Genomic DNA, 57,671 nt, shown 5'->3' with positions numbered 1-57,671 from the left:
GGCGTCGATTGACGACGGATGCGATTCGGAAAATCATGAAAAAAGGGGAACAACTTGTTGGGAAACATGTGACACCACATGCGCTTCGTCATAGTTTCGCGACAGATTTACTGGAAAGAGGCGCCGATTTGCGAGCAGTCCAAGAGTTACTTGGACACGCATCGCTGTCGACGACCGGTCAGTACACACACGTAACGACGGAACGATTACGACATGTTTATCAACAAGCACATCCTCGTGCCTAAGGGAGGAAACATTGATGTTTCATGCAACGACGATTTTTGCGATTCAACATAACGGACAATCCGCGATGAGCGGAGACGGACAGGTGACTTTCGGAAACCAAGTCATCATGAAGAAAAGTGCGAAAAAAGTACGGCGCCTCTATGGTGGAAAAGTCATTGCCGGATTTGCTGGAAGTGTCGCGGACGCGTTTACACTCTTTGAAAAATTCGAAGCGAAGCTTGAAATGTATAACGGGAACTTACAACGGGCAGCAGTTGAGCTAGCGAAGGAATGGCGAGGCGATAAGATGCTGCGTCAACTAGAAGCACTCTTACTCGTCATGGATGGAACACATCTCTTACTTGTATCCGGAAACGGGGAAGTCATTGAACCGGATGATGGCATTCTCGCAATCGGTTCAGGTGGTAATTATGCGCTTGCAGCAGGTCGCGCGTTAGCTCGACACGCAAGTCATCTCACGGCAGAGGAAATCGCCCGCGCAGCTCTTGAGACGGCTGGTGAACTCTGTGTCTTTACGAACGATCAAATCATCCTAGAAACGATCGGAGGCAATGACCATGCATGAATTGACGCCAAGACAAATCGTCGAGAAGTTGAATGAACATGTCATCGGACAAGCAGATGCTAAACGTGCGGTGGCGATTGCTTTACGAAATCGTTATCGTCGACAGTTACTCGATGCATCGATGCGGGACGAAGTCACACCGAAGAACATTCTGATGATCGGACCTACCGGTGTCGGAAAGACGGAAATTGCGCGACGCCTCGCGAAACTCGTTCGGGCGCCATTCGTCAAGATTGAAGCAACGAAGTTCACGGAAGTAGGGTACGTCGGTCGTGATGTGGAGTCAATGGTGCGGGATCTCGTGGAAGCGTCTCTTCGTCTTGTCAAAGATGAGAAAAAAGAAGCGCTCAAGGATCGAGCGGAAGCAGTGGCGAACGAACGAATCGTTGATGCGTTGTCTGGGAAAAAAGCGTCATCTAGTCTCGGTGGTGGAACGAATCCGTTTGAGATGTTGTTCGGTGGGAACCAAAAGCAACAAGAGCCGGATACATCGGAAGCGACAGCCGACCGTTCGTTACTTCGTCAGCAATTACTGACGGGGCAACTCGAGGATCGAATGATCGAAGTCGATGTCGAAGAACGTCAAGTGGATTTATTCTCTGGGCAACAAGGTATGGAGGGGCTTGCGAATCTTCAGGATATGCTCGGACAAGTCATGCCGAAGAAAACGAAGAAGCGTCAACTCACAGTCAAAGAAGCGCGACCGATCTTGACAGCGGAAGAAGCGGAACGGTTGCTTGACTTGAACGAAGTCCATGACGAAGCGGTCCGTCGCGCAGAACAAATGGGGATCATCTTCGTCGATGAGATCGATAAGATTGCGACAAAAGGACATGATTCAGCAGGTGTTTCACGAGAGGGTGTTCAGCGGGACATCTTACCGATCGTTGAAGGATCGACGATCGTTACGAAATATGGTCCAGTCAAGACGGATCATATCTTGTTCATCGCTGCAGGTGCGTTCCATATGGCGAAACCATCTGATCTGATTCCTGAACTCCAAGGTCGTTTTCCGATCCGTGTCGAACTCGATAGTTTGACAGAAGATGACTTTGTCAAAATTTTGACTGAACCGAATCAAGCATTACTCAAACAATATAAAGCATTATTAGGGGCAGAGCATGTTCATGTCACCTTTACAGAAGAAGCCATTCGTGAAATCGCACGGATTGCTGCACAAGTGAACGATGAGACGGATAATATCGGAGCGCGGCGCTTGTATACGATCATGGAGCGCGTGCTCGAGGAATTATCTTTCGAAGCAGCAGATATGCCGGAAACGGATGTGACGATCACGCCACAATACGTGACGGATCGAGTTGGAAAAGTAGCAGATGATCGTGACTTAAGTCAGTTCATCTTATAAAGTGGAGGAAGAAAAAATGAATTTATTGGCGAAAACGCGGAAGCTGAATACGATGTTACAACAGGAAGCGAGCACACATGTTGATTTCAAGGTCATGGCTGACCGTCTCAGTGAAGTCATGGAATCAAACACATTCATCGTAAGTCGGCGCGGTAAGTTACTGGGTATCGCAATCAAGCAACAAATCGAAAATGACCGGGTCCGTGGTTTCTTAGAAGAACGTCAATTCCCGGAAGATTACACGAAAAAATTATTTAACGTCACGGAAACGACGGCAAACATTGCCATCGATAGCGAACATACGGCATTCCCAGTCGATAACCGTGACACGTTCGAAACGTCGAAAACGACGATCGTACCAATCATCGGTGGTGGAGAACGCCTTGGTACGCTTGTCCTCGGTCGTATGGTTGAAGACTTTAACGAAGAAGACCTCGTGCTGGCAGAGTATGGTGCGACAGTCGTCGGGATGGAGATCCTTCGTGAAAAGGCTCATGAGGCGGAAGATAAAGCACGGAAGAAAGCTGTCGTTCAGATGGCGATCAATTCACTGTCTTATTCGGAACTCGAAGCGATTGAGCATATCTTCGAAGAGCTTGAAGGAAATGAAGGGTTACTCGTCGCTTCAAAGATTGCGGATCGTGTCGGTATTACTCGTTCCGTCATCGTCAATGCGCTTCGTAAGCTCGAAAGTGCAGGAGTCATCGAGTCACGTTCGCTCGGGATGAAGGGAACATACATCAAAATCTTAAACGATAATTTCCTATATGAATTAGAACGAATTAAATCGAACTAAAAAGGGAATTGCTGCTTATAGAGAGAAGACCTAGTTAAGCACTAGGTCTTTTTTGTTTGACTAGGTATTATTTATCATTTTTATAAGAAAAGGGAATAAAAAACAGATTATTAACATCTCATTACCCTATTTTTCAAAAAACTTCTTTTCAAACATTGACCTATTTGTTTCAATTATTTCAGATATGTTACTAACGACTTACTTTTTGTCGTGAATTTGAATATAGTTTCCATGAGTGGAGGAAAGAAGATGAATTGGTTAGGGTCTGACTATAACGTAATGACACAAGCTGTCAATCGAACGGTTATGGCACAGGAAGTTATCGCTAAGAACATCTCGAATGTCGATACGCCTGGGTATAAGGCAAAGCGTGTCACTTTTGGAGATGTGCTCGATTCAGAGATGAAAATGAGTTTAAAGCGACACGCAACAATCGGAACTTCTGGTAGCATCGTCGATCGACCAAATACGATGCGTAACGATGGAAATGGTGTCGATATCGATCTTGAGATGTCTGAATTATCACGCAATCAAATTGAGTACGAGGCGTTGGTCGAACAGTTGAATCGCAAATTCTCTGGCATTCAGTCTGTTATCCGAGGAGGAAAGTAATCGATGAGTATGTTCAACGGATTTCATACGTCTGCATCCGGGTTAACTGCCCAGCGTTTGCGGCTCGATACAGTCTCGGCAAACATCGCGAATGCTCAAACGACAAGAGGTGAGCTCGTCAATGGACAGTGGCAACCGTATGCGAGAAAACTCGCTGTGTTGAAAGAGACCGCCAATGGTGTCACGGTCAGTGAATTGAAGAAGGATCCTGAACCATTCAAATTAGAATATAATCCGACGCATCCAGATGCGGATGAACTCGGGTACGTCAAGATGCCTAATGTCGATATCTTAAAAGAAATGGTCGACATGATGGGCGCGACACGCTCTTACGAAGCGAACGTAACGGCTTTGAACGCGACAAAAGCGATGCTCGTCAAAGCGATGGAGATTGGTAAATAAGTAGAGGAGATGAAGAGATGGCAATTCAACCAATTCAAAACATGCAGATGGTACTACCCACGCAGACAGTCGCTAAGACGACACCAAGTGATTTTAGTGAGGTGCTCAGCGAGGCGATGAACGGACTGAATGCAACGCAACACGCCTCATCTCAAGCTCGTGTCGATCTCGCGACAGGAAAGACGACGGATCTACATAACATCATGATTAAAACAGAAGAGGCATCGCTTTCTATGCAACTCGCCCTTGAAGTCCGTAACAAAGGCATCGAAGCATACCAAGAAATGATGCGTATGCAACTGTGACTGTTAAGGAAAGCGTGGGAGATGTTGAATGAACGAACGTTTAAAAGCTCGATTAGGAGCTATGAATACGACATGGAAAGAATGGTCACTTGCGAAAAAGGCGACGATTTTAGGAATCATCGTCGTCGTTTTAGCGGCGTTGATTGTTGCGATCATCTGGTTATCTAAACCAACGATGACGCCTCTTTATTCGAAGCTATCCCCTCAAGAGGCGGGGCAAGTGACGGAAAAGCTAAATGAAGATGGAATCGCATCGGAAGTCGTCACTGAAGCAAATGGCGTGACGATACTTGTTCCAGAAGCAAACGTTGAAAACTTAAAAGTCGAATTAGCGACGGCTGGTATACCAAAATCCGGTCAAATCGACTATTCCTTCTTCAGTGAAAACGCTGGATTCGGAACAACGGATAAAGAGATGAACATTCTCGAACGCGATACGATGCAGACGGAACTTGAAAACTTGATCACACAAGTTAATGGGATCGAGTCAGCAAAAGTCATGATCACTCTCCCGGAGAAGAGTGTTTTTCTATCTGATGAAAAGGAATCTTCAACGGTTTCTGTCGTCTTGACTTCTAGCGCGGGTAGTAATCTTAACAATCAGACGGTTCAAGGGTTGTATCATTTGATTGCAAAGAGTATTCCGAACCTTAAAGAAGAAAACATTACGATCATGGATCAGTATTTTACGTATTACGAGCCAGGATCTGCTACGCAAACAGCGGGTGGAACCGATCCGATGGCGCTGAAGAAAACGACGGAAAACGATTTACGCAAGCAGATTCAGCAGATGCTATCTGTCGTTCTCGGTCCACAAAAAGCACTCGTTTCAGTCACGGCAGATGTCGATGTCACGAAACGTCAGGAAGAACAAAAGCTTGTTGAGCCAGTAGATCCCGATAAAATCGAAGGGATCGTCACGTCTGCTGAAAAAGTAGCAGAAGCGTACACAGGCTCTGCAAATGCTGGTACAGCAGGTACGGGGCAAAATGAGACGACGAATTTCCCAGCGGGTACTGGAACGACGGGTGATACGAGTGAGAAAACACACGATATCATCAACTATGAAGTCAATCGAATCACAAAACAAATCACAGGAGCTCCTTACGAGATTCGTGATTTAGGAATTCAAATCATCGTCGAGCCACCAAAAGGTCAGAATCAGATCGATCCACAACTACAAACTGACTTACAGACGATGATGTACTCGATCATCCGGACATCATTAACGAAGACAGATGCGAAAGCAACGCTGACGGATGCAGAACTTGCCAATAAGGTCGTTGTCATGTCTCGACCATTCGCGGAAACGACGGCAGCGACGAAAACGACGACGGCAACACCGATGTGGGTTTGGTTCGCCCTTGGTGGAGCGGCAATCCTCGTCATTGGAGCAGTCATCCTCCTCATGCGTCGACGGAGAGCGAATGAAATCGAAGAACTTGAGGAATGGACACCGATTGAGACGGAAATTCCGGAATTATCAACAGAAGATACGAGCGACGGTGCAGTCAAACGCAAACAGCTTGAAAAACTCGCTGAATCCAATCCGGATGAGTTTGCGAAATTATTACGTACTTGGTTAGCGGAGGATTGATGAGATGAAGAAGCTAGAAATGAACAGTCGGGAAAAGGCTGCGATTCTCATGATTTCGTTAGGTCCTGAAGTCGCTGCCAGTGTATATAAACATTTATCGGAAGAAGAGATGGAATGGTTGACCCTTCAAATCTCAAGTATGAAACGAGTCGATCCAGAAGATAAGTTAGTCGTTCTCGAAGAGTTTCATGAACTAGCGATGGCGCAAAACTACATCACTCAAGGTGGAATTGGGTTTGCTAAATCGGTTCTAGAGAAGGCGCTTGGTGAAGAAAAGGCGATGGAACTCATCTATCGCCTGACATCGACGTTACAAGTCCGACCGTTTGAGTTTGCACGAAAGGCAGACCCAAAACAGCTATTGAACTTCATTCAAAATGAACATCCGCAAACAATCGCGCTTGTTCTTGCCCATCTTGATCCTGCTAAATCAGGACAAATTCTCTCGGAGCTACCGGCAGAAGCACAATCCGATGTAGCACGACGGATTGCGACGATGGACAGAATGAACCCGGAGATCATTAGCGAAGTAGAGCAAATTCTCGAACGGAATCTGTCACAAGCAGGCATGCAAGATTTTGCGCAGTCTGGCGGTATCGAGGCGGTCGTTCAAGTATTGAACGGGGTCGACCGGACGACGGAACGAACGATTCTCGATACGCTCGAGATTCAGGATCCGGAACTCGCAGAAGAGATCAAAAAACGGATGTTCGTCTTCGAAGATATCGTCACGCTCGATGCAAGGGCGATTCAGCGCATCATTCGCGAAGTATCGAACGAAGATCTACTGTTGGCACTCAAAGTATCGTCAGACGACGTCAAGGATATGGTCTACCGCAACATGTCACAACGGATGGTCGAATCGTTCAAAGAGGATATGGAATTCATGGGTCCTGTTCGTCTCCGAGACGTCGAAGAAGCACAAAGTCGAATCGTCGGAATCATCCGCCGCTTAGAAGACATGGGTGAGATCGTCGTGGCTCGTGGTGGAGGAGATGATATTGTTGTCTAACGTCATCAAAAGACAAGCTGTGATTGAACGACAGGAACGAACACTCGTTCAAGTCCGAAATGCTCAGGAAGAATCGGCAATCGTTCCAGATACGTTCTATGAAGAGCGGATGGCAGAAGGTCAAGCTGAACTAGAACGTCTTCGCCAGACGATGGTTCTAGAGTTTGAACAGCGTCAGCGTGAGTTTGAACAAGAACGTCTTCAGGCATTAGAGGAAGCACGTCAACGAGGATATGAAGAAGGACACCAGGCTGGATTTGAAACAGGACGTGCGGAAGGACAAGCAACGTTCGAAGAGCAAATCGCAACGACAAATACGTTTACTGCACGAATCGAAGAGCAAAATCAAGAGCGATTGATGCGATTGGAACATGAATTGTGTGTTCTTGGACTCCAGGTGACGCATCAGTTTCTAGAGCAGTTACATGATGAAGAAGAAGAGGCATTATACCAATTATTACATCAGTTGATCATTCAGTTCCGAGATCGTGAAAAGATCATTATCTACGCTTCACCAGCGGATTTTGAACGGGTCGTTCTGCTTGAAGAGCAGCTCCAAGGTGTTCTAGGTGCTAATGCGACGATTCAATTACGATTTGATCCAGCGCTTAAAGCACGCGATTATCGGATCGACTCGGAGAATGGAGCAATCACAGGTGGTTTGACAAGTGGCTTTGAAGCCCTACAAACCAAAATCAAAGAGGTTTTACATCATGTTTAACGTAAATGCGATTCAAGCCGCAGTTCGAGAAATTCGTCCGGAAGAACTCGTTCAGCATTCCGGAAAGGTCGTACAAGTGATTGGATTGATGATTGAATCACGTGGACCAACGGCTGTCGCAATCGGCGAGCGTTGTTTGATCCAAATTCAACAACGGCAGACGATTGAAGCGGAAGTCGTCGGTTTTAGAGAAGGTCACGTCCTACTCATGCCGTATGGTGAAACGACATCGATTGCTCCAGGCTCGATTGTTCTTGCGACAGGAAAACCACTCCACGTCCCTGTAGGGGATGAACTGATCGGTAAGGTGCTCGATGGTCTAGGGAGACCACTGGATGGGGAGTCATTAGAAAATTTACGTACGACATCAATCGTTCGTAAACCACCTAGTCCGTTGGAGCGACCTCGTATCAGTGATGTTCTCTCGACGGGCATCCGTGCCATCGATGGGCTACTAACAGTCGGTCAAGGGCAACGCGTTGGTTTATTTGCAGGATCAGGAGTTGGGAAGTCGACACTACTCGGTATGATTGCAAAACGATCGACAGCAGACATCAACGTCATTGCCTTGATTGGTGAACGAGGACGCGAAGTCAAGGAATTCGTGGAGGCAGAACTCGGTGAAGAAGGAATGAAACGCTCCATCTTGGTCGTAGCGACAAGTGATCAACCGCCACTTGTTCGTCTAAAAGGCGCCTATACGGCAACAGCCATCGCTGAACATTTTCGGGATCAAGGTAAGAATGTGGTCTTGATGATGGACTCTGTCACACGTTTTGCGATGGCACAACGAGAAATTGGTCTTGCGACAGGTGAACCGCCTGCGTCAAAAGGGTATACACCAAGCGTTTTTGCTCTTCTTCCTCAGTTACTCGAACGTAGCGGGAAAACGCAAGATGGCTCGATTACGGCTTTTTATACTGTGCTCGTCGATGGAGACGACATGAATGAACCGATTGCTGACGCTGTACGAGGGATCTTAGATGGTCATTTCGTTCTTGATCGTAATCTTGCGAACAAAGGACAGTTTCCGGCGATTCATGTCTTACGATCCATCAGTCGTGTCATGAATCAAATCACGACTGCTGAACAAAAGACAGCTGCCGTCGCATTTCGCCAGCTGTTATCGACGTATCTTGATTCGGAAGACTTAATCAATATCGGCGCCTACAAAAAAGGGACGAACCCAGAAATTGATCGTGCCGTTGATAAATATCCGGAGCTGATCCGTTTTTTAAAACAACAAATCCATGAAGACAGTGACTTCGAAAAAGCTTGTCAGCAACTCATGGCAACGATTCAGTAAGGAGGACGGAAGATGAAGACGATTTATGAACGAATCATTCCTTTGGCTGAAGCAGAGAAAGATCGCGTCGCAAAAGAATTGAGCCTTCATAAAAAACAATATGAGATTGAAGTCGAAAAACTATACCATCTGCTCGTCCGATATGAATCCTTTCTGAAAGCGCAAGATGAGATTGGCATCGTCGAATTAACGTCTTCGCAATATCGGGAGCGGGCTCGAGATGTCGTGAAACAAGAAATCGAACGGCAACAACTGTACGTGACACAATCGAAAAATCGCTATGAACGCGCACAGGAAGCACTCGAACGAGCATTGATCGAGGAGAAGAAGTTTAGTCGTCTGCAGGAGAATCATACGGTTGAAACAAAACGAATCGAAGCATTGACGGAACAAAATCAATTAGATGAACTGGCATTGTTACAGTTTGGAAGAGGACGGATGATATGAGTGAAAATAAAACGTCAAAAGGATGGATCTTACCTTTATTGATCATCCCTTTGATTTTAATCTTGCTGACAGCTTATTTCGTATTAAATTATGCGAATGGACGTCCACTGCTATCCTTACCGTTCGCAACGGAAAAAACGACTATGAATCAAGCAAATCCGTCAGCAGAACTCGAACGTCGTCTGAAAGTAGCAAATCAAGAAATCAAGAAACTACGCAATCAAAGCAAGGAACAATCGGATACTTTAAAAGCTAAAGAACAGGAAGTCGAACGTTTGATTGCAGAACGGGATCGTTTAAAACAAACACCGACGCCCGCGACTACGGATCAAACGAAGACGACGAAGAAAAAAGCAGCATCTGTGACAGATGTCTATGCTGAAATGGCACCAAAGGATGCTGCGCTCATCTTAAACGAACTCAGTCCGACAGAAGTCGTACCGATCATCGAGGACATCGATGCGGAACAACAGGCGGCGATCATTGCCAAGATGGATGCTAAAAAAGCGGCGGCCTTAACACAGCTACTCGCGACGAAGTAAGGAGGGAAGCCAGATGAACATGACGGAAGTAATACAATCATCTTCCCCGAACTTGAATACTGGAACAGGGAAAAAAGGAGAGATGACCACGGTTGGTGGTCAATTTGCTTCGTTACTGGATTATCTGACGAAGTTATCAACAACGTCATCGTCACCGGTCTCAGCTGATTTGACAGCACTCGAGACGAAAGTGGAGACACCACTATTACCGGATTGGATACAAGAACTCGTAGATCAACCGGACGAGCTTCTCTCTTTACTGAAACAACCGGAAGTAGAGGCGTTAAAACAAGAACCAAAGAAAATGGAACAACTACTAGCGTTCGTCAAACAATTGCTTGAGGGAAATGTCGAGCAGGCGAAAAATCAGTTCGATCAATTGCCACCATTGCTTCAGCAAGTCGTCTTGCAGACAGTAACGAACGATACGATCAAAATGAAAGATCATCATACGAACAACTTAAAACAACCATTACTTACTACGATTGAAGGAGACATTTCCGCGTTGCCTGTGAAACAGACGCTCCCGCAAACTGGTCCTATTGTCGAAACGCTCAAGTCGGACACTGTAGCTGTAGCTGAGCAGGCAAAAGGAAAGACACCGCTCCCGTTGGCATTCGCTTCACTCATGCGAAAAGCGACCATGCCCGTTGATCCAGAAGGAAAAGCCGCGCTGACTCCAATGAGCATGCCGATTTACAAAGGTACCCCGTTGCAAACGATTCGTCCAGTGCCGCTACCCGTACCAGAACAGATTCAACAACGGATTGAAGCTGCACTTCAACAGGCACCGTTCTTAAAAGGTGTTGACGGGTCAACTCGATTGTCGATTCGTCTTTATCCAGAGCAGCTTGGAGAGGTCGTCGTTCAACTCGATCGTAAGGAGGGGGCATTGACCGTCAAACTGTTTGCGAGTACTGAGCAAGCGAAACAATCGATCGAGCAACAACTCGGAAAATTGCAGACAGCTTTACACCAGCAGACGCCAGTCGTGAAGATCGAGACGGGGATGATCGCATCTAGTGCACGGGAGTTTCAACAGTCCTTCACACGTGATCAGCAGGAGCATGAGTCCCCTTATCAAGAAACATCAGCTCCAGTAGAGGAAGAAGAGGAGGAAGACGATGACTGATGCAATCAAAACAGAGGGTACTTCATACCAGCTTCCTGAAAAGTCACAAGTACCGACGAATAAAGCAATGGATAAAGATATGTTCATGAAAATTCTGATTGCCCAGCTGTCGAATCAGGACCCGACGGCACCGATGGAAGATAAGGATTTCATTGCTCAGATGGCGCAGTTTTCTTCACTTGAACAGATGCAAGCAATCGGGAAGACGATGGACACGATGGTCTTGAACCAACATGCGACGGCGTTATTATCCTACAGCAATCTGATTGGTAAGAACGTCAGTTATGAAGCCGAGTCAAAGACGACCGATGCTTCTGGAGCAGAACAGACGACGACCGTCGAAGAGACAGCCAGTGTCGTTAGTGTAAAACGGGATGGGCTGGATATCATGGCCGAACTATCGAACGGAAAACAGATCAGTGTATACGAGTTGACGCAGATTCAATCAAAGGAGGAAAAATAATGTTACGTTCAATGTATTCAGGAATCAGTGGGCTTAAGAACTTCCAGACGAAACTGGATGTCGTCGGGAATAACATCGCGAACGTCAACACGTTCGGTTATAAAAAAGGACGGGTGACGTTTAAGGATCTTGTCAGCCAATCGGTTGGTTCATCATCAGGTGCTGGTGGCAATGTCGGTGGAACGAACCCAAAACAGGTCGGTCTCGGAGCATCGATGTCAACAGTCGATAATGTGTATAACCAAGGTGCGCTTCAGAATACGGGTCGCGTCCTCGATGTCGGGATTTCTGGGGAAGGATTTTTCCAAGTCGTCACGGCGGAAGGGATTCGTTATACACGCTCGGGTAACTTCTATACCGATCTTGAAGGAAACTTGGTTACCGGTGACGGAAACTATTTGATTGGTAGTGATTCTCAAGCAATTGCAGATGGCGAGACACCACCGGTACCCCTTCCGGAAGCAGGTGGCGCAGGGTTCCAAAAACTAAAAGTACCAACGGATGCACGTAACTTATCAATCGGTAAAGACGGTCTCGTCACTTACGTCGATACGACAGGAGCATTACAAAATGTCGGTTATATCACGATTGCGAACTTTGCTAACCCAGGTGGTCTAGAAAAATCAGGTGTCAACGTGTTCGCAGCGTCACAAAACTCTGGTGAGCCAGTACTTGGAACACCGAGCTTGAACGGAATGGGGCAATTGACATCTGGAACGCTTGAAATGTCAAACGTCGACTTATCAGAAGAGTTCACGGAGATGATCATTGCTCAACGTGGTTTCCAAGCGAATACGCGAATCATCACGACTTCTGACCAAGTTCTTGAGGAATTGGTCAACCTGAAACGATGATTACGCTAACGACATTACGTGATGCACCACTCGTACTAAACGCCATACTGATCGAATCTGTCCGTTCCACTCCGGATACGACGATTCAACTCGTTGGCGGACAGATTTATGTCGTGAAGGAATCAATAGAAGAGGTCAAGGCAATCGCAATCGCTTTTTATCAACAAATCGGATTAGCGGGCTTGAACAGTGTAAGGAGGCTCGAAGATGGCCGAGGAAAAGAAGAAGAGTAAACTAAAAATCCCTTTAATCATGATCATTGTCGCAGCACTGATGGTTGGAGCAGGTTATATGATCATGAATTACTTTTTAGCTAATGATACGACAGAAGCAAAAGTCGAACAGCCGACAGGTGAAGAACTTGATGCACGAAGTCTTCAGACAGACGACTTGACGACGAATATCGCTGATGAACGTTTTTTGAATGTCCAATTTACGATCGTTACAGACGATCAAGCAACACGTGATGATTTAGAATTACGAAAGTTTCAAATTAATAACATCATCTTAGGTGATTTATCTGCGATGAAAAAGTCGGACTTAGACTCAAAAGCGGATATGGAGAAGCTCGAAGAACGATTACGGATGCAGTTCAAGAAGCTCATTCAAGAAGGTGATGTCCAGCGTGTCTATACGACGAAAAAAATCATCCAGTGAGGTGGCAGCATGAGCGAAGTATTATCCCAACATGAAATCGATGCCTTGCTATCAGCCATTTCAAGCGGAGATATGGAAGTCGAGGAAATCCGAAGCCAAGAGGAGCAGCGCCGTGTCAAAGTCTATGACTTTAAACGAGCGCTTCGCTTCTCAAAAGATCAATTACGGAATTTGACGCGTATCCATGAACAGTTCGCCCGAGTGTTGACGACGCATTTTTCTGCACAACTTCGGACGTACGTCCAGTTCACGGTCAATACAGTCGAGCAACTCCCGTACGATGAATTCATTCATTCTATTCCGAACATGACATTGATCAATCTTGTGAACCTTCATCCGCTTGATGGAAAAGTCTTGTTCGAAGTCAATCCGAACATTGCTTATGCGATGCTCGATCGATTACTTGGAGGACCGGGTGAAGGGATGAACAAGATTGAAAATTTGACGGAAATCGAGACGCGTATTCTGACACAATTGTTTAAACGTGCCTTCGTCCAATATGGCGCCGCTTGGGAGTCGGTGACGGAAGTCGAGGCGGAGTACGACGATTTAGAAATCAATCCGCAGTTTCTACAGCTCGTTTCTCCGAATGAGACGGTCATCCTCGTTTCGATTTACGTAACGGTTGGAGAAGTGAGCGGTACGTTGAACGTCTGCCTGCCGTTCGTGACCCTTGAATCCGTTCTTCCGAAATTATCAAGTCATTATTGGATGCAACAAGAAAAGCGAACGACAGCAGATAATCAAGAGTCTGAACACATGCAAACGCAGTTGATGAGTTCCGTCGTCGATTTAAAAGCAGTGCTCGGCCAAACAGAGCTATCGTTTGGTGAATTGTTACACCTCGAAGTAGGCGATTGTTTATCCCTGAAGACGCGAGCCTCAGATGCCGTCGATGTATTCGTCGATGACCGGAAGATGTTCAAAGCCCGACCGGGACTAAATGGGAAACACCTCGCTTTGCAAGTCTTACAACGAATTGAGGAGGAATAACATGAGCGATATGCTTTCGCAAGATGAAATCGATGCGTTGTTACGCGGAACGCCATCAAACGATGAACCGCAAGATTCGGACGCAGAGGAAATATTAGATGATATGGAAATCGATGCGCTAGGGGAAGTCGGAAACATCTCACTTGGGAATTCAGCAACGGCCTTATCGGCATTGTTGAATCAAAAAGTAGAAATCACGACACCACATGTTCGGATGATTTCGATGGAAGAATTACGAAGTCGTTATCCGATTCCGCACGTCGCGTTGCGTGTCGGCTATACAGAAGGATTTAAAGGAGAAAATGTCCTGATTCTGACACAGCGAGATGCTTCTGTCATCGCGAACCTGATGATGGGAGGCGATGGTGTCATTGATGAATCGCTGGAGATGGAGCCGATTGCTCTATCTGCTGTACAGGAAGCGATGAATCAGATGATGGGAGCTGCTGCGACATCGATGTCGACCGTGTTCTCCATGCGAATCGATATCTCACCACCTGCTGTTGAAATTTTTGATTTTTCACAAGATAAGAGTATCGTCGATAGCTTTTCTCTTTGGGAGAGCATGGTCATCATCGAGTTTGATCTGAAGATTGGCACGATGATCGATTCAAAAATCGTTCAATTAGCACCACTGGACTTCTCGAAACAATTGATTCAAAAACTCTTTAGCGCGAGTACGACCCAACAAGCAGAACCTGCACCACAAGCAACGGCACAAGCGCAACCAGAACAACCACAAGCGCAACCAGAACAACCACAAGCGAAACCGACACCGGCACCAGCGATGGAACAACGAACGGTCGTCCCACCACCTGAACCGAAAGCAACGCCAGTCGGTGTCAGTCCGGTTCAATTTAGTCAGTTAGGTGAGATGGAAGTAGAGGGCACGCCAGGGAATATCGGAATGTTATATGATGTTCCGTTGAACGTCACGGTTGAGTTAGGACGGACACGCCGCTCCGTTCGTGACATATTGGAATTAACACAAGGTTCTGTCATCGAGCTGGATAAACTGGCAGGGGAACCAGTTGACGTTCTTGTCAACAATACATTGATCGCAACGGGTGAAGTGGTCGTCATCGAAGAGAACTTCGGTGTACGCATTACGGAAATCGTAAATACAAAAGAACGTCTTCGGATGTTCTAAGGAGGAACTAATATGAGTGCAAAAGTATTAATCGTAGACGACGCCGCTTTCATGCGGATGATGATCAAGGAAATTCTATCGAAGAACGGCTATGATGTCGTCGGTGAAGCAGAAAACGGACGCGAAGCGGTCACGAAGTATAAGGAATTGACACCGGACCTCGTCACGCTAGACATTACGATGCCTGAGATGGACGGAATCTCTGCGCTTAAAGAAATCAAAGCATTCAATCCTGCCGCTAAAGTCATCATGTGTTCGGCGATGGGGCAACAGTCGATGGTCATCGACGCGATCCAAGCAGGTGCAAAAGATTTCATCGTCAAACCGTTCCAAGCGGATCGTGTGCTTGAAGCGGTCTCGAAAACTGTCTCGTCATGAAAAAAGTGACTTTGCTGATTTGTCTTCTGTTTCTGCTGACACTTCCTGTACAGGCTGAAACGGTCGAAGAAAAATTAAATCCAACCAAGAACGATGCACCGACGACTCAGCAAGTCGATGAGAGTCCTTCCATGGCATTGACCATCTTTAAAGGAGTCGTCGTTCTCGTCGTCTTGATCGGCGGATTCATCCTCGTGACACGTTTTATTCACGAGCGGACGCGAGGCGTCAGACATTCCGGACGATTGACCCATCTAGGTGGTGTACCACTTGGTAAGGATCGATCGGTTCAGTTAGTGAAAGTGCAGGATAAGATTTATGTAGTTGGTGTTGGTGAGAACGTACAACTCTTAGACACGCTGGACGATTTAGAGGGATACGAACCGACGGATCTTGAAGAGTCATCTTCGAAATCAGCACCTTCACCATTTCTTGAGACGTTCAAACAACAACTCGAGCAACTGCAGAAGAATCGAGGGCGCTCATGAATACGATTGAAAACCTGATCTCACTAGATACTCCGTCAGGAACAGCAACATCGATTAAACTGCTCGTATTACTGACGTTGTTATCACTGGCGCCCTCGTTACTAATCTTAATGACTTGTTTCACGCGTGTCGTCGTCGTGTTGTCGTTCGTACGTTCGGCTCTCGGAACACAACAGACGCCGCCGAACCAGCTACTCGTCGGACTGGCCTTATTCATTACGCTTTTCGTCATGTCGCCCGTCATATCGGAATTAAACACGACGGCTTTAAAACCATACATGGCTGATAAAATTAGTCAAGATGAAGCGTTTGATAAAGCAGGAGATACGATGAAACGCTTCATGTCGAAGCACACGCGAACGAATGATTTAGAACTATTCTTAAAATACGGTAATTATGAAAAACCGAAAAAGATTGAAGATATTCCACTCGTCGCACTCGTTCCAGCATATGCGATTAGTGAATTAAAGACGGCCTTTCAAATCGGCTTCATGATCTTCATACCTTTTCTTGTCATCGACATGGTCGTCTCGAGTGTTTTGATGTCGATGGGGATGATGATGTTGCCGCCGGTCATGATTGCGTTACCGTTTAAGTTGCTGTTGTTTATTTTAGTCGATGGCTGGCACCTGATTGTTGAATCACTGCTCGTCAGTATGCGTTAGGGGGAGAGAAGATGACTCAAGAAATGATTATTCAGTTGGCAAGTTCTGCTGTCTGGACATTACTCAAAGTATCGGCTCCCTTATTACTCGTCTCGCTCGTCGTCGGTCTGCTCGTTAGTATCTTGCAGGCGACGACACAGATTCAGGAACAGACATTATCGTTCGTTCCAAAGATTGTTGCCGTATTTTTAGCACTTGTCTTCTTTGGACCTTGGATCATGCAGGAGCTACAGACCTTTACGATTGATCTATTCAAGCAAATCGCTGAGGTTTCCCGAAAATGACATTACTTTCTTTCCTGAGTGTTTTTCTGCTCGTCTTTGGACGGATCGTCGGTTTTCTCGTTGCGGCGCCTTTGTTTTCATCAAGACAATTACCAGCGCAACATAAATTAGCACTTGCGGCAGGTCTTGCTTACTTTGCGAGCTACGCCGTGAAGACGGACGTTCGTGTAGAAGACTTCGATTTTTTCTTTCGGATGGGAACGGAAGTCTTAGTGGGTCTAGCTCTTGGCTTACTTGCCAGTTTTTTATTGTATGCCCCACAAATCGCGGGTTCGATCATTGATTTACAGATGGGTCTTGCGATGGCTTCCGCTTATGATCCGATGTTTGGCGGACAGTCACCCATCATCGGACGATTTTATTACATGCTGACGTTACTCGTCTTGCTCGCTTCTGATATGCATCTCATTTTACTGGACGGCATCTACACGAGCTTTCAGATCTTTCCGCCGGGTAGTCTGATTGCGGTATCAGGAGACGCTGGAATGAGCCTTGTCATCCGTGTCGTCGGTCTTGCGATGTTGACTGCCTTACAAATGGCGATGCCACTTGTCGTTTCACTCTTTTTAGTGGATCTCGCACTTGGTTTCTTAGCGAAAACGGCACCTCAATTTAACATTTTTGCGATTGGTTTTTCCGTCAAACTGTTGATGGGATACGCGATTCTGTTTTTATTAGCAGGTGCAACGATCACAGGAATCGGTCGATTCGTTCCATTGTTGCAAGATGTACTTGCAGATGCCATTCGATTACTAGGAGGTTAAGGAATGCATTCATATCGATTACGCCTTGACCTTCAGTACTTCGCTGGTGAGAAGACGGAAAAGGCGACACCTCGAAAACGAGATGACTCGCGTAAAAAGGGACAGGTTGCAAAATCAGCCGATTTAACGAGTAGTATCATGTTATTCGCGATGTTTCTTGTTCTCTATTTTTTCGGTCCATTTCTAGGACGGCGCTTCGTACTCGTCCTACAAGATGGTCTCAGTGCAAGTCAAGTTCTGCAAGCTGTTGAAGAGGGACGAATCGAACAGATTTTAGTCGAGATGCTGATTCAGATGGGAATTCTCGTCGCACCGTTTTTCTTAACAGCGGTCGTCATCGGGATCCTTGGCAACTTCGTTCAGATTGGTGTGCTCTTAAGTGGTGAGGCGATTCAGCCAAAACTAGATCGCATTAACCCGCTTCAAGGCGTCAAACGGATCGTTAGCGTTAAAGCACTCGTCGAGTTTTTGAAATCCGTTTTTAAACTGTTAGTCATCGGTGTCACGAGTGGCACTGTTCTGTGGAATAACAAGGTCGAGATTTCGAGGCTGACTTCGGAACCGATCGGCGATGCGTTAGCTATCATTGGTCATTTAACATTTTTGCTCGGTTTGTCGGTCAGTATCGCCTTGATCGCGTTAGCCATTCTGGACTTCGCTTATCAAAAATTTGATTTTGAAAAGTCGATTCGAATGAGTAAACAGGATTTAAAGGATGAGCATAAGAACACGGAAGGTGACCCTCAAATCAAAGGAAAGATTAAACAACAACAACGGGAGATGGCGATGCGGCGGATGATGCAAGAAATACCGAATGCCGACGTCGTCATCACGAACCCGACCCATTATGCGGTAGCGATTCAATACGATGACGGAAAACATATGGCACCGATCGTCGTTGCAAAAGGCGTAGATGCTGTCGCGTTCCGGATTCGGGAGAAGGCGACAGCAGCTGATGTCCCGATTGTTGAAAATCGTCCGCTGGCGCGGGCGTTGTTCGCTCAAACAGAGATTGGTATGGCAGTGGATGAAACGTTCTATCAGGCGCTCGCTGAAACACTCGCCTTTGTCTATCAACTGAAACAAGCAAAATGAAAGGATGAAGCATCATGAGTATATCAACACGAGATTTAACGGTTCTGCTAGGCGTCATCATGATCGTCTTCATGCTCGTCATTCCACTGCCCGCTATCATGCTCGATTTTTTAATCATCATCAATATCTTAATTGCTTTGATGGTATTACTCGTTGCGATGAATGCCAAAGAGGCACTTGAGTTTTCTGTATTTCCGACGTTGTTATTGATCGTGACTCTATTTCGTCTGGCACTTAACGTCTCGACGACACGGGCGATCCTATCAAACGGAAATGGTGGCGAAGTTATCGAGGCTTTCGGTAGCTTTGTCGTCGGCGGTAAGCCGCTCGTCGGTTTCGTCGTCTTCTTGATTCTCGTCTTGATCCAGTTTCTCGTCATCACAAAGGGTTCAGAACGAGTCTCGGAAGTGTCGGCACGTTTTACGCTTGATGCGATGCCCGGAAAACAGATGGCAATCGACGCCGACCTGAACTCCGGTATGATTGACGAATTACAAGCCCGGACTCGTCGTCAAAAAATCCAATCGGAAGCAGACTTTTATGGGGCGATGGACGGGGCCTCGAAGTTCGTTAAAGGAGATGCGATCGCTGGTATCATCATCGTCATCATTAACTTGATCTTCGGAATGATCATCGGTGTCGTCCAGCAAGGCTTACCGATAGCGGAGTCAGTCGAACTATATACGTTACTGACAGTCGGGGACGGTCTCGTCAGTCAGATTCCAGCACTGTTGATTTCGGTTGCGACCGGGATCATCGTCACGCGCTCGACATCCGACGGAAACCTTGGTGAGGATGTCATCGGTCAATTGACACGCACACCATTACTTGTCGGAATCGCGGCTGGAGCAATCTTCTTACTCGGACTATTCACAGCGATTCCCGATTACGTCACGATGCCGATTGCAGCGTTATTTGGCTTCTTCGCTTGGCGAATAAAGCAGACGACGAAGACGATGCAAGAAGAGGTCGCTGTCGAGGAAGCGCCGAGCGAAAACTTGCGTTCGAGTGAATCGGTCATTTCTTTACTGAACGTCGATACGATTGAATTTGAATTCGGTTACGGTTTGATTCCACTCGCTGATGAAGCGCAAGGTGGCGATTTACTCGATCGTGTCGTTATGATTCGTCGGCAGCTAGCACTCGAACTTGGATTCGTTCTACCGACTGTTCGGATTCGTGATCACCTGCAGTTATCACCGAACCAGTATCGAATCAAGATTCGCGGAAGTGAGATGGCAAGTGGTGAGCTATTGCTTGATCATTATTTAGCGATGAGCCCAGGGGTCGATGATCCAGAAATTCGAGGCATCGAGACGGTTGAACCAGCATTCGGTATGCCGGCACTCTGGATTGATGAACAGACACGGAGCCGAGCAGAGATGTCAGGCTATACGGTCGTTGATCCACCATCCGTCGTTGCGACACATTTAACGGAGCTCTTGAAGAAACATGCAGCTGAGTTACTCGGTCGAGAAGAGACGAAACAGTTGGTTGATCATTTGAAGGAATCCCATCCGATTTTGGTCGAGGAAGTAACACCACAACTGTTATCAATCGGGGAACTTCAAAAAGTATTCGTTCAATTATTAAAAGAAAAAGTCTCGATTCGAAATCTACCATTGATTTTTGAAACGCTCGCGGACTATGCAGCTGTGACGAAAGACAGCGAACTGCTTGCTGAATATGTCCGTCAATCCTTATCGCGTCAAATTACGGAACAAGTCATGCAAGGAGATGTCTTACATGTCGTGACGGTCTCAAGTGAGATGGAACTGGATATCCAGTCGGCCATCCAAAAGACGGAGTTCGGAAATTATTTAGCGCTTGATCCCGAAAAGGCGACACGTTTCATCGAGACGTTACAGGAGCGAGCAACGGAATTCGAACGGTACGGGGCGCATCCGATCATCCTGACTTCTCCAAGTATCCGGATGTTCGTCCGTCAATTGACAGAACGGTATTTTCCAGATATTCCGATATTGTCTTATAACGAATTAATGCCGACGATTGAAGTTAAGAGTATTGGGGTGATTTAAGCGATGATAGTCAAAAAAGTCACGGCGGATTCCGTTAGCGAAGCCATGGAACGCATCAAACGCGAACTCGGTAACGATGCCATCATATTAAATACTCGCCATATTAAAGTGGGCGGATTCTTTGGCTTATTTGCGAAGAAAAAAGTGGAACTGGTTGCATCGGTGGATGAACATGTGTCGAACGAACCGATCGTCTCGAAGCAAACAACGAGTCGGAAGGACATTGTGGAAACCATCCAACCGATCCCAGTGCGTCCGACGATCGTTACGGTCGGCGAACGACCATTGCCAAAAGAATTGCGACATTATGCGCCGCTGTTGGCAGAACCAGCGTTACAACAAGTGTCTGAACGATTGCATGAGCGATTACTAACTGCGTACTATCAAACGCAGCAAACGGAATTAACCGATCTCTTGACGGAAGAAGTGAAGTCGGCATTGCGCGTGACGCCGTCGACTGCACGTTATGTCATGTTAACAGGACCAACTGGCGTCGGAAAGACGACAACCATCGCTAAACTCGCTGCGCATCATACGCTCATTAAAAATCAACGAGTCGGTCTCATCACAACCGATACATACCGGATCTCAGCGATTGAACAACTGAAGACATATGCCGACATATTAGGTATTCCGATTCATGTTGCATACGACCTGGAAGATTTCGAACGAGCGAAGCAGGCGCTAACGTCATGCGACATCGTACTTGTCGATACAGCGGGACGGAATTTCCTTGACGAAGCATATGTAGAGCAATTACGAAGTCGTCATGACTTTGAGGATACGGATGTATTTTTAGTTCTTAGTTTGACATCGAAATATCGAGATTTATTACAGATCCACGATCGTTTCAGTAAGATTCCCTTATCAGGGATCGTATTTTCGAAAGCAGATGAAACAAGTGAACTGTGGTCGATGTTTGGGCTTATGACAGAGACGGAGTTACCAATCTATTGCGTGACAACGGGTCAAGAAGTGCCAGAAGACATCACGTTCGCTACGGCGGATGAGTTATCCCGAATGATCGTCGAGAGAGGGATGAGATGATGCGAGAAGATCAAGCACGTGTCTTACGATCAAAAGTGACCGTCAAGGAAACGAAGACGATTGCCATCGTGAGTGGAAAAGGTGGCGTCGGAAAAACGAATGTCGCGGTGAATCTTGGCGTGGCATTATCGTTACAAGAAAAACGAGTACTCTTGATTGATCTTGATATCGGGATGGCGAACATTGGTATTCTATTCGGTAAATCATCGAAGTCATCCTTGATGGAATGCGTCAAACGACGAGAATCACTCCAGCACGCAATCGTTGAACAGTCTCCATCCCTTCATTTCATTCATGGCGGGAGTGGATTTGCGGAACTGACGAATCTGACGAAGGAGGATGTCGTGTTCCTACTGCGGGAATTCCAATTTTTCTATGAGTATGATTTTGTGTTGCTCGATTTAGGAGCCGGCGCCAACCATCAGACGTTTGATTTTATCAGTAGTGCAGACGAAGCCTGGTTGATCGTCACGCCAGAGCCGACTTCAATCATGGACGGTTATGCGTTCGTCAAACTGGCACACCATCATGCGACGGATCTTCCGATTTCCGTCGTCGTCAATCGGGCGACGAATGGTGGAGAAGCACTTGAAACGTTTGATCGACTGGCGCTCGTCAGCCAACAATTTTTACAAAAACCACTGCGCTTTACCGGTTTTTTGCCGGAAGATCCGGCAGTCGTCAAAGCAGTCAAGGCACAGATGCCATTTTACTTGATGGATCGAACGAGTGACGTCAGTTGGCGACTCGATCATATCACGACGTCTCTAACAGGTGTACAAGTCAAAGAACGGAAGTTTTTAGATCGATTGTTACATCGTCTGAAAAAACGAAAAGATCATGTCCGTTAAGATTAAAGGAGGGTATCAGTCATGGACTTAAATGAATATGTGGGGTTGTTCCTCGATGAGTCGATGGAGCATTTACAAGCTATTAACACAAGCTTATTGGTTTTTGAAGAACGATTAGACGATGAAGCGGTCATCGATCAAATTTTCCGTTCTGCCCATACGCTAAAAGGAATGGCAGGAACGATGGGATATGATGCGATCGCTGATTTGACGCATGAGATGGAGAGTGCCCTTGATTTAGTCAGATCAAAGAAACAACCCGCTACAGCTGAGTTGATCGATGTCCTATTCGTTGCTGCTGAGCAACTGGAAACGATGGTAGAAGACATCAGTCGCGGTGGAAAAGGGAAACTTGACGTTACGGAAACAGTGAGACGATTACAGCAGTTCATTCGTCCCGAACAAGAAGAGATCATTTCGGTTACGCCATCAACTGCACCATCAACATTCGAATGTGATGTCTATTCGGAAGCGGTCGTCAAACAATCGATTGCGTCCGGTTATCAAGCCTATATCGTCCAAGTCGAACTTTCAGCAGACGTCATCTTAAAAGCGGCACGTGTTTACATGGTCTTTGATCGTTTACAACAGCTCGGAGATGTCATTTTGTCGAATCCGACATCTGATGAACTGGAGCAAGAACATTTTGAGACGTCATTCTCTGTTTTATTCGTGACGCAACAAGAGCAATCGGTCATTCAAGAGGCGGTTGCCTCGGTTTCTGAAGTCGCAATAGTAACGATGGACGTGTTCGAAGCAACGCCAGAAGCAGAGGTGGCGACATCCACCCTTCCACAGGAAGTGCCGGTTGCGACATCAGTACCTGCACCAACAGCTTCACCGGAATCACCAGAACAGACAGATCTATCTGTGCCTGTCGCTTCGAAAACGATTCGTGTCAATCTCGAGCGGATTGATCGTTTGATGAATCTGTTCGAAGAGTTCATCATCGACCGCGGACGTTTGGAGCGTATTGCAGCAGAAGTCAGCTCGCCGGAATTGACAGATACGGTCGAACGGATCAAACGGGGCACGAACGAATTGCAATCACTCGTTTTAACGTTACGAATGATGCCGATCGAACAAGTATTCAATCGATTCCCACGAATGGTGCGTTCCGTTTCGAAGGATGTCGGAAAACATATCAAACTACACATTACGGGTGCTGAGACGGAACTTGATCGCACAGTCATCGATGAGATTGGTGATCCACTTGTCCACTTGATCCGTAATGCGATCGATCATGGAATTGAAAACAAAGCGGAACGGATTTTAGCGAATAAGCCGGTCGAAGGAAATCTTTCGCTTCGTGCCTACCATTCAGGAAACCGAGTCTTCATTGAGATTGAAGATGATGGAGCAGGTATCAATCACGAACGTGTCACACGGATTGCGATTGAAAAAGGATTGATCACAGAAGAAGAAGCGATGCAATTAACGATCGAAGAGGCTTCGATGCTGTTATTCGCACCTGGTTTCTCGACGGCAGAAGAAGTCACGGACTTGTCTGGTCGTGGTGTTGGTCTCGACGTCGTCAAATCGAAGATCGAATCATTGGGTGGAGAAGTGTTCGTTGAGACACGCCGCGGAGAAGGAACGATTTTCCGTATCAGTTTACCATTGACGCTCTCGATCATCTCAGCCATGCTAGTTGAGCTCGGACAAGAAACGTATGCAATTCCACTGACTGCCATCATCGAGACGACATCTTTACGTAAATCGGCGATCCTGCAAGCGCACCGGGAAAAAGTATTTGATTTCCGTGGACAATTGGTTCCACTTATTTCGCTGAATGAAGTTTACGGATTGCCACAACATGAGGCAGAAGCCTATTCGGTCGTCGTCGTCCGGAGTGGCGAAAAATTAGCAGGATTGATCGTATCCGAATTGATCGGTCAACAGGAAATCGTCATGAAGCCACTCGGTAGTTATCTAGAAGGCATCCGTGCCATTTCTGGCGCGACGATTCTTGGAGACGGACAAGTCGCATTGATCATTGACAGCAATGCACTATTACGGAAGTGAGGGGAACGAAGATGGAACAAAAATGGGTTGTTTTTCAATTAGAAGATAATGCATACGGTATTGATGTACAGTCTGTTCGTTCAATCGAACGGCTCATCCCGATCACACGGATTCCGAACGCTGCATCCTATGTCAAAGGAGTCATCAATTTGCGAGGTGTCGTCACCCCCGTGATTGACCTGCGTGCCCGTCTTGGATTCGAATTAATGGAAGAAACGGAAGAAACACGCATCATCATCGCCACTTTGGAGCATGGGGACGCTGGATTCATCGTCGACCGGGCAAACGAAGTCGTCGAATCAACGGATGTTCGGATTGAACCGCTCAGTGAACAAAAGCAGGAGGATGCCTCGTATTTGACTGCAGTCGCAAAAGGCGATCAGCAATTGTTTTCGTTGATTGAACCGAATCGCTTATTTGAGGACATCGTTCATGCTTAATCCGAACGAACGGGACATTTTACGGGAAGTCGGCAACATTGGAGCTGGTCACGCAGCGACAGCACTTTCGACCTTACTTGGACAACCGATTGAGATCGAAGTACCTTCCGCTGAACTTGAGGATTTCACGACGATCATCGAGCGAAGTGGAGGGGCGGAAACGTATACCGCTGGTGCATTGTTACGTTTTTCTGGCGATATTCAAGCAACGTTACTTTTTTTGATGCCACTTCGTGATGCAGAGAAGCTCGTGAGCCAATTGATGCAGACGGAATTCCACTTTTTTTCCGATTCCCACGAAATGGGGGTTTCTGCTTGGGAAGAAATTGGGAATATTTTAATAGGAGCATATGCTCGGGCTATCTCCGATTGGCTTGATTTATCGTTACATGTCAGTGTTCCTGCATCAGCGTTTGATATGGTTGGTGCGTTACTTGAAGTAGCCTTACTTGAATCAACGACCCCAGGCAATATGGCTGTCTATATCGACACGCATTTGTCTAGTGCAGGAAACGATTTGACTGGACATTTACTTTTGTTGCCTGAAGCTAACGCCTTTCAGACGGTCTTCGAACGATTGGGTGTGGACTTGAATGGATGAAATCGTACGGATTGGGATTGCGGAGTACGCCATCAGTAAACGCCCCGTCATTTTACGGACGGCGGGTCTTGGATCGTGTGTAGGCGTCGTCATCTATGACCAGGAACGAGGGTTATCGAGTATGGCGCATGTCATGTTGCCTGATTCAGCGATCAGTCGGAATCGGGAGCTTGAAGTCGGAAAGTTCGCGGATACTGCAATTCTAGAGGTAGCCCGCGAATTACGAGCAAGTGGAGCCATCCGATTACGTGCGAAGATTGCGGGTGGGGCTCAGATGTTTCAATTTAAGTATGAACATGAATCCATGCGGATTGGTGAGCGAAACATCGCTGCGGTCAAAGCAATGCTTCAACAAGTCAAAATTCCACTCGTTGCCGAAGATATTGGCGGCACGAATGGACGAACGATCGAGTTCCACTCACAATCAGGGCGTCTCGTCATCCGGACGGTGAATGTCGGGACGCTGGAAATCTAGAGGAGGAATGGTCATGCGTGAGGAATTACAACAACTTTGGGATCGATGGCTGACCACACGCGATATTGCGGTGGCAGACCTGTTACTTCACAATTATGAACCACTTGTTCAATACCATGTTCAGCGTTTAAGTGCGACGTTGCCTAAAAGTGTCGATCGAGACGAGTTGAAAAGTTTAGGGATGATGGGATTGTACGATGCGCTTCAAAAATTCGATCAAAATCATAATAATAAATTCGACACGTATGCCGCCTTTCGGATTCGAGGAGCTATTTTAGATGGGCTTCGTAAAATCGATTGGTTACCACGTTCCTTACGGGAAAAAGCAAAACGGGTCGAGGCAGCCGTCGAGATCCTTGAACAATCTTTGCAACGGACGCCGACGTTAGACGAGGTCTCTTCCATCGTCGACATGACACCGGACGAGGTCAAGGGTGCTTTAGCAGAAAGCTATTTTGCGAATGTATTATCGATCGATGAAGCAGTCACGTTACAGGATGAGGGGAAGGCGATGACCGTTTCCTATTTAGATCCAGATACTGCTACACCGGAAGATATGTTATTAATGCGTGAGTTGATTGCTAAACTGGCAGAGGAAGTAGAGGGGTTATCCGAAAAAGAACAACTTGTCGTCTCGTTGTTCTATTATGAAGAATTGACGCTTACTGAAATTGGTGAAGTCCTCGGGCTCTCGACTTCCCGTATTTCACAAATCCATTCAAAAGCGCTTCGGAAGTTGAAGAATGCGCTCGGAAGTGCCTACTTAGCAGATCGTGTCGCCATGTGAAAGGAAGAATTATGACTGTCGTTTATATTTTATTAGCTGCTTTAGTTTGTTATGCGCTGCTGGTGTTATTTCGCCAGCAGGCAGCGCTTAAAGACCGGATTATCCGGTTGGAACGTGAAAAGAATGAGACGGAACAAGTGTTGCTTCATTTCATGGAGAACGTCAACGCTATGACGGAGACATCCGTAAATGAAGCGAACGAACAGGTTGATCAAGTACCGGACGTGTCTCCACAGATGGTGGAGGCGGCTACATACGAGAAATCGGAAGCCGTCGAAATCGAGCGATCCATTTCAAAAGAACCACCGTTAACAGATGTCAAGCAGGCGCTACGAGAAGGAGCGGATCTTGAGACGCTTGCGCGGTCTTTAAATCGCGGGACGGGCGAGGTTGCTTTGATTGCTAAACTTTCTCATCAAACGAAGGTTGCCCCTCGGTAATCTTTATGCTATATTAGTCTACGGTGTTAATTACGCACGCATGTATCGCCAGCTGCGGTGCCTTTAATAGGTTAGCTGGACAGACGATCATCGCGGAGGACATCCAAAACCCAAAAGGAGGAATTCATCATGGCAGTAATCTCGATGAAACAATTGTTAGAAGCTGGTGTACACTTCGGTCACCAAACACGCCGTTGGAACCCAAAAATGGCAAAATACATCTTCACAGAACGGAACGGAATCTACATCATCGACCTTCAAAAAACGGTCAAAAAAGTAGACGAAGCATACAACTTCATCCGTGAAGTAGCGTCTGAAGGCGGAAACGTTCTTTTCGTTGGTACGAAAAAACAAGCTCAAGACACTGTGAAAGAAGAAGCGATCCGTGCAGGTCAATACTTCATCAACGAACGTTGGTTGGGTGGAACCCTCACGAACTTCTCTACAATCAAAAAACGTATCAACCGTTTGAAACAACTCGAAAAAATGGAAGAGAACGGTACATTCGAAGTTCTTCCTAAAAAAGAAGTCATCATTCTTAAAAAAGAAATGACTCGTCTTGAGAAATTCCTCGGCGGTATCAAAGATATGCCAGGCGTTCCGGATGCACTCTTCATCGTTGACCCACGCAAAGAGCGTATCGCGATTGCAGAAGCACACAAACTCAACATCCCAATCGTTGCGATTGTTGATACTAACTGTGATCCAGACGAAATCGACTACGTCATCCCAGCGAACGACGATGCGATCCGTGCAGTCAAATTGCTCACTGGTAAAATGGCTGACGCAATCCTCGAAGTTAAACAAGGCGAAGATAACGTAGCACCTGAAACTACTGAAGAAGTAGTAGCAGACGCTGAGTAATTCGTGATGCCAGGTGATAAAGGGAATCGACCTTTTATCACCTTTTTTTTGAAACTAAGGATGTTATAAGGAGGAATATCGAATGGCTATTACAGCAGCAATGGTTAAAGAACTTCGTGAAAAAACAGGTGCAGGTATGCTCGACTGCAAAAAAGCACTCGTTGAAACTGACGGTGACATGAACGCAGCAGTAGATTTCTTGCGTGAAAAAGGGATCGCTAAAGCAGCAGCAAAAGGCGATCGTATTGCAGCTGAAGGATTGACTGCAGTTGCAGTTGACGGCAACAAAGCGGCACTCGTCGAAATCAACTCAGAAACAGACTTCGTTGCGAAAAACGAACGTTTCCAAACACTCGTTCAAAACATCGCAGACGCTGTTCTCCGTAACGGTTCTGAGACAGCAGAAGCTGCTCTTGCTTCTGAATACGAAGCAGGTAAAACAATCGACACATACATCTCAGAAGAAGCTTCAACAATCGGAGAGAAAATCTCACTCCGTCGCGTAGCGCTCTTCACAAAAGCAGATGACGCAGCATTCGGTTCTTACCTCCACATGGGTGGACGCATCGGTTCAGTCGTCGTTATCGAAGGTACGACAGATGAAACAGTTGCAAAAGACGTTGCAATGCACATCGCAGCAGCACGTCCACTTTACGTTGACCGTACTTCTGTCACAGAAGAAGAAAAAGCACGTGAAGAAAAAGTCCTCACTGAGCAAGCATTGAACGAAGGAAAACCAGCTAACATCGTTGAAAAAATGATCGTTGGTCGTATGAACAAATTCTTCGAGGAAATCTGCCTCGTCGATCAAACGTTCGTTAAGGATCCAGACTTCAAAGTTGGTAAATATGTAGAATCTAAAGGCGGTAAAGTCGTGTCATTCGTACGCTTCGAAGTTGGGGAAGGTATGGAAAAACGCGAAGAGAACTTCGCTGAAGAAGTTATGAACCAACTTAAAAAATAAGAATCGGGATCATCCTGATGACAAGAGAAGGAACACGTATGCTTCAATCCACTTTCGTGTGGAAGTGGTTCGTGTTCCTTTTTTACGGAATTTAGCAAGGGGGACATAGTCATGCAACCGAAATATAACCGGATTGTGTTAAAATTGAGCGGAGAAGCGCTCGCAGGAGATCAAGGGTTTGGGATCAATCCTGTCATCGTCAAATCTATCTCGGAACAGATTCGCGAATTAGTTGAATTGAACGTTGAAGTAGCGGTCGTCGTCGGAGCTGGAAACATTTGGCGTGGCAAAACAGGTGCAGAACTTGGGATGGACCGGGCCAACGCCGATTATATGGGGATGTTAGCGACAGTCATGAACTCGCTTGCGCTTCAAGACAGCTTAGAAGATGTAGGTGTCGAAACTCGCGTTCAAACATCAATCGAGATGCGCCAAGTAGCAGAACCGTACATTCGCCGCCGTGCGATGCGTCATCTTGAAAAAGGACGCGTCGTCATCTTTGCAGCAGGTACAGGGAACCCGTACTTCTCGACAGATACGACAGCTGCTCTTCGTGCAGCTGAAATTGAAGCAGAGGTCATCTTAATGGCGAAAAACAACGTCGATGGTGTGTACTCAGCTGACCCGAATGTTGATCCAGAAGCGAAGAAATTCGAAACGCTCTCTTACTTGGATGTCTTAAAGGATGGACTTCAAGTCATGGATTCTACAGCAACATCACTTTGTATGGACAATGACATCCCGCTCATCGTCTTCTCGTTGATGGAAGAAGGTAACATCAAACGTGTCGTCATCGGTGACGAAATCGGGACAATCGTAAGGGGGAAATAATATGTCAAAAGAAATCTTAAAACAAGCCGAAGAACGGATGGAAAAAGCACATCTTTCACTTAAGAAAGAACTTGCGACACTCCGTGCAGGTCGTGCGAACGTTGCGATTTTAGATCCCGTTCAAGTCGAATACTACGGGTCACCGACACCGCTCAATCAAGTAGCGAACGTCAACACACCAGAAGCACGTCTGATCTTGATCACTCCATGGGATAAATCAATGGTCAGCGAGATTGAAAAAGCGATTCAACGTGCTGATCTTGGTCTTGCGCCATCATCTGATGGTACGGTCATCCGTCTTGCGATTCCACCACTAACGGAAGAGCGCCGGAAGGAACTCGTCAAACTCGTCAAGAAGTATACGGAAGAAGGTAAGGTTGCCCTCCGTAACATTCGTCGTGATACGAACGAGCAGTTAAAGAAACAAGAAAAAGATGGTGCATTGACAGAAGATGATTTGCGTGGATACACAGAAGATGTTCAGACGTTGACAGACAAGTTCGTTAAACAACTTGATCAGACAGCAACGGAAAAAGAACAAGAAATCATGGAAGTATGACGCGACGGATCGTCATGGGGGGGACTCTTTGTCACACGAAGAGTCCCTTTCTTCATAATTGAGAGAGGAGGAAGTGCGGATGTTTCAATGGTTGAATCAGACGAAAGAAACCGAAACCTATGATCGGGTGCCTGAACACGTCGCTATCATCATGGACGGAAACGGTAGATGGGCACAAAAACGCGGGCTTCCACGTATCATGGGACATCGCGAAGGCATGAAATCGATTCGTGAAGTTGTTCGGGTTGCAAATGAACTCGGCGTTAAGAGTCTGACATTATATGCCTTCTCGACGGAGAATTGGACGCGCCCGGAAGAAGAAGTGAGCTTTCTCATGAAGCTGCCGGCACAATTTTTAGAGTCGGATTTAAAAGAGTTAGACGCGCAAAATGTCAAAGTCGAGGTAGCAGGAGAAGTGTCACGCCTCCCTCATTTCACACGTGAGGCAGTGGAACAAGCGAAACTGGATACGCAACACAATACAGGACTTCGTCTGATTTTCGCTCTGAATTATGGAGGACGCGATGAACTCGTACAAGTCATGCAAAAACTGGGCGCACAGGTTCAGGCAGGAACATTGTCACCGGATGCGATTACACCGGAGACGATCGAGCGCGAGCTAATGACAGGATCCGTAACCGATGTCGATTTCGTGATTCGAACGAGTGGCGAACAACGGTTATCGAATTTCTTACTTTGGCAAGCGGCGTACGCAGAGTTTTACTTTACAGACGTCTTGTGGCCAGAGTTTCGTCGGGATGCTTTCTTGGCAGCAATTGAAGATTACAATCAACGGACACGCCGATTTGGCGGCGTCTGATTAAATGAGGAACTAGCTTATGAAAACTCGGATTATCACAGGGATATGGGCAGGCGCCATCTTTTTGGCGCTTTTGTACATCGGTGGACTTCCCTTTTTAGCGTTTATGGCAATACTAACGATTCTCGGTTATACCGAGCTCGTCCGGATGCGACAATGGAGCGGCTCGCGCATTCCACGGATTTTATTCGGGATCGGCACGTTATTACCATTCGTCGGTATCTATGAAGAGGCAGTCGATCGGACACTCCCAATCGGACTTTCACCAATCGCTTGGGCAATGATCATTTTATTGATCGGTCTCTTTTGGAACGTGTTTTCGAAAAATGTCTTTACGTTCGATGATGTCGCCTTTTTACTGCTGACTGCGGTTTATGTCGGTGTCGGTTTTGCATCGTTCGCCTACATCCGCTTACTCGAACACGGATTAACGTGGTCGCTGTTGATCATTCTCTTGATCTGGTTTACGGATTCAGGGGCGTACTTCGTCGGGAAACGATTTGGTAAGAATAAACTGTGGCCATCAATCAGTCCGAATAAGACGATTGAAGGGGCAGTCGGTGGCGTGTTACTTGCCATCTTACTCGGTGTCGTGTTTGAAAGTATCGAACCGACAGTCGGTTTTGGAAAAGTCATTGTCCTTGCCATCATCGTTGCCGTCGTTGGCCAACTTGGTGACTTGGTCCAGTCCGCTTACAAACGCCATTATGGTGTGAAGGATTCTGGAACGTTACTACCGGGTCATGGTGGTATTCTAGATCGGTTCGACAGCATGATGATCGTCTTTACGGTCCTCGTCGTACTCGATATCTTTGCTTGAGGAGGCGCTTCATTATGAAGAAAATCAGTATCATCGGTGGAACAGGATCGATTGGTACGCAGACGCTCGATGTCATTGCGGCTAATCCAGACCTTTTTGAATTGACGAGTTTTGCATTTGGACGCAACACGACGGTCGCCGTACCGTGGTTGAATCGTTTGCAACCGATGCTTGTCGGAGTCCAAGATGAGACAACACGTCAAGAACTCGAGCAACAGTTGACTTATCAGCCAACAATCGTCATCGGTGAAGAAGGATTGCTTGATATCGTGACGCATCCTGAAGTCGATACGGTCATTACAGCGGTCGTAGGAGCTGTTGGCTTACGTCCAACGCTTGCCGCGATTGAGGCAGGTAAGACGATTGGTCTTGCGAATAAGGAGACACTCGTCACGGCAGGGCACCTTGTCATGAAGCTCGCGCGTGAAAAAAACGTGACGATTTTACCCGTCGATAGTGAGCATGCGGCGATTTTCCAATGCTTGAACGGTGAGCGGCGAGAAGATGTGCGTCAAATCATCTTGACGGCGTCAGGCGGAAGCTTCCGTGATCAATCACGTGAAGAACTGGCAGACGTGACGGTCGAACAAGCACTCGCGCATCCGAACTGGTCGATGGGAGCAAAAATCACGATTGATTCCGCAACGATGATGAACAAAGGATTCGAAGTCATTGAAGCGCACTGGTTATTTGATGTCGACTATGCGGACATCGATGTCGTCATTCATCGTGAATCCATCATCCACTCGATGGTCGAATTCAACGATGGAGCTGTCATGGCTCAGCTTGGTATGCCTGACATGCGAGAACCGATTCAGTACGCTCTTACATATCCGTCCCGTCTTGAAATCCAAGGGGGAGAACGGTTAAACTTAAAGGAAATCGGACGCTTACACTTTGCTGATGCATCATTTGAGCGTTATCCGTTGTTACGACTTGCTTTTGAAGCGGGTCAAGCCGGCGGATCGATGCCATCAGTACTCAATGCTGCGAACGAACAAGCGGTGGACCGTTTCTTAAAAGGGGACATTCGCTTTTTAGAAATCGAAGCGAGCGTCGAGGCGGCGCTTCAAGCTCATGAGCTTATCGAGGAGCCTTCTTTGGATCAAATCCTTGAAGCTGATCGATGGGCGCGTGAGTTCGTATCGTCTCTTACATTCGCTAACTAAGGATGGGATAAGTAATGACGACCTTTATTTCAATCGTGCTGATGTTCGGTGTACTCGTCGCCGTCCATGAATGGGGTCATCTCGTAATGGCGAAGCGGGCAGGTATTCTCTGTCGGGAATTCGCGATTGGATTTGGACCGAAGATCTTTTCAGTGTTTAAGAATGAGACGTTGTATACGGTACGCCTGTTGCCGATTGGCGGTTACGTCAAGATGGCGGGTGAAGAACCTGAACTCGTAGAGATCAAATCAGGTCAAACCGTTGGATTACAGTTAAAGGAAGGCGTCATCGAGACGATTTATTTCGATGCGGATCAGCCACAAGTCGATCAAGTCGTTACTGTCGAGCGGATTGACTTGTTGCGTCAACTCGAACTCGTTGGGTTACAAGACGAGACATCGGTTCGCTATCCTGTCTCACCGACAGCATTTCTTGTCGAAGGTCAGACACGGACACAAATTGCGCCATATGACCGCACATTTGGTTCGAAATCCGTATGGAAACGCGTCCTTGCGATTGCTGCAGGACCGTTCATGAACTTTGTCCTTGCGTTCGTCATTTTATTCGGTCTTGCCTTATATAATGGTTCTCCGACAGGGGAAAGCGTCATCGGAACAGTACAAAAAGGTTCACCTGCCGATCAAGCAGGACTTGTTGAAGGTGACCGGATTATCTCGGTCAACGGACAGGATACAGCAAAATGGACAGATTTACGTGCTGGATTCCAAGATCGTGCTGGGAAAGCGACAGAAGTAAAATATGAGCGTGATGGAAAAGAGACGACAACTGAGATCACGCCAAAAGTGCAACAGCAAGGGGAACAGAAGGTTGGCATCATCGGTGTCACGAATGAGACAGAAAAATCATTCGGAACAGCACTACAAACGGGCGTTTCAGAAACATGGCGGATGTCGACGCTTATCGTCGGAGCTGTTGGAGATCTCGTAACGGGTGTCGTTGGCGTCGATCAATTATCAGGACCAGTCGGGATCGTCAAAATGACCGATCAGGTCGCAGATAGTGGGTTCTCGATGCTATTGACATGGACAGCATTGTTGTCAGTCAACTTAGCAGTCTTCAACTTATTGCCACTTCCAGCACTTGACGGAGGACGATTGTTGTTCCTCTTCCTTGAAGCCTTACGCGGTAAACCAGTTGATCCTCAAAAAGAAGGATTGGTTCACTTCGTCGGTTTTGCGCTTTTGATGCTACTCATGCTCGTCGTCACTTGGAACGACATTCAAAAATTCTTTTAATTAATCACTCAGTCAAAGGAGTTCGTGACTCATTATGAAACAATCAAAACTATTCATGCCAACGTTGCGTGAAGTACCATCTGATGCAGAAGCCATCAGTCACCAACTCTTGCTTCGTGCAGGATTCATGCGTCAAAATGCCGCTGGGATCTATTCGTATCTACCACTCGCAAAACGAGTACTCGCAAACATCGAGACGATCATCCGTGAGGAATTAGAAGCGGCGGGTGCGCAAGAATTACTGATGCCAGCGATTCAACCAGCTGAACTATGGGAAGAAACAGGACGCTGGGATATCTATGGACCTGAATTAATGCGCTTGACGGATCGTCATGATCGCCGGTTCGCGCTCGGAGCGACGCACGAGGAACTGATCACTTCAATCGTTCGTGATGAATTGAACTCGTACAAAAAGTTACCGGTCAATCTCTTCCAGATTCAAATGAAGTACCGTGACGAACGTCGTCCACGTTTCGGTTTATTACGTGGTCGCGAGTTCATCATGAAGGACGCTTATTCGTTCCATTCTTCACAAGAGAGCTTAGACGAAGAGTATCAAAACATGTTTGATACGTATTCGCGGATTTTCACACGTGTTGGTCTTGAGTTCCGTCCAGTCGTCGCTGACTCAGGTGCGATTGGTGGTAGTGGAACACATGAGTTCCATGCGTTAGCAGCAATCGGTGAAGATACGATCGTCTACTCGGACCAATCGGATTATGCAGCGAACTTAGAGATGGCAGAGTCCATCGATGCCTATCCGAAGCAAGACAAAGCACCAGAAGCACTTGAAGAAGTGCATACGGCAGATGCGAAGACGATCGAAGCGGTCAGCGCACATCTGAATTTACCAGCAAACGAATCAATCAAGACCGTCATCTTCAAGACGGAGCAAGGACTTGTCATGGCACTTGTCCGTGGCGATCACGAAGTCAACGACATCAAGTTGAAAAACTATCTGGGTGCTCTCGACATCACGATGGCGAGCGACGAAGAGATTGAAGCAGCGCTTCACTCAACGCCTGGAACACTCGGACCGATCGGAGCAGACATGAAGATCGTCGCCGATTACGCGATCCGTGCCTTGACGAACGCTGTCTGTGGTGCGAACAAAGCGGAAACGCATTATATCCATGTCGACCCAAGCCGTGATTTCGAAGCCGACTATACGGATTTACGTTTCGTTGAAGAAGGTGACGCGTCACCAGACGGCAACGGCAACGTCAAATTCGCACGTGGTATCGAAGTCGGTCAAGTCTTCAAACTCGGCACACGTTACTCTGAAGGAATGGGAGCGACGTTCCTCGATGAAGGCGGTAAAGCGCAACCACTCATCATGGGTTGTTACGGCATCGGTGTCTCGCGGACATTGTCGGCAGTCGTCGAACAACATTATGATGAGCGCGGGATCATTTGGCCAAAAGCGATCGCACCATACGATGTCCATTTGATCGTCGTCAATGGTAAAAATGCGGAACAGCTTGAACTCGGAGAGACGCTATATCGTGAGTTGACAGCTGCAGGTTTTAGCGTCTTACTTGACGACCGGAAAGAACGAGCAGGCGTCAAGTTCGCCGATGCTGATTTGATCGGTCTACCGGTTCGTTTGAACGTCGGGAAAAAAGCGGCAGAAGGAATCGTCGAATTAAAAGCCCGTCGTGGTGGCGATGCAGAAGAAATTGGACAAGAACAAGTCGTTGAGGCTGTTCGTTCACTCTATGAAGGTTTAGAATAAAGTATGGAGACGGTCACTTTTCATAAAGTGACTGTTTTCTTGTCTCACACCCATTCGCCCCTTGGGCAATCCGCAAGAGGAGGAGGAGTTGCTGTCACGGTGTGAAGCGATCAGACAGCACAATTGCGAGTGGATACACAACAACGCATGTCACTGTTACTCAGTGACTTGGAATTACCGAACGGTATCATTGAAGAATACTTTAACGAAGCAGTCCTTGAGAAGCTTCGCGTTAATAAAGCAAAAGCAACCTGGACATTTGAGATCCGCTTGCCACATGTTTTACCCCAAAACGTTTATCAACTCTTTACGAGTCGCTTAGTCAGTCGGTATCAGCAATTCGCCGAAGTCAAAATCATCCTACATGCGGATAGTCGACCAGACGAACGCCTGTATCATGATTACTGGCCATACGTCGTGCAGGATCTCGCAGATGTCTCATCGGCGATGCGGACACAACTTGGACGGGTCTTACCGGAGTTCAAAGAACAGAAATTATTCATTCCGGTCCGGAGTGAACCGGAAGCAGGATTCTTAAAAAGTAGCTTATGTGGTGAGTTGCAGTTACTTTACAGTGCTTACGGATTTCCGAAATTCAACTGTGAACCGATTGTTCAAATCAACGAATCGAAACAAGAAGCGTTGCGCAATCAGGTGAAACAGGAAGACATGGAAGAAGCAAAACGGATGCTCGAGTTGCAATTCAAGCGGGAACAATCGCGGGATGACGATGAAGGACCGGTTGAGATCCGGATCGGGAAACCAATTCAAGATGAGATTGTCCCGATTAAGACGATCCAAGATGAGGAACGACGGATTGCGATCCGTGGTCTCGTCTTCTCGGCAGAGAGTCGTGAACTACGAAGTGGAAAGACGATCTTTACGTTCAAGATGACGGACTATACGGACTCCCTCGTCGTCAAGATGTTTGCGCGTGACGAAACAGACGTCAAGATCCTCTCAGCCATCAAAAAAGGGATGTGGATCCAGGCGGCAGGTCGCGTTGAGTTCGATACATTCCTACGCGATCTCTGTATGATGATTGCCCAACTGTCAGAAGTGAAGATGGAAGCACCGGCTGACCCTTGGGCAGGTGAGAAGCGTGTCGAGTTACATGCGCACTCGCAAATGAGTCAGATGGACGCTGTCATGAACGTGACGAAATACGTCGAACGCGCAGCAAAATGGGGTCATCCTGCTGTTGCGATCACGGATCACGCTGGCGCCCAAAGTTTCCCGGATGCCTACTATGCCGGAAAGAAAAACGATATCAAGGTACTATACGGAATCGAAGCGAATGTCGTCGATGACGGGGTGCAAGTCGCCTATCATCCGGTAGAACGTAACTTAGATGACGCGACATTCGTCGTCTTTGACGTCGAGACGACTGGTTTATCGGCGATGTACAACAAAATCATTGAACTCGCAGCCGTCAAGATCCACGACGGTGATATCATCGATAAGTTCGAAGCATTCGCGGATCCGAAACACCTGTTGTCGGCGACGACGATTGATTTGACAGGGATCACCGATGATATGGTCCGCGGAAAACCAGACCCGGAACAAGTCGTCAAGGAGTTCATGGACTGGGTCGGCGACTCGATTCTCGTTGCCCATAATGCTTCGTTTGATATCGGGTTCTTGAATGCGACACTCCGGTCTGGTGGACACGATGAATCGGTCTTGCCGGTCATTGATACGCTTGAGCTAGCCCGTGTCTTGATGCCGACGCTAAAAAATCACCGATTGAACACACTCGCGAAACGATTTGATATCGAATTGACGCAACATCACCGCGCCATCTATGACGCGGAAGCGACGGGATATTTGATGGTCAAGTTGCTTCAAATGGCAGATGAGATGTTCGACATGAAGACACACGCCTCACTCAACCGGGAGATGGGGAAAGATATCTCGCGGGCACGACCATACCACGCGACGGTCTATGCGAAGAACCGGACGGGCTTGAAGAATTTGTACCAATTGATTTCGATTGCTCATACGAAACACGTGCACCGTGTCGTCCGCACACCGCGCTCGCAACTCGTCGCGCACCGGGATGGTTTGATCATCGGATCAGCTTGCGATAATGGCGAAGTGTTTGATGCCGCTTTGAACAAGTCAGACGAAGATTTAGCGAAAGTGATGCAGTTCTATGATTTCATCGAGATTCAGCCACCCGCGATGTATGGTCATTTGATCGAGCGGGAAATCGTTCAGAATGAACTCGAACTGCGCGAACTGATCAAAAAAATCATCCGTGTCGCGGAAGAACATGATATCTTACCAGTTGCGACAGGGAACGTGCATTACCTCGATCAACATGACGCCACGTACCGGGAGATTTTGATCCGGACGCAAGGTGGAGCGAACATGCTGAACATGCGAAAACAACTGCCACCGGCACACTTCCGGACGACGAAGGAAATGATGGATGACTTCAAGTTCCTCGGGCCAGATGTATCGGAACGTCTCGTCATCACGAACAGTCAAGCCGTCGCGGAACAGTTCGAGAACATCGACATCATTCCAAAAGATCTCTATACACCAAAGATCGAAGGGGCGGATGAAGAAGTTCGGAACTTGTCGTACGATATGGCGCACCGGATTTACGGAGAGACGTTACCGGAAATCGTCGAAGCACGACTCGAAAAAGAGTTGAAGTCAATCATCGGTCACGGATTCGCCGTCATCTATTTGATTTCTCATAAACTCGTTAAAAAATCACTCGACGACGGCTATTTGGTCGGTTCACGGGGGTCGGTCGGATCAAGTCTCGTTGCGACGATGACCGAGATCACCGAAGTCAATCCCTTGCCGCCACACTATGTCTGTCCGAATTGTAAGGAATCGGAGTTCTTCGATGACGGTTCTGTCGGTTCGGGATTCGATTTACCGGATAAATCCTGTTCGAAATGTGATATCCCGTTATTTAAAGACGGTCATGATATTCCGTTTGAAACGTTCCTTGGATTTAAAGGGGATAAAGTACCGGATATCGATTTGAACTTCAGTGGAGAATATCAGCCGCAAGCACACGCCTATACGAAAGTCTTGTTCGGTGACGATTACGTCTACCGTGCCGGAACAATCGGAACGATTGCCGAGAAGACGGCGTATGGCTATGTCAAAGGGTATCAGTCGGAGAATGAGCTGACGTATCGGAATGCGGAAGTCGATCGTCTCGTCAGTGGTGTCACCGGCGTCAAACGAACGACTGGGCAACACCCAGGTGGGATCATCGTCGTACCGGACTATATGGATATTTATGATATTAGTCCGATTCAATATCCGGCAGATGATATGGGTTCTGAATGGAAGACGACACACTTTGACTTCCACTCGATTCACGATAACTTACTCAAACTCGATATCCTCGGTCACGATGACCCGACCATGATTCGGATGCTACAGGATTTATCAGGACGAGATCCGAAGACGATTCCGGTCGATGACCCGGAAGTCATGAAAATTTTCAGTTCGACGGAATCGATCGGCGTGACGCCGGAGCAAATCGATTCAAAAACGGGAACGCTCGGTATTCCCGAGTTTGGAACAAAGTTCGTCCGCCAAATGTTAGAAGAGACGAAACCGACGACGTTCTCGGAGCTCGTCCAGATTTCAGGACTCTCGCACGGAACGGATGTCTGGCTCGGAAACGCCAGCGAATTGATCTACAACGGAACATGTGAATTAAAAGACGTCATCGGTTGTCGAGATGACATCATGGTCTACTTGATCTATGCCGGTCTTGAACCGTCACTTGCTTTTAAAATCATGGAGTCGGTCCGAAAAGGGAAAGGACTCTCGATTGACATGGAAGAGGCGATGATCGAGAACGATGTGCCGCTCTGGTATATCGATTCTTGTAAGAAAATCAAGTACATGTTCCCGAAAGCCCATGCTGCTGCCTATGTCTTAATGGCTGTTCGGATCGCCTACTATAAAGTCCATCATCCAATGTATTACTACGCTTCGTACTTTACGGTACGTGCGGGTGACTTTGATATCGGTGCGATGAATAAAGGCTCTGCAGCCGTCCGGAAAGTCTTGCAAGACATCAAGGATAAAGGATTCGAGGCAACGGCGAAGGACAAGGGATTGTACACGGTTCTTGAAATCGCGCTTGAGATGATCGAACGGGGCTTTACGTTCCAAAAGGTCGATCTCTACCGCTCAAGTGCAACGGAATTCCTCATTGACGGGGATACGTTGTTACCACCGTTTAATGCCGTGACAGGTCTCGGGACGAATGCAGCGAAGCAAATCGTCGAAGCACGTAAAGGTGGCGAATTCCTCTCGAAGGAAGACCTCCAAAAACGTGCCAAGTTATCGAAAACGATCATCGAGACACTCGATAACCTAGGCTGTCTCGAAGGGTTACCGGACGAGAATCAGCTCTCCTTGTTCGACTTGTAAGCCCTTAGGAACACTTGCTTTGAGCGCTTTCCTATGCTATATTGAGTGAGGAAATGTTTTTTATACTACGACTTGGAAGGAGTAGGGGGACCTGCTCCTTTCTTGTTTGTTTTTTGAAGGAGGATGAAGATGACGAACGTAACGGAAAAGGTCGAAGCGCTCGCAAAACCAATCGTCGAACGAGAGGGGATGGAGCTAGTCGACGTTGAATTCGTCAAAGAAGGGGCGGATTGGTTCCTACGTGTCTCCATCGACAAAGAGGGTGGCGTGGATCTTGAAGACTGCGTCAAAATCAATGAACAGTTATCGGAAGCATTGAATGACAATGATCCGATCGACGAGCCGTATTACCTCGACGTCGCTAGTCCAGGAGCGGAACGTCCACTGAAGAAAGACGAGGACTTCGAAAAGGCGATTGGGAAACATGTGTATATCAAAACGCACGATCCAGTAAAGAATGCGGTTGAATTCGAAGGAACGTTGCTCGCGTACACACCTGAGATGCTTGAAATCGAAGTGCGTGTCAAAACAAGAAAATTGAAAATTGAGATACCGGTCGACAAGATTTCACTTGCGCGACTTGCGGTAATGTTCTGACGGAAAGGAAGAGAACGATGGGACCACAGTTACTCGAGGCGATCAATCAAATCGCGAAAGAGAAGGAAATTGACAAGAACATCATCATCGATGCGCTCGAACAGGCATTGATTTCAGCGTACCGACGCAACTTCGGAAAAGAATCGGAGGCTGTAAAGGTCGAATTCGACCAGCAGACAGGAGACATCCGTGTCTTCGCACTCAAGGAAGTCGTCGAACGATTGACACAACCAGAAGAGCAACTTTCGCTTGAAGAAGCGCACGAGATCGATCCGACATATGAACTCGGCGATTTCCATAAAGTCGAAGTGACGCCAGGCGACTTCGGTCGTGTTGCGGCACAAACGGCGAAGCAGATCGTCACACAAAAAATGCGTGAAGCAGAACGTGAACGCATCTACAATCACTTTGCGGATCGTGAAGATGAGATTATGACAGGTATCGTTGAGCGTCAAGATGCACGCAACTTGTACGTCAACCTAGAAGGTATCGAAGCTGTCTTGACGACACACGAGCAAATGCCGAACGAGCGTTTCGGGATTCGTGATCGCATCAAGGTGTACGTCACGAAGGTTGATCCGATGGTCAAAGGATCAGGGGCATCGATTCTCGTATCACGGACACATCCAGGTCTCTTAAAACGTCTCTTCGAAATCGAAGTACCAGAGATTTCAAGTGGCGAAGTCGAAGTTAAGTCTGTGGCGCGTGAAGCGGGCGACCGTTCGAAAATCGCAGTCGCAGCGGACGACATCGATCCAGTCGGTGCATGTGTCGGGCAAAAAGGGGCACGTGTTCAACGCATCGTCAATGATTTGAACGGGGAAAAAATCGATATCGTCCGTTACTCGGATGATCCGAAAGAATATGTTGCGAATGCACTCAGCCCAGCTCAAGTCGTTGCGGTCTACGTCAACGAACCGGCGAAAGCGACGATTGTCGTCGTTCCGGATTTCCAATTGTCACTTGCAATCGGGAAACGTGGTCAAAACGCGCGTCTCGCAGCGAAGTTGACAGGATGGAAAATCGACATTAAGAGCGAGTCTGAAGCGGAAGCGATGGATCTCGAAGATGTCTTCGCGACGGAAGAGCCGGCAGTAGAAGCGGTCCAAGTCGAAGGCGAGGAATAATTCGTGCAAAAAAAGGTACCATTACGCAAGTGTGTCATCACACAAGAAATGAAGCCGAAAAAAGAATTAATTCGTGTCGTCCGAACACCTGAACAAGAGGTCGTCATCGATTTAAATGGTAAGATGAATGGGCGAGGTGCCTATTTATCGAAAGATGCGGCAGTCATTGCGACGGCGAAGAAAAAACGGACGCTTGATCATCATTTGAAGGTCAAGACGACAGATGCCTTATACGATGAATTGCTTGAAATCGCGGGAGGTACAAATGAGTAAATGGGAATCCCTTCTCGGTCTCGCGAATCGAGCTAGAAAAGTGACGACGGGAGAAGAACTCGTACTGAAAGAAGTACGAGGAGGACAAGCGAAGCTTGTTCTCTTAGCAGCAGATGCGGGGGCTGCCACGCGTAAGAAAGTCACAGATAAATGTACGAGTTATCAGGTTCCTTACCTAGAAGTCGCCGACCGGACGATTCTCGGTCAAGCATTAGGAAAGGATGCGCGTGTTGTCGTGTCAGTCAATGAAGCCGGATTTGCGAAAAAGCTAACTGAACTCCTCTCGAACGACTAATTGGAGGTGGATCCTTTGGGTAAACGTGTATACGAATTCGCCAAGGAACAAAACGTAACAAGTAAGCAGGTCATCACCCAGCTCGAAAAGCTGGAGAAACCAGTCAAGAATCATATGGCAGTATTAGATGAACAGACAGTACAGCAACTCGATCAAGTATTTAATCCCGAAAAATATCGGGCTCAAAAGACGGAGGCTCCAAAACAAGTGAAATCAGATAATAAACCGAACCGACCAGGAAGTACAAACAAACCAGCAGGTAACCAATCACGTAACAGCAAAGGCGGACGCCCAGAATTCGGCAACCGTAACAACCGTGGCGGCAAACGTCGTCCGAACCAAAAGAAAGCAGAACCGCGTAAACTCGAAGTAGCGGATCCGAACTCGAAGTCGAGTCAACGGAAAGCAGCTCGCCGGGCGCAAGAAGAGGCGATGGCAAACGTCGTTCAATACTCTGATAACTTGACAGTCGGTGAACTCGCTGAAAAAATGGCGAAAAAACCAAATGAATTGATCATGAAATTGATGGGTCTCGGTGTCATGGCGACAATCAACCAAGATCTTGATGACGAGACAGTCGAACTGCTCGCGACAGAGTTTGGTTTTGAAGTCGAAAAGACAGTCCAAGTCGATGAGACGGACTTTGATCAATATGAATTGAACCTTGACAAGTACGAATTGTCTGAGCGTCCACCGGTCGTTACGATCATGGGACACGTCGACCACGGTAAAACGACATTGCTCGACTCGATCCGTAACACGAAGGTCACTGCAGGCGAAGCCGGCGGGATCACGCAGCACATCGGTGCTTACCAAGTTGAGATCGACGGCAAGAAGATCACGTTCCTCGATACACCAGGTCACGCGGCGTTCACGACGATGCGTGCACGTGGAGCAGATGTCACGGATATCGCGATCATCGTCGTTGCAGCCGATGACGGTGTCATGCCGCAGACGGAAGAAGCGATCAGCCACGCGAAAGCAGCTGGCGTTCCAATCATCGTTGCGGTCAACAAGATGGATAAAGAGGGTGCGAACCCTGACCGTGTCAAACAAGAATTGACAGAGTTCGAACTCGTTGCAGAAGACTGGGGCGGCGATACGATCTTCGTACCGGTTTCAGCTCTTAAAGGAGACGGCATCGACGAATTGCTCGAGATGATCCTTCTCGTTTCAGAAGTTCAAGAATACAAATCAACACCAGACATGAACGGTCGCGGAACAGTCATCGAGGCGAAACTCGATAAAGGACGCGGTCCAGTCGCTACACTTCTCGTTCAACACGGAACACTTCGTGTTGGTGACCCGATCGTCGTCGGTCACACGTTCGGTCGTATCCGGGCAATGGTCAACGATATCGGTCGTCGTGTCAAAGAAGTCGGACCATCGACGCCAATCGAAATCACAGGTTTAAACGATGTTCCGAAAGCGGGCGATCAATTCTTCGCATTCGAAGATGAGAAAAAAGCACGTCAAATCGGTGAAGCACGTTACCAACGTGAAATCGAAGCACAACGTCGCGATTCAGCGAAAGTTAGCTTAGAAGATCTCTTCGACCGCATCAAAGAAGGCGAAGTTAAGGACCTCAACATCATCATCAAAGGTGACGTTCAAGGTTCAGTTGAAGCCTTAGCCGGTTCATTGAAGAAAATTGATGTCGAAGGTGTTAAAATTAACATCGTACACTCAGGTGTTGGTGCGATCACAGAAGGTGACGTTATCCTCGCCTCAGCAGCAAATGCGATCATCATCGGATTCAACGTTCGTCCGGATGGTAACGCGAAATCAATGGCAGATCAGGAGAAAGTCGAAATTCGTCTTCACCGGATCATCTACAATGCGATTGAAGAAATCGAGCAAGCGATGAAAGGTCTCCTTGATCCTGAGTTCGTCGAGAAAATCATCGGTCAAGCTGAAGTCCGCGATGTCATCAAAGTATCGAAAGTCGGTACGATCGCAGGTGGATATGTCACGGAAGGTAAGTTAACGCGTGATGCAGGTGTCCGTGTCGTTCGTGATAGTATCGTCATCTACGAAGGAAAACTCGATACACTTCGCCGCTTCAAAGATGATGTCAAAGAAGTCGCTGCTGGTTACGAGTGTGGTATTAAGATCGAACGTTATGATGATGTGAAAGTTGATGATGTCATCGAAGCGTTCATTATGGAAGAAGTCAAACGGAAGTAACAGAACGGAATCCATTCTTCCGAACTGGAGGGAACAAACATGAGTTTACGCTCGAATCGTGTCGCCGAACAGGTGCGTAAGGAAATTACGCAACTGCTCATCAAAGATGTCAAGGATCCACGCGTCAAGCCGATTACCGTCACAGGTGTCGAAGTGACAGGAGACTTGCAACAAGCGACGATCTTCTATTCGGTCCTCGGTGACGAAAAAGCACGTGAGGATGCGCGCATCGGTCTTGAAAAATCAAAAGGCTTCATGCGTAAGGAAATCGGATCGCGGATTCGTCTACGGAAAACACCTGAACTGTTGTTCGAGGTCGATTCTTCTGTCGAATACGGATCACGCATTGATGAGTTGCTTCGGAATTTGAACAAAGATTAACACCTAAGGCAACCACGCGTGTGGTTGCCTTTTTTTCAAGGAGGACATCACGTGGAACCCATCGGAGTATTACCACTAGATAAACCAGCCGGAATGACCAGTCATGACTGTGTCTTTCGTCTACGTCGCTTGTTTCAGACGAAAAAAGTCGGACATACAGGGACACTTGACCCGGAAGTAACAGGTGTCTTACCGATCTGTCTCGGTCGAGCGACGAAGCTTGCCCGGTTCATCACGGATGAAGGAAAACGTTACGCGGCGGAAGTGACGATCGGCTTCGCAACGACGACGGAAGATGCACACGGGGAGACGGTTCGTGAAACACCGGTCGAGCCCGGAAGTATTACTGAAGAGGCAATCGCTGATATTCTGAGCGCATTGACAGGGGAGATCGAGCAGACGCCACCGTATTATTCAGCAGTCAAAGTGAACGGGAAGAAACTATACGAATATGCACGAAAAGGCATTGAAGTCGAGCGACCGACACGGATCGTCCGTATCGATCGATTGGAACGGACATCGGACCTTGTGTTCGAAGATGGTCTTTGTCGCTTCCGCCTCGATATCGCCTGTGGAAAAGGGACGTATATCCGGACGCTAGCAGTCGAAATCGGAGAACGCCTCGGTTATGCCGCACACATGAGCGACTTACGTCGGACAGGTTCTGGTGCGATTGCTGAGACGGACACCGTCACACTCGAGACGCTCGAATCATACGAGACAGTCGAAGAACGGATGCAACACGTCCTACCGATCGAACACGTCATCCAAAAATGGCCACGATTGACGGTCGATGCAGCAACAGCGCAGCGTGTCTTGAACGGAGCAAAGCTGACAAGCATTCCAGTCGAATTCGAGCTGTTTACTGTCTATAATGAAGAGGACGTACCTTTAGCACTATATCGACGTCTTCCAGAAGAACAGGTAGCACGCGTCGAGGTCATGCTACAAATCGATTAAGATCGGAGAGAGCATCATGGACATCATACATTTGACATATCCGGAACAGCCTCAAAAAGCCCCTGCTGTCATCGCACTTGGCTTTTTTGACGGTGTACATCTCGGACATCAGCAAGTCATCGCAGCAGCACGGAAAGAAGCGGAGGCTCGTCGCCTGCCTTTGGCTGTCATGACCTTTGATCCACATCCGAAACAAGTACTTGGTAAAGGGGATGAACCGGTCCGCTACATCACGCCGCTTGAACGTAAATTAGAGAAAATCGAACGCCTTGGTGTCGATCGTGTTTATGTAATTGAGTTCACGATTCCTTTCTCGGAATTGTCACCGCAAGCTTTCGTCGATGAATATCTGATTGCGTCTGGAGCAGAGCATGTCGTCGCTGGATTTGATTATTCCTACGGTCGCTTCGGAGCTGGCAAAATGACGACGCTTGATTTTCATAGTCGGGGCACGTTCACACACACCGTTGTAGCAGAGTTCCAAGAAGAAGCAGAAAAAATCAGCTCAACCCGGATTCGTCGTTTACTTGCTGCAGGAGAAGTCGAACCGGCTGCACGTTTGCTTGGTGAACCCTACCAAATCAAAGGTACAATCATTCACGGTGACGCACGCGGTCGACAAATTGGCTTCCCGACAGCCAACATGCGCCCAGAATTCGCCTACGTCATACCGAAACTTGGTGTGTATGCGACATTCGTTCGCTTAGCGGACGGTCGTCGATTCAAAGCGATGACGAACGTCGGCAGACGCCCGACGTTTTATGAGACGGGAGACGTCAGTATTGAGACACATCTTCTTGACTTTGATGAGGATCTTTATGGTCAAGAATTGACGCTTGAATGGATCGCTTACTTACGCGATGAAAAAGCCTTCAATGGTATCGATCAATTGAAAGAACAATTGGCACGGGACCGTGAAGAGGCAAATACACGATTAAGCGTTTGACAGTACGGACAGGGTTCGTTATGATAGGTCAGTACGATCACGTACAGCCGATTCACTTGGCATCTGGTCTCACCATCCGATGCTCGGGAATACGGTCATTTATAAGATGGAGGTGGAGTGACAATGGCACTCACAAAAGAACGTAAAAACGAAATCATCGAAGCATATGCTACGAAACAAGGCGATACTGGTTCGCCGGAAGTACAAGTTGCTGTTTTAACTGAACAGATCACAACTTTGAACGATCACTTACGTACACACAAAAAGGATCACCACTCACGTCGTGGTCTCTTGAAAATGGTCGGTCGTCGCCGTAACTTGCTCACATACCTTCGTAACAAGGATGTTGCACGTTACCGTTCGTTGATCGAGCGTCTTGGTCTCCGTCGCTAATCCCGACGAGAACGAGGTAGGGAAGCAGGAGCATCGTCTCCTGTTTCTTTTTTTTGCCGATTCATGGACTTTTTGCGCAAGAACCTACATAATTAGATTTGAATGAAAAAACGGATAGCAGTGAGAGGAGATTTGTGCATGTCACAAACAAAACAGACGTTTTCGACCGAACTCGGTGGACGTCCATTAACGATTGAAATCGGTCAATTAGCAAAACAAGCGAACGGAGCAGCATTGATTCGTTACGGCGATACAGCCGTTCTTGCTACGGTCGTTGCATCAAAACAACCGAAGGACTTAGATTTCTTCCCATTAACAGTGAACTATGAAGAAAAATTATATGCGGCAGGGAAAATCCCAGGTGGATTCCTCAAACGTGAAGGACGCCCTGGAGAGAGCGCGATCTTGACTTCGCGTCTGATCGACCGTCCGATCCGTCCACTATTCCCGGACGGTTTCCGTCACGACGTTCAAGTCGCGACGACGGTTCTTTCGTCAGATGCTGACAATTCACCAGAAGTCGCTGCGATGATCGGAGCTTCGATTGCGCTTTCGATCTCGGATATTCCCTTCGACGGTCCAATCGCAGGCGTGACAATCGGTCGCGTCGACGGAGAGTTCGTCGTGAACCCGACTTCAGCGCAAATGGAAGTTAGCGACATCGACCTTCAAGTTGCCGGAACGAAACATGCCGTCAACATGGTTGAAGCAGGTGCGAAGGAAGTATCGGAACAAGCAATGCTTGAAGCGATCTTGCTCGGACACGATGTCATCAAGGAAATGATCGCGTTCCAAGAAGAAATCGTCGCACAAGTCGGTAAAGAGAAGTTCGACTACACGGTATCAAGCTTCGATGAGACAATCGTCAATCGCCTGAAAACAGAAGCATTGGCAGAAGTCACACAAGCAGTTCAAGTCGAAGAAAAACAAGCACGTGACGTTGCCATCAACGAAGTCATCGCAAAATACATCGAGTTGTATGCAGCTGACGAGTCAGTCACAGCAGAGCAACTGGCAGAAGTATCAGGCGTTCTCAACAAGTTCGTCAAAGACGAAGTCCGTCGTCTCATCACGGAAGACAAAGTCCGTCCAGATGGTCGTGGTCTTGCTGAGATCCGTCCACTCGATTCAGAAGTCGGTCTCTTACCACGTGCACACGGTTCAGGTTTGTTCACTCGCGGTCAGACGCAAGTCTTGTCTGTTGCGACACTCGGTGTTGCGGGTGACGCTCAAATCATCGATGGTCTTGGTCTGAAGGAAGAGAAACGTTTCATGCACCACTATAACTTCCCGCCATTCTCAGTCGGAGAAGCACGTCCGATGCGTGCACCAGGTCGTCGTGAAATCGGTCACGGGGCACTTGGAGAACGCGCACTCTTGCCAGTTCTTCCGAATGAAGTCGATTTCCCGTACACGATTCGTCTCGTGTCGGAAGTCCTTGAGTCGAACGGTTCTTCATCACAGGCTTCAATCTGTGGTTCGATCCTTGCCATGATGGATGCTGGTGTTCCACTCAAAGCACCTGTCGCTGGTATTGCGATGGGCTTGATCATGGAAGGCGACAATTACTCGATCTTGACAGATATCCAAGGGATGGAAGATCATCTCGGAGATATGGACTTCAAAGTCGCTGGAACTCACGAAGGTGTCACAGCTCTGCAAATGGATATGAAAATTGGCGGGATCACGCGTCAAATCCTCGAAGAAGCACTCGAACAAGCACGTCTTGGTCGTCTGCACATTCTTGAGCATATGCAAACGGTCATCGCTGAACCACGTGTCGAATTGTCACAATACGCGCCAAAAATCGTCACACTCAAAATCAATCCAGATAAAATCCGTGATGTTATCGGACCTGGTGGTAAAGTCATCAACGGTATCATCGATGAGACAGGCGTCAAGATCGATATCGATCAAGACGGAACCGTCTTCATCGCATCGACGGATCAAGCTGGCATCGATCGTGCCCGTCAATTGGTCGAAGATATCGTCCGTGAAGTCGTCGTCGGAGAAGAGTTCGATGGAACAGTTCGTCGTGTTGAGAAATTCGGTGCATTCGTCGAATTGTTCAAAGGAAAAGACGCACTCGTCCACATTTCGGAACTCGCACTTAACCGTGTTGGTCAAACGGAAGATGTCGTCAAACTTGGAGATAAGCTAAAAGTCCGTGTCACAGAAATCGATGACAAGGGACGCGTCAACGCTTCGCACAAAGTCCTGCTCGTCGAAGGCTTAAGCGAAGAAGATCGTGCAGCGTATGAAGAAAAGAAAAAGACAGAGCGTGAGAACCGCCCGCCACGCCGGGATCAGGGTTCACGCCCACCACGTGACGGACAACGTCCACCACGTCGTAACTAATGAATCCAAGGTGGCTCGACGATGCAGAGAATGCAACGAGAGCCACCTTGTTTCCTATATTTGGAGGAATTACTATGATCGAACGGATACAATTAGAAAACGGAGTTCGACTGATCGTTGAACGAATGCCGGAAGCACGCAGCGTCGCGACCGGAATCTTCATTCAAGCAGGAAGCCGGACGGAACAGATCGAGGAGCATGGGATCAGTCATCTCATCGAGCATATGATGTTTAAAGGAACAAAACGCCATACGGCAAAAGAGATTGCGGTTTACTTTGACCGACTTGGTGGAAATATTAATGCGTTCACGAGTAAGGATCAAACGTGTTATTACGTCAAGACACTAGATGAACATGCAGGAGAAGCCTTTCACGTATTGGCGGACATGTTCCTCGAATCGACGTTTGACGCGGATGAACTGGAAAAAGAGAAAAAGGTCGTCATTGAAGAAATCAAGATGTACGATGACACACCGGATGATCTCGTCCATGAGTTATTAGCTGTTGCGGCTTACGGAGAGGATGTCATGGCTCGACCGATTCTTGGAACGGAAGAGAGTGTGCTTCGGATTGATCGAACGATGATCGGACGATATCTCGAAGAAGCGTATGCTCCGGATCAAATCGTCATTTCCGTTGCCGGAAACGTCTCAGACGAGTTGATTGCGCAGATTCAAGAGCGGATGTCAATCCTCGAATCACGATCGAAGACACGCGAGACGACAGAGCCAAGGTTACAAAATGGTGTGATTCGTAAGGAAAAGGATACGGAGCAGGCTCATATTTGTTATAATTTCCGTGCGATTCCTTCTGCTGATCCACGTTTGCCTGCCCTCGCCTTACTCAATAATGCATTCGGTGCGACGATGTCGAGTCGTTTGTTCCAATCCATCCGAGAGGAACGCGGTCTTGCCTATTCAGTCTTTTCCTATTACACGACGTTTGACGATCATGGAACGTTCACGATCTATGTCGGCACGTCTCCGGAATCAGTCGAAGAGGTCGAACAGGTCCTCGCTGCTGAAATCGATCGCTTGAAGCGGGATGGATTATCGACGAAGGAACTCGAAGATGGGATTGAACAGCTGAAAGGTTCTCTGATTCTAGGGAACGAAGGCACATCGAGTCACATGAATCGAAACGCCCGAAATGAGTTGCATCTGCATCGTCACCCATCACTTGAAGAAGTGTTAGCGGATGTCGAACGGATTCGTCCATCGGACATCGAAGGGCTGATTGAGCACATCTTTTCGGAGGAACCGGCAAAGGCCTATATTCTTCCGGCAGACGAAGAAGAGGAAGCATGATAGCAGAACGGAATAGATGAAACATATGAAATGACGATGTCGAGAAAGAAGGAATACCGTTGAATTTAGCTGAATTGATTCAAGTCATACAGACGCAAAAAATCGAACGAATGGTAGAGGTGGACGTTACGTCCATCACGACCGATTCACGGGATGTTAAACCGGGAACATTGTTCGTCGCCATCAAAGGATATACTGTTGATGGACACGACTATGCTAAACAGGCGGAAGCACAAGGAGCGGTCGCAATCGTCGCGGAACAACCGGTCGACGTGTCGATTCCTGTCATTCTTGTTCGTAGTACATCACGTGCCATTGCCGAGTTGGCTGGCAAATTCTATGATTATCCTTCTGAAAAGATGCGGATGATTGGTATTACGGGAACGAATGGGAAAACGACGACGACGACGATCGTCCGTGATATATTAGCGCACCTTGGTCGGAAGACGGGTATCATCGGTACGGTTGAAGTCAAGATTGGTGACCGCGTCGTGCCAAGTCGCAATACGACACCACAAAGCTCCGAGTTACAAGCATTTCTGCATCAGATGCATGAAGAAGATGTCCAAGATGTCATCATGGAAGTTTCTTCACATGGATTAGAGCTTGGTCGGGTAACGGGTGTCGATTACGACGTTGCGGGATTCACAAATCTGACGCATGATCACCTTGATTTCCACAAAACATTTGAAAACTATGCGCGTGCCAAAGGATTGTTGTTCGCACAACTCGGTCAACGGCTGTCGACAGAGAAAGTTGCAATCTTGAATGCGGATGATCCGACGAGTGAGCTGTATGAGATGATGACAGGTGCTCGTGTCATGACATACGGTATCGACAACGCAGCTGACCTCCGAGCAACGGCGATTGAACAGTCGCTTCAACAAACGACGTTCACGATGCTGTACAAGGAAAAACAAGTCGGTGTCACGGCGAATTTCATCGGTCGCTTCAACGTCTACAATCTGTTGCTTGCGACAGGGATCCTCTTATCTTGCGGATATGAGCTAGCGACGATCGCAGGCGCGATTTCAGCAATCCGTCCGGCAAAAGGTCGGATGCAACGCTTGCCGATTGAAGGATATAACGTCTATGTCGACTATGCGCATACGCCTGACGGTATCGAACAGTGTCTGAAAGCACTCGTTGACGTACCGAAGGAAAAGATCGTCTTCCTAATCGGGACAGGTGGAAACCGCGATGTTACGAAACGACCGAAGATGGGTGAACTCGCTTCGACGTACGCAGGAACCGTCGTCATCACGACGGATGATCCACGATATGAAGCGTATGATTCAATCACATCCGGCATCGCCAAAGGGATGACACACGATCAGTTCGTTGAAATCGGTGATCGGGAAGAGGCCGTACGTTACGCAGCACGTCTCGCACGACCAGATAATATCGTCATCTTAGCCGGTAAGGGCCATGAAAAATATCAAATCATTGGGGATGAGAAATTCCCGCTCGATGAGGAAATCATCGTCAAAGAGATGATACGGCAAATGGAGGAACAGAAGTGACTTATCAACCAATCGTTGTAACCATAGATCAATTTGAAACATTCGTAAAAACACATCCCAAAGGCGACTTACTCCAGCTTCCAGCATGGGGAGAAGTCAAAAGCGCGACAGGATGGACACATGAACGTATCGCGGTCGGAACGGCTTCCGGTGAGATTGCCGGAGTTGGTCTTCTTTTGTTCAAGAAAGTACCGAAGCTACCGTTCACGCTTTGTTATGCACCGCGCGGTTTCGTCGTCGATTATACAGATACGGACGCCCTTCGCGCCCTTCGTGACGAAGCGATTCGTGTCGCAAAACAACAGAAGGCAATTGCGATTAAATTTGATCCAAACGTCGAGCGGGAAGAATATCCTGGTCTGTTGCAGGAGATGCAAGGACTTGGCTTCAAACATAATGGCTTCGGTGGCGGTTTTGACTACGCGCAGCCACGCTTTACGATGGAGACGAGTCTTGTAGGGACAGAAAAAGAGATCTTCGACGGTTTCCATTCGAAGTTCCGCTACAACGTCCGCCTTGCTGAACGCAAAGGGATCGTATGCGAACAAGCAGATCGTGAAGGGCTAAAGACATTCGCGAAGCTGATGGTCGAGACGGGCGAACGGGATGGTTTTTCAATCCGCGGTCTGGATTATTTCGAAAATCTGTACGATCATCTTCACCCAAAAGGTGATGCAGTCTTGTTTTTGACGAAACTCGATGTCGTTCGTGCGCTTGAGAATACAGAAGCCTTATTACTTCAAGCTGACAAGGAACTCTCGAAAATTCATCGTCAACTCGAGAAAGAGACGGCCGAGAAGAAGCTAAAAAGCTTAAACAATCGCTTGGAGCAGACGACGGCACAAATCGAAAAAGCAGAGAAGTCGAAGACAGAACTGATGACGATTGCTGCTAAACATCCAAACGGTGTCATCCTGTCTGGTGGTCTTTTGACGCTTGCTGGTCGTCGCTCGTATTACTTATACGGCGCTTCATCGAACGAGTACCGGGAGTTCATGCCGAACCACTTGATGCAATGGACGATGATGCAATATGCAAAAGAACATGGTGCGCTCTCCTATGACTTCGGTGGAGTCAGTGGTTCGACAGACCCGGATGATCATTACGCGGGACTCTACGCCTTTAAATCTGGTTGGGGCAGCCGGATGATTGAAAAAATCGGTGAGTTCGATTATGTACTCAATCGTCCGCTCTATCTGTTGCTTGAGACTGGGTTACCGATTCTACAAAAACTTCGGAAGAAGCTTCGCCGCTGATGAAACGGGGAACAATCTTCGGTTGGATCGTATTTTTATTGACGATGTTTGCGATTGGATTGTTTCTTGCGGCATCCATGAATCGGATGCCGACGATTTTAATGGATCAACCGGAGCTCGGGATTGATAGTTGTCCACGAGACGTAGCAGGAGAAGATCGCTTAATCAATGCAAGTGAGCCAAACCTGAAGCGTCTCCACCCAGCTGTCGAAGCGGGGGCAAAGGATCTGATCCGTGTGGCACATTCTTGCTACAATATCGATATCAAGATTACGCAAGGATACCGCTCGATTCAGCAACAGAATGCGCTTTATGAACAAGGACGTTCTAAGGCAGGTGAAGTCGTCACGAATGCACGTGGTGGTGAATCGATGCATAATTATGGACTCGCTGTCGATTTTGTTCAGCTCGTGAATGGCCAGATTTCGTATGACCTTGAGTATGACGGGAATCGGTCAGGGAAAAGTGATTGGCGCGAAGTCGCGGATATCGGAAAAGCGCTCGGTTTCGAATGGGGAGGCGATTGGAAACGATTCGTCGACTATCCTCATTTTGAGATGACGTTCGGGTATTCGCTCGACGAACTGAAGGCTGGTGAACGTCCAAGCCGTTCGGAAAAAGCGAAACGAACGGAAGAAGTCGAAGATTTGTTGAATACGTAATCAACGTCATTCCTGGAGTAATGTGGCAGGAATGACGTTTTTTTTAGATTTCCTAGTCCGATTGTTGGCAGATTGTGAAAATTCGGCTAGAATAGTGATAGTGATAAGTGGACGGCTCACGAAAAGTGAATATGAATTATAGGAGGTCATGTTGTGTCAAAGAAGAAGACGGAAAAAGTAAGCGTCTTTGCTCTTGGTGGCGCCGGTGAGATCGGGAAGAACATGTACGTCGTCGAACTCGACGAGGACATCTTCGTCATCGATGCCGGATTAATGTTCCCAGGAGACGAGATGCTTGGAATCGATAAAGTCATTCCAGACATCAGTTATTTAAAAGAAAACAAAGAGCGGATTCAGGGGATTTTCATTACCCATGGTCACGAGGATCATATCGGGGCACTCAGTTACGTCTTGCGTGACTTAAAAATACCGGTTTACGGAACACGTTTGACGCTCGGTTTGATTGAACACAAATTAAAAGAAGCCGGTTTATTGAAAAAGGCAGATCTTCGTCCAATTGATGCCAAGACGAAATTAACCGTTGCAGGTCATTTTATTACGTTCTTCCGGGTCAACCACTCGATTCCGGATGCAGTCGGGGTATGTATTCAAACATCTCAAGGTGCGATCGTCCATACAGGGGATTTCAAATTCGATTACACACCAGTTGATGGAAAACAGGCGGATTTCGGGAAGATTGCAGCAATTGGTCAACGGGGAGTGCTTTGCTTACTGTCTGACTCAACGAATGCAGAGCGACCAGGGATGTCTGGATCAGAATCGATCGTCGGTTCTGAACTGAACGACGTCATCTATGAGGCACCAGGTCGTGTCATCGTAGCTTCATTCGCTTCGAACATTCATCGTCTACAACAAGTGTTTGCGGCAGCAGAAGCGAACAATCGAAAAGTAGCGGTCGTCGGTCGTAGCATGGTCAATAACGTCGAAGTGGCACAGCGTTTGAATTACTTACGCTTCAAACAGAAAACATTGATTGATCTATCTGACATCAACCGCCTCGACGATAACCAAGTCGTCATCTTGACGACAGGATCGCAAGGTGAGCCGATGGCAGCCTTGACACGAATGGCGCGTAATGCACATAAGCAAGTCAATATTCGCTTGAACGATACGGTCGTCGTTGCGGCTTCGCCGATTCCAGGTAACGAAAAGTCGGTTTCGAAAACGATCGATCTCTTATTCCGTGCTGGTGCGAATGTCATTTACAACCAACGGAAAGTACACGTGTCCGGTCACGGTCATGCGGAAGATCTGAAGCTAATGCTCAACTTGATCAAACCGAAATTCTTCCTACCGATTCACGGAGAATTCCGGATGCAAAAGGCACACAGTCGTCTCGCACAGACGGTTGGCGTCAATGCGAACAACATCTTCATTATCGAGAATGGGGATGTCGTTGAGTTCGAGAAGCGCAAAGCACGGATGTCGCGCAAAGTGAACGCTGGAAACGTCTTGATCGACGGAATCGGTGTGGGTGATGTCGGAAACATCGTCCTTCGTGATCGTCGCTTGTTATCGCAAGACGGTGTCGTCCTTTGTGTCATTACGATCAGCCGGAAAAACAAAACGATCGTCTCGGGACCAGAAATCATCTCTCGCGGATTCGTCTACATGCGTGAATCAGAGGATATGATCAACGAAGCGAACCGAATCGTTGCGAAACAACTACAAGGTAAATTAAACGGAGAATTGGATTGGACGGAGATGAAGTCGTTGATTCGAGATAAACTGAGTGCTTATCTCTATGAACAGACGAAACGCCGCCCGATGATTCTTCCGATCATCATGGAGATTTAACAAACGAGCGGCTCAGATTGACCAATACCTGGTCCACTGAGCCGTTTTTTTATCAGGAGGGATGACGTATGGCGACGACGAAACGAAAACCTGTACGAAAAAAAACGCCGCCACGGAAACGACCGGCAGCGAAGAAACAACGTCAGCCGATTGCGTATCGTACATATGCGACCATCATCGCAATCGTCTCATTACTAGCTTTCGTTCTCGCTTTCGGGGAGTTCGGAAAAGTCGGACTGACGCTAGCGGATGGAGGAGAGCGGTTAATTGGTCAGTTCGGTTCCTTATTATATGGTGGAATCGGTGCTGTGCTACTTTTACTCCTCTCGAATGCGTCGCGTGCTCAGAAATGGGCATGGTCGATGTTACTGATGGGTTCAGTCGTCTGGATTGATCTATTGCTCGGAGCACCGCGTGGCATTCTCAATGGATGGCTCTATCAAAACGCAGCTTATTATATTTCGAGCGCGGGTGCCTTCTTGATTGGTCTGTTCTTCATCGGAACGGCCGTTCATATCCTACGCCCATCGTTTTATGGAGAGCTGTGGCTTGGGCTCCGGGAACGTGCAGAAGAGTTTCGCAATCGTGAACGGACACCACGTCCTC

General features: G+C 47.5%; 61 protein-coding genes (2 of these 61 running past the window's edge). All 61 read left to right on the top strand.

Features of this window, described 5'->3' with window-relative positions; genetic code table 11:
• Nucleotides 1–245, top strand: partial view of a tyrosine recombinase XerC gene (locus L985_RS10815; RefSeq protein ID WP_023468728.1) — the end only. The gene continues 634 nt to the left of window position 1, outside the view; only the last 245 of its 879 coding nucleotides appear in the window; its start codon lies off the left edge, out of view; its stop codon occupies nucleotides 243–245.
• 14 nt (nucleotides 246–259) lie between these two features.
• Entirely contained in the window at nucleotides 260–811 is a 552-nt protein-coding gene (gene hslV / locus L985_RS10810) for an ATP-dependent protease subunit HslV (protein WP_023468727.1), read from the top strand.
• On the top strand, nucleotides 798–2,177 hold the full coding sequence (gene hslU / locus L985_RS10805; RefSeq protein WP_029342080.1) for an ATP-dependent protease ATPase subunit HslU: 1,380 nt from the start codon (nucleotides 798–800) through the stop codon (nucleotides 2,175–2,177). The genes hslV and hslU overlap by 14 nt, the downstream gene beginning before the upstream one ends.
• Before the next feature lie 16 nt (nucleotides 2,178–2,193).
• The gene (gene codY, locus L985_RS10800) at nucleotides 2,194–2,973 is read left to right on the top strand and encodes a GTP-sensing pleiotropic transcriptional regulator CodY (RefSeq protein WP_023468725.1); all 780 of its coding nucleotides are present in this window, start codon (nucleotides 2,194–2,196) and stop codon (nucleotides 2,971–2,973) included.
• Between the two features lie 249 nt (nucleotides 2,974–3,222).
• On the top strand, nucleotides 3,223–3,585 hold the full coding sequence (gene flgB / locus L985_RS10795; protein WP_029342079.1) for a flagellar basal body rod protein FlgB: 363 nt from the start codon (nucleotides 3,223–3,225) through the stop codon (nucleotides 3,583–3,585).
• Nucleotides 3,586–3,588: 3 nt separating this feature from the next.
• Nucleotides 3,589–3,987 carry a flagellar basal body rod protein FlgC gene (gene flgC / locus L985_RS10790; protein ID WP_029342078.1) on the top strand — a complete coding sequence of 133 codons (399 nt, stop codon included), beginning with the start codon at nucleotides 3,589–3,591 and terminating at the stop codon, nucleotides 3,985–3,987.
• A gap of 17 nt (nucleotides 3,988–4,004) precedes the next feature.
• Nucleotides 4,005–4,292 (top strand): flagellar hook-basal body complex protein FliE, encoded by a 288-nt coding sequence (gene fliE / locus L985_RS10785; RefSeq protein ID WP_029342077.1) that lies wholly within the window; start codon nucleotides 4,005–4,007, stop codon nucleotides 4,290–4,292.
• 61 nt (nucleotides 4,293–4,353) lie between these two features.
• Nucleotides 4,354–5,889: a flagellar basal-body MS-ring/collar protein FliF gene (gene fliF, locus L985_RS10780; RefSeq protein ID WP_231925634.1), complete on the top strand. Its 1,536-nt coding sequence runs from the start codon at nucleotides 4,354–4,356 to the stop codon at nucleotides 5,887–5,889.
• A 4-nt stretch (nucleotides 5,890–5,893) separates the two neighbouring features.
• On the top strand, nucleotides 5,894–6,901 hold the full coding sequence (fliG, locus tag L985_RS10775) for a flagellar motor switch protein FliG (RefSeq protein ID WP_029342075.1): 1,008 nt from the start codon (nucleotides 5,894–5,896) through the stop codon (nucleotides 6,899–6,901).
• Nucleotides 6,885–7,622 (top strand): FliH/SctL family protein, encoded by a 738-nt coding sequence (locus L985_RS10770; RefSeq protein ID WP_047393803.1) that lies wholly within the window; start codon nucleotides 6,885–6,887, stop codon nucleotides 7,620–7,622. The genes fliG and L985_RS10770 overlap by 17 nt, the downstream gene beginning before the upstream one ends.
• A complete protein-coding gene (gene fliI / locus L985_RS10765) occupies nucleotides 7,615–8,928 on the top strand; it encodes a flagellar protein export ATPase FliI (RefSeq protein ID WP_029342073.1) in 1,314 nt (437 codons plus the stop codon). Before L985_RS10770 ends, fliI begins: the two co-directional genes overlap by 8 nt.
• A gap of 12 nt (nucleotides 8,929–8,940) precedes the next feature.
• Nucleotides 8,941–9,375, top strand: coding sequence for a flagellar export protein FliJ (locus L985_RS10760; RefSeq protein WP_029342072.1), 435 nt, complete (start codon nucleotides 8,941–8,943; stop codon nucleotides 9,373–9,375).
• On the top strand, nucleotides 9,372–9,917 hold the full coding sequence (locus L985_RS10755) for a MotE family protein (RefSeq protein ID WP_047393806.1): 546 nt from the start codon (nucleotides 9,372–9,374) through the stop codon (nucleotides 9,915–9,917). Before L985_RS10760 ends, L985_RS10755 begins: the two co-directional genes overlap by 4 nt.
• Nucleotides 9,918–9,930: 13 nt before the next feature.
• Nucleotides 9,931–11,049, top strand: a complete 1,119-nt coding sequence (locus L985_RS10750) for a flagellar hook-length control protein FliK (protein WP_052169454.1) — start codon at nucleotides 9,931–9,933, stop codon at nucleotides 11,047–11,049.
• Nucleotides 11,042–11,512 carry a flagellar hook capping FlgD N-terminal domain-containing protein gene (locus L985_RS10745; RefSeq protein WP_047393808.1) on the top strand — a complete coding sequence of 157 codons (471 nt, stop codon included), beginning with the start codon at nucleotides 11,042–11,044 and terminating at the stop codon, nucleotides 11,510–11,512. The genes L985_RS10750 and L985_RS10745 overlap by 8 nt, the downstream gene beginning before the upstream one ends.
• Nucleotides 11,512–12,366 (top strand): flagellar basal body rod protein FlgG, encoded by an 855-nt coding sequence (flgG, locus tag L985_RS10740; protein WP_029342068.1) that lies wholly within the window; start codon nucleotides 11,512–11,514, stop codon nucleotides 12,364–12,366. Before L985_RS10745 ends, flgG begins: the two co-directional genes overlap by 1 nt.
• Nucleotides 12,363–12,599, top strand: coding sequence for a flagellar FlbD family protein (locus L985_RS10735; protein ID WP_047393810.1), 237 nt, complete (start codon nucleotides 12,363–12,365; stop codon nucleotides 12,597–12,599). Before flgG ends, L985_RS10735 begins: the two co-directional genes overlap by 4 nt.
• Before the next feature lie 19 nt (nucleotides 12,600–12,618).
• Nucleotides 12,619–13,023, top strand: a complete 405-nt coding sequence (locus L985_RS10730) for a flagellar basal body-associated FliL family protein (RefSeq protein WP_231681733.1) — start codon at nucleotides 12,619–12,621, stop codon at nucleotides 13,021–13,023.
• Between the two features lie 9 nt (nucleotides 13,024–13,032).
• Nucleotides 13,033–14,016, top strand: coding sequence for a flagellar motor switch protein FliM (gene fliM / locus L985_RS10725; RefSeq protein ID WP_029342065.1), 984 nt, complete (start codon nucleotides 13,033–13,035; stop codon nucleotides 14,014–14,016).
• A gap of 1 nt (nucleotide 14,017) precedes the next feature.
• On the top strand, nucleotides 14,018–15,166 hold the full coding sequence (gene fliY / locus L985_RS10720; RefSeq protein WP_047393813.1) for a flagellar motor switch phosphatase FliY: 1,149 nt from the start codon (nucleotides 14,018–14,020) through the stop codon (nucleotides 15,164–15,166).
• A 12-nt stretch (nucleotides 15,167–15,178) separates the two neighbouring features.
• Nucleotides 15,179–15,544, top strand: a complete 366-nt coding sequence (locus tag L985_RS10715; RefSeq protein ID WP_029342063.1) for a response regulator — start codon at nucleotides 15,179–15,181, stop codon at nucleotides 15,542–15,544.
• Nucleotides 15,541–16,032, top strand: a complete 492-nt coding sequence (locus tag L985_RS10710) for a flagellar biosynthetic protein FliO (RefSeq protein ID WP_047393816.1) — start codon at nucleotides 15,541–15,543, stop codon at nucleotides 16,030–16,032. The genes L985_RS10715 and L985_RS10710 overlap by 4 nt, the downstream gene beginning before the upstream one ends.
• On the top strand, nucleotides 16,029–16,697 hold the full coding sequence (fliP, locus tag L985_RS10705) for a flagellar type III secretion system pore protein FliP (RefSeq protein WP_047393818.1): 669 nt from the start codon (nucleotides 16,029–16,031) through the stop codon (nucleotides 16,695–16,697). Before L985_RS10710 ends, fliP begins: the two co-directional genes overlap by 4 nt.
• Nucleotides 16,698–16,708: 11 nt before the next feature.
• Nucleotides 16,709–16,981 carry a flagellar biosynthesis protein FliQ gene (fliQ, locus tag L985_RS10700; protein WP_023468705.1) on the top strand — a complete coding sequence of 91 codons (273 nt, stop codon included), beginning with the start codon at nucleotides 16,709–16,711 and terminating at the stop codon, nucleotides 16,979–16,981.
• Entirely contained in the window at nucleotides 16,978–17,745 is a 768-nt protein-coding gene (gene fliR / locus L985_RS10695) for a flagellar biosynthetic protein FliR (protein ID WP_047393821.1), read from the top strand. Before fliQ ends, fliR begins: the two co-directional genes overlap by 4 nt.
• A gap of 3 nt (nucleotides 17,746–17,748) precedes the next feature.
• The gene (flhB, locus tag L985_RS10690; protein WP_047393823.1) at nucleotides 17,749–18,840 is read left to right on the top strand and encodes a flagellar biosynthesis protein FlhB; all 1,092 of its coding nucleotides are present in this window, start codon (nucleotides 17,749–17,751) and stop codon (nucleotides 18,838–18,840) included.
• Between the two features lie 14 nt (nucleotides 18,841–18,854).
• Nucleotides 18,855–20,879, top strand: coding sequence for a flagellar biosynthesis protein FlhA (gene flhA, locus L985_RS10685; protein ID WP_029342058.1), 2,025 nt, complete (start codon nucleotides 18,855–18,857; stop codon nucleotides 20,877–20,879).
• A 3-nt stretch (nucleotides 20,880–20,882) separates the two neighbouring features.
• Complete coding sequence (locus tag L985_RS10680) at nucleotides 20,883–21,926, top strand: flagellar biosynthesis protein FlhF (RefSeq protein ID WP_029342057.1); 1,044 nt, start codon at nucleotides 20,883–20,885, stop codon at nucleotides 21,924–21,926.
• The gene (locus L985_RS10675; protein WP_029342056.1) at nucleotides 21,923–22,777 is read left to right on the top strand and encodes a MinD/ParA family protein; all 855 of its coding nucleotides are present in this window, start codon (nucleotides 21,923–21,925) and stop codon (nucleotides 22,775–22,777) included. Before L985_RS10680 ends, L985_RS10675 begins: the two co-directional genes overlap by 4 nt.
• A 21-nt stretch (nucleotides 22,778–22,798) precedes the next feature.
• Entirely contained in the window at nucleotides 22,799–24,802 is a 2,004-nt protein-coding gene (locus L985_RS10670; protein WP_047393826.1) for a chemotaxis protein CheA, read from the top strand.
• An 11-nt stretch (nucleotides 24,803–24,813) separates the two neighbouring features.
• Nucleotides 24,814–25,242, top strand: coding sequence for a chemotaxis protein CheW (locus L985_RS10665; protein ID WP_029342054.1), 429 nt, complete (start codon nucleotides 24,814–24,816; stop codon nucleotides 25,240–25,242).
• Nucleotides 25,235–25,843 (top strand): chemotaxis protein CheC, encoded by a 609-nt coding sequence (locus L985_RS10660; protein WP_029342053.1) that lies wholly within the window; start codon nucleotides 25,235–25,237, stop codon nucleotides 25,841–25,843. Before L985_RS10665 ends, L985_RS10660 begins: the two co-directional genes overlap by 8 nt.
• Nucleotides 25,836–26,318, top strand: coding sequence for a chemotaxis protein CheD (locus L985_RS10655; RefSeq protein WP_047393829.1), 483 nt, complete (start codon nucleotides 25,836–25,838; stop codon nucleotides 26,316–26,318). The genes L985_RS10660 and L985_RS10655 overlap by 8 nt, the downstream gene beginning before the upstream one ends.
• A 13-nt stretch (nucleotides 26,319–26,331) precedes the next feature.
• The gene (locus L985_RS10650; protein ID WP_047393832.1) at nucleotides 26,332–27,105 is read left to right on the top strand and encodes a FliA/WhiG family RNA polymerase sigma factor; all 774 of its coding nucleotides are present in this window, start codon (nucleotides 26,332–26,334) and stop codon (nucleotides 27,103–27,105) included.
• Complete coding sequence (locus L985_RS10645) at nucleotides 27,102–27,545, top strand: hypothetical protein (RefSeq protein WP_158513348.1); 444 nt, start codon at nucleotides 27,102–27,104, stop codon at nucleotides 27,543–27,545. The genes L985_RS10650 and L985_RS10645 overlap by 4 nt, the downstream gene beginning before the upstream one ends.
• A 129-nt stretch (nucleotides 27,546–27,674) precedes the next feature.
• Entirely contained in the window at nucleotides 27,675–28,409 is a 735-nt protein-coding gene (gene rpsB / locus L985_RS10640; protein WP_012370721.1) for a 30S ribosomal protein S2, read from the top strand.
• A gap of 82 nt (nucleotides 28,410–28,491) precedes the next feature.
• A complete protein-coding gene (gene tsf / locus L985_RS10635; RefSeq protein WP_029342048.1) occupies nucleotides 28,492–29,373 on the top strand; it encodes a translation elongation factor Ts in 882 nt (293 codons plus the stop codon).
• A gap of 111 nt (nucleotides 29,374–29,484) precedes the next feature.
• Nucleotides 29,485–30,204, top strand: a complete 720-nt coding sequence (gene pyrH / locus L985_RS10630; RefSeq protein ID WP_029342047.1) for a UMP kinase — start codon at nucleotides 29,485–29,487, stop codon at nucleotides 30,202–30,204.
• 1 nt (nucleotide 30,205) lies between these two features.
• Entirely contained in the window at nucleotides 30,206–30,763 is a 558-nt protein-coding gene (gene frr, locus L985_RS10625; RefSeq protein ID WP_023468691.1) for a ribosome recycling factor, read from the top strand.
• A 79-nt stretch (nucleotides 30,764–30,842) separates the two neighbouring features.
• Entirely contained in the window at nucleotides 30,843–31,583 is a 741-nt protein-coding gene (locus L985_RS10620) for an undecaprenyl pyrophosphate synthase (RefSeq protein ID WP_029342046.1), read from the top strand.
• A 19-nt stretch (nucleotides 31,584–31,602) separates the two neighbouring features.
• Nucleotides 31,603–32,403, top strand: coding sequence for a phosphatidate cytidylyltransferase (locus L985_RS10615; RefSeq protein ID WP_029342045.1), 801 nt, complete (start codon nucleotides 31,603–31,605; stop codon nucleotides 32,401–32,403).
• Nucleotides 32,404–32,417: 14 nt separating this feature from the next.
• Nucleotides 32,418–33,572 carry a 1-deoxy-D-xylulose-5-phosphate reductoisomerase gene (locus tag L985_RS10610; protein WP_029342044.1) on the top strand — a complete coding sequence of 385 codons (1,155 nt, stop codon included), beginning with the start codon at nucleotides 32,418–32,420 and terminating at the stop codon, nucleotides 33,570–33,572.
• 14 nt (nucleotides 33,573–33,586) lie between these two features.
• Nucleotides 33,587–34,828, top strand: a complete 1,242-nt coding sequence (gene rseP / locus L985_RS10605) for an RIP metalloprotease RseP (RefSeq protein WP_047393836.1) — start codon at nucleotides 33,587–33,589, stop codon at nucleotides 34,826–34,828.
• 34 nt (nucleotides 34,829–34,862) lie between these two features.
• Complete coding sequence (locus L985_RS10600) at nucleotides 34,863–36,563, top strand: proline--tRNA ligase (RefSeq protein WP_047393839.1); 1,701 nt, start codon at nucleotides 34,863–34,865, stop codon at nucleotides 36,561–36,563.
• A gap of 147 nt (nucleotides 36,564–36,710) precedes the next feature.
• Entirely contained in the window at nucleotides 36,711–40,982 is a 4,272-nt protein-coding gene (locus L985_RS10595; RefSeq protein WP_197499346.1) for a PolC-type DNA polymerase III, read from the top strand.
• A gap of 129 nt (nucleotides 40,983–41,111) precedes the next feature.
• A complete protein-coding gene (rimP, locus tag L985_RS10590; protein WP_023468684.1) occupies nucleotides 41,112–41,579 on the top strand; it encodes a ribosome maturation factor RimP in 468 nt (155 codons plus the stop codon).
• Between the two features lie 17 nt (nucleotides 41,580–41,596).
• Entirely contained in the window at nucleotides 41,597–42,706 is a 1,110-nt protein-coding gene (nusA, locus tag L985_RS10585) for a transcription termination factor NusA (protein WP_023468683.1), read from the top strand.
• 3 nt (nucleotides 42,707–42,709) lie between these two features.
• On the top strand, nucleotides 42,710–42,979 hold the full coding sequence (gene rnpM, locus L985_RS10580; protein WP_023468682.1) for an RNase P modulator RnpM: 270 nt from the start codon (nucleotides 42,710–42,712) through the stop codon (nucleotides 42,977–42,979).
• Nucleotides 42,972–43,274 carry a YlxQ family RNA-binding protein gene (locus L985_RS10575; protein WP_023468681.1) on the top strand — a complete coding sequence of 101 codons (303 nt, stop codon included), beginning with the start codon at nucleotides 42,972–42,974 and terminating at the stop codon, nucleotides 43,272–43,274. The genes rnpM and L985_RS10575 overlap by 8 nt, the downstream gene beginning before the upstream one ends.
• Nucleotides 43,275–43,289: 15 nt before the next feature.
• Nucleotides 43,290–45,461 carry a translation initiation factor IF-2 gene (gene infB / locus L985_RS10570; RefSeq protein WP_047393846.1) on the top strand — a complete coding sequence of 724 codons (2,172 nt, stop codon included), beginning with the start codon at nucleotides 43,290–43,292 and terminating at the stop codon, nucleotides 45,459–45,461.
• 39 nt (nucleotides 45,462–45,500) lie between these two features.
• Nucleotides 45,501–45,842 carry a 30S ribosome-binding factor RbfA gene (gene rbfA, locus L985_RS10565; RefSeq protein ID WP_023468679.1) on the top strand — a complete coding sequence of 114 codons (342 nt, stop codon included), beginning with the start codon at nucleotides 45,501–45,503 and terminating at the stop codon, nucleotides 45,840–45,842.
• Between the two features lie 51 nt (nucleotides 45,843–45,893).
• On the top strand, nucleotides 45,894–46,802 hold the full coding sequence (gene truB, locus L985_RS10560; protein ID WP_047393849.1) for a tRNA pseudouridine(55) synthase TruB: 909 nt from the start codon (nucleotides 45,894–45,896) through the stop codon (nucleotides 46,800–46,802).
• A 16-nt stretch (nucleotides 46,803–46,818) separates the two neighbouring features.
• Nucleotides 46,819–47,748 carry a bifunctional riboflavin kinase/FAD synthetase gene (locus tag L985_RS10555; RefSeq protein ID WP_029342039.1) on the top strand — a complete coding sequence of 310 codons (930 nt, stop codon included), beginning with the start codon at nucleotides 46,819–46,821 and terminating at the stop codon, nucleotides 47,746–47,748.
• A gap of 123 nt (nucleotides 47,749–47,871) precedes the next feature.
• Entirely contained in the window at nucleotides 47,872–48,141 is a 270-nt protein-coding gene (rpsO, locus tag L985_RS10550) for a 30S ribosomal protein S15 (protein ID WP_023468676.1), read from the top strand.
• Nucleotides 48,142–48,279: 138 nt separating this feature from the next.
• Nucleotides 48,280–50,499: a polyribonucleotide nucleotidyltransferase gene (pnp, locus tag L985_RS10545; protein ID WP_029342038.1), complete on the top strand. Its 2,220-nt coding sequence runs from the start codon at nucleotides 48,280–48,282 to the stop codon at nucleotides 50,497–50,499.
• A 74-nt stretch (nucleotides 50,500–50,573) separates the two neighbouring features.
• Nucleotides 50,574–51,806, top strand: a complete 1,233-nt coding sequence (locus tag L985_RS10540) for a M16 family metallopeptidase (protein ID WP_047393854.1) — start codon at nucleotides 50,574–50,576, stop codon at nucleotides 51,804–51,806.
• A 59-nt stretch (nucleotides 51,807–51,865) separates the two neighbouring features.
• On the top strand, nucleotides 51,866–53,329 hold the full coding sequence (locus L985_RS10535) for a UDP-N-acetylmuramoyl-L-alanyl-D-glutamate--2,6-diaminopimelate ligase (protein WP_047393857.1): 1,464 nt from the start codon (nucleotides 51,866–51,868) through the stop codon (nucleotides 53,327–53,329).
• Nucleotides 53,326–54,585 (top strand): lipid II:glycine glycyltransferase FemX, encoded by a 1,260-nt coding sequence (locus tag L985_RS10530; RefSeq protein WP_029342035.1) that lies wholly within the window; start codon nucleotides 53,326–53,328, stop codon nucleotides 54,583–54,585. Before L985_RS10535 ends, L985_RS10530 begins: the two co-directional genes overlap by 4 nt.
• Entirely contained in the window at nucleotides 54,585–55,247 is a 663-nt protein-coding gene (locus L985_RS10525; RefSeq protein WP_029342034.1) for a M15 family metallopeptidase, read from the top strand. Before L985_RS10530 ends, L985_RS10525 begins: the two co-directional genes overlap by 1 nt.
• Before the next feature lie 153 nt (nucleotides 55,248–55,400).
• Complete coding sequence (locus L985_RS10520; RefSeq protein WP_047393861.1) at nucleotides 55,401–57,065, top strand: ribonuclease J; 1,665 nt, start codon at nucleotides 55,401–55,403, stop codon at nucleotides 57,063–57,065.
• Nucleotides 57,066–57,133: 68 nt separating this feature from the next.
• Nucleotides 57,134–57,671, top strand: the 5' end (the start) of a protein-coding gene (locus tag L985_RS10515) for a DNA translocase FtsK (protein ID WP_034786026.1). The gene runs 1,610 nt beyond the window's last position; only the first 538 of its 2,148 coding nucleotides appear in the window; the start codon lies at nucleotides 57,134–57,136; the stop codon falls past the right edge of the window.

The organism is Exiguobacterium sp. ZWU0009 (assembly GCF_000798935.2).
Taxonomy (GTDB): domain Bacteria; phylum Bacillota; class Bacilli; order Exiguobacteriales; family Exiguobacteriaceae; genus Exiguobacterium_A; species Exiguobacterium_A acetylicum.
Note: the sequence above shows the minus strand (reverse complement) of the source record. Positions and strands in the feature narration are given on the sequence as shown.

Coding starts and splice junctions, on each gene's coding strand:
- rimP (WP_023468684.1), top strand. CDS start 41,112: ATGACGAACGTAACGGAAAAGGTCGAAGCGCTCGCAAAACCAATCGTC.
- fliI (WP_029342073.1), top strand. CDS start 7,615: ATGTTTAACGTAAATGCGATTCAAGCCGCAGTTCGAGAAATTCGTCCG.
- flhA (WP_029342058.1), top strand. CDS start 18,855: ATGAGTATATCAACACGAGATTTAACGGTTCTGCTAGGCGTCATCATG.
- L985_RS10575 (WP_023468681.1), top strand. CDS start 42,972: ATGAGTAAATGGGAATCCCTTCTCGGTCTCGCGAATCGAGCTAGAAAA.
- L985_RS10525 (WP_029342034.1), top strand. CDS start 54,585: ATGAAACGGGGAACAATCTTCGGTTGGATCGTATTTTTATTGACGATG.
- L985_RS10735 (WP_047393810.1), top strand. CDS start 12,363: ATGATTACGCTAACGACATTACGTGATGCACCACTCGTACTAAACGCC.
- fliG (WP_029342075.1), top strand. CDS start 5,894: ATGAAGAAGCTAGAAATGAACAGTCGGGAAAAGGCTGCGATTCTCATG.
- hslV (WP_023468727.1), top strand. CDS start 260: ATGTTTCATGCAACGACGATTTTTGCGATTCAACATAACGGACAATCC.
- hslU (WP_029342080.1), top strand. CDS start 798: ATGACCATGCATGAATTGACGCCAAGACAAATCGTCGAGAAGTTGAAT.
- fliQ (WP_023468705.1), top strand. CDS start 16,709: ATGACTCAAGAAATGATTATTCAGTTGGCAAGTTCTGCTGTCTGGACA.
- L985_RS10650 (WP_047393832.1), top strand. CDS start 26,332: ATGCGTGAGGAATTACAACAACTTTGGGATCGATGGCTGACCACACGC.
- L985_RS10750 (WP_052169454.1), top strand. CDS start 9,931: ATGAACATGACGGAAGTAATACAATCATCTTCCCCGAACTTGAATACT.
- L985_RS10610 (WP_029342044.1), top strand. CDS start 32,418: ATGAAGAAAATCAGTATCATCGGTGGAACAGGATCGATTGGTACGCAG.
- L985_RS10670 (WP_047393826.1), top strand. CDS start 22,799: ATGGACTTAAATGAATATGTGGGGTTGTTCCTCGATGAGTCGATGGAG.
- pyrH (WP_029342047.1), top strand. CDS start 29,485: ATGCAACCGAAATATAACCGGATTGTGTTAAAATTGAGCGGAGAAGCG.
- fliR (WP_047393821.1), top strand. CDS start 16,978: ATGACATTACTTTCTTTCCTGAGTGTTTTTCTGCTCGTCTTTGGACGG.
- pnp (WP_029342038.1), top strand. CDS start 48,280: ATGTCACAAACAAAACAGACGTTTTCGACCGAACTCGGTGGACGTCCA.
- flhB (WP_047393823.1), top strand. CDS start 17,749: ATGCATTCATATCGATTACGCCTTGACCTTCAGTACTTCGCTGGTGAG.
- flgC (WP_029342078.1), top strand. CDS start 3,589: ATGAGTATGTTCAACGGATTTCATACGTCTGCATCCGGGTTAACTGCC.
- tsf (WP_029342048.1), top strand. CDS start 28,492: ATGGCTATTACAGCAGCAATGGTTAAAGAACTTCGTGAAAAAACAGGT.
- flgG (WP_029342068.1), top strand. CDS start 11,512: ATGTTACGTTCAATGTATTCAGGAATCAGTGGGCTTAAGAACTTCCAG.
- L985_RS10595 (WP_197499346.1), top strand. CDS start 36,711: ATGTCACTGTTACTCAGTGACTTGGAATTACCGAACGGTATCATTGAA.
- frr (WP_023468691.1), top strand. CDS start 30,206: ATGTCAAAAGAAATCTTAAAACAAGCCGAAGAACGGATGGAAAAAGCA.
- fliY (WP_047393813.1), top strand. CDS start 14,018: ATGAGCGATATGCTTTCGCAAGATGAAATCGATGCGTTGTTACGCGGA.
- L985_RS10755 (WP_047393806.1), top strand. CDS start 9,372: ATGAGTGAAAATAAAACGTCAAAAGGATGGATCTTACCTTTATTGATC.
- nusA (WP_023468683.1), top strand. CDS start 41,597: ATGGGACCACAGTTACTCGAGGCGATCAATCAAATCGCGAAAGAGAAG.
- fliP (WP_047393818.1), top strand. CDS start 16,029: ATGAATACGATTGAAAACCTGATCTCACTAGATACTCCGTCAGGAACA.
- fliM (WP_029342065.1), top strand. CDS start 13,033: ATGAGCGAAGTATTATCCCAACATGAAATCGATGCCTTGCTATCAGCC.
- rpsB (WP_012370721.1), top strand. CDS start 27,675: ATGGCAGTAATCTCGATGAAACAATTGTTAGAAGCTGGTGTACACTTC.
- L985_RS10620 (WP_029342046.1), top strand. CDS start 30,843: ATGTTTCAATGGTTGAATCAGACGAAAGAAACCGAAACCTATGATCGG.
- L985_RS10555 (WP_029342039.1), top strand. CDS start 46,819: ATGGACATCATACATTTGACATATCCGGAACAGCCTCAAAAAGCCCCT.
- flgB (WP_029342079.1), top strand. CDS start 3,223: ATGAATTGGTTAGGGTCTGACTATAACGTAATGACACAAGCTGTCAAT.
- L985_RS10655 (WP_047393829.1), top strand. CDS start 25,836: ATGGATGAAATCGTACGGATTGGGATTGCGGAGTACGCCATCAGTAAA.
- L985_RS10660 (WP_029342053.1), top strand. CDS start 25,235: ATGCTTAATCCGAACGAACGGGACATTTTACGGGAAGTCGGCAACATT.
- fliF (WP_231925634.1), top strand. CDS start 4,354: ATGAATACGACATGGAAAGAATGGTCACTTGCGAAAAAGGCGACGATT.
- L985_RS10540 (WP_047393854.1), top strand. CDS start 50,574: ATGATCGAACGGATACAATTAGAAAACGGAGTTCGACTGATCGTTGAA.
- L985_RS10770 (WP_047393803.1), top strand. CDS start 6,885: ATGATATTGTTGTCTAACGTCATCAAAAGACAAGCTGTGATTGAACGA.
- codY (WP_023468725.1), top strand. CDS start 2,194: ATGAATTTATTGGCGAAAACGCGGAAGCTGAATACGATGTTACAACAG.
- rseP (WP_047393836.1), top strand. CDS start 33,587: ATGACGACCTTTATTTCAATCGTGCTGATGTTCGGTGTACTCGTCGCC.
- L985_RS10710 (WP_047393816.1), top strand. CDS start 15,541: ATGAAAAAAGTGACTTTGCTGATTTGTCTTCTGTTTCTGCTGACACTT.
- L985_RS10730 (WP_231681733.1), top strand. CDS start 12,619: ATGATCATTGTCGCAGCACTGATGGTTGGAGCAGGTTATATGATCATG.
- rpsO (WP_023468676.1), top strand. CDS start 47,872: ATGGCACTCACAAAAGAACGTAAAAACGAAATCATCGAAGCATATGCT.
- rbfA (WP_023468679.1), top strand. CDS start 45,501: ATGAGTTTACGCTCGAATCGTGTCGCCGAACAGGTGCGTAAGGAAATT.
- L985_RS10615 (WP_029342045.1), top strand. CDS start 31,603: ATGAAAACTCGGATTATCACAGGGATATGGGCAGGCGCCATCTTTTTG.
- L985_RS10680 (WP_029342057.1), top strand. CDS start 20,883: ATGATAGTCAAAAAAGTCACGGCGGATTCCGTTAGCGAAGCCATGGAA.
- L985_RS10745 (WP_047393808.1), top strand. CDS start 11,042: ATGACTGATGCAATCAAAACAGAGGGTACTTCATACCAGCTTCCTGAA.
- L985_RS10675 (WP_029342056.1), top strand. CDS start 21,923: ATGATGCGAGAAGATCAAGCACGTGTCTTACGATCAAAAGTGACCGTC.
- L985_RS10760 (WP_029342072.1), top strand. CDS start 8,941: ATGAAGACGATTTATGAACGAATCATTCCTTTGGCTGAAGCAGAGAAA.
- L985_RS10715 (WP_029342063.1), top strand. CDS start 15,179: ATGAGTGCAAAAGTATTAATCGTAGACGACGCCGCTTTCATGCGGATG.
- fliE (WP_029342077.1), top strand. CDS start 4,005: ATGGCAATTCAACCAATTCAAAACATGCAGATGGTACTACCCACGCAG.
- L985_RS10665 (WP_029342054.1), top strand. CDS start 24,814: ATGGAACAAAAATGGGTTGTTTTTCAATTAGAAGATAATGCATACGGT.
- L985_RS10600 (WP_047393839.1), top strand. CDS start 34,863: ATGAAACAATCAAAACTATTCATGCCAACGTTGCGTGAAGTACCATCT.